Source organism: Enterococcus sp. DIV0175, from assembly GCF_050529075.1.
Lineage (GTDB): Bacteria > Bacillota > Bacilli > Lactobacillales > Enterococcaceae > Enterococcus_B > Enterococcus_B thailandicus.
On record NZ_CP172880.1, the window covers coordinates 1,845,489 to 1,903,159 of the forward strand.

The following is a 57,671-nucleotide window of genomic DNA, read 5'->3' on the forward strand; positions in this document are numbered from 1 at the left end:
ACTTATTTTGATAAACAGGTCAATATCAAATTTGAAAGTGACCTTCCTCATTCACTAGAGTTAGCGACAATGAAAAAAATCAATGATTCTTTACGTCCGTACATCAATGTTTTTATGACAAATGATCTTGTGATTCAACCAGATTTGATTATCCGAACAACAGACACGTTACTTACCATGCCAAAATTTGAAGAAGAACCAACAGCTGTTACAATTTCCATCCAATACATTGAAAAACAAATCCATTCACTGGTTCACTTCATTAAAGAACGTTTTACTCCATAATCCATTTTTTCTATAAATATAAATAAAAAAGGAGTCATGGCATACGCCACAACTCCTTTTTTGCATGATCTTGTAAAAGAAGTCAACTTTTTTCAAAGTCACTTGTTTTTGACAAGATCGTTTTATTCAACAAATATTATAATTTAGTCACTTCAGCAGCTTGAGGTCCGCGTGAACCTTCAACAATTGTGAATTCAACTTCTTGGCCTTCTTCTAAGCTCTTGAAGCCATCTCCTTGAATTGCTGAGAAGTGTACGAATACGTCATCTCCGCCATCTACTGTGATAAACCCAAATCCTTTTTCATTGTTGAACCATTTAACTGTTCCGTGTTCCATAAGTGTATAGCCTCCAAAAAATGTTCTTGTAAGAATTCTTCTTACAAAAATATTATACCGAATTTAGAAAACGCTCGCAAGGCTGTTTTTCACTTTTTCCGGAATCAGTCAAAGAGAGAACTAACACATAAACACGTTATTTTGCTTGTTCAAACTGTTTATTTACTTCATCCCAATTCACAAGGTTCCAGAATGCTTCGATGTAATCAGGACGTACATTTTTATAGTTCAAATAATATGCATGTTCCCACACATCCAAGCCTAACACTGGTATTTGACCTTCCATCAAAGGTGAATCTTGATTAGCAGTTGAAGTAACAACTAATTTGCCATTATCAACAGCTAGCCAAGCCCAACCAGAGCCAAAACGACCAGTTGCAGCAGTTTTGAATTCCGCTTTAAATGAAGCAAAATCACCAAAAGCAGCATCAATTGCTTCTTTGATTGCTCCTGTTGGTTCGCCACCGGCATTTGGTGCCATAATTTTCCAGAAGAATGAATGGTTTGCGTGACCGCCACCGTTATTGCGAACTGCAGTTTTAATATCTTCAGGAATAGCATCCATATCAGAAATTAATTCTTCTACTGATTTTTCGCCAAGTTCTGGATATTTTTCGATTGCTGCATTTAAATTCGTAACATAAGTATTATGGTGCTTGTCATGATGAAGGTGCATTGTTTCTTCATCGATATAAGGTTCTAAAGCATCATATGCGTATGGTAAATCAGGTAATGTGTAAGTCATTGAAAATCTTCCTCCTCAGTAATTCTGTTAGTCTTTACACTCAAAAGAGTAACAAAGAGTTGAGATTTCTTCAAAAGTTATGCCTACGATTTTTGTTATTGTTCTTTGATTTGATCATTTGGTTTCTTTGATTTCATCGATTACCTCAGTTTTTTTGAAAATAAATAACTTACTGAATACATAGTTAGCCAAAACAACTAAAATTTGTGTAATGATTTTGGCCACATACTCGTTACTATGGAGCCCCTGAATTAGTAAAATCATAGCGCCCATATCCAGTCCATAGGAAACAATTCGATAAAAAAGAAACTTGCCAAATTCTTCCAGCACGTGCCAAAAACTTGGTGATTTAGAATGAAAAACCCAAATTTTATTTGTTACAAAAGCGAACAACACTGAACAAATCCAGGAAATCGTATTGGAAACAACCATGCTGAAACCAAATACTTGTAATGCCAACGCAAAGGTCACGAAGTTTACCACTGTTGCTAGTCCGCCAAAAAAAATGTACACAAAAATTTCCCAGTACCCTTTTTCTTCTAAAAATTCTTTGATTTGCAGATATGCTTTCATTTTTGAACCTACCTTATTAAAATTCTTATTTATCATACGCTATTTTCGCAAAATTTTCAGCCAGATTATCAAAAAATTAGTAAACAGCTTCGTTTAGCCATAAAAAAACAAGCAACTAATTTCTTTAAGAATAACATTTTTCTGATTGACAACCAATCGATCGTGTAATTTTGGCTCCTTCCCTTGTATTTCCAGCCATACTTCGCTAGAATTGCTGTTGAAGACAATACTAAAGAGGAGCTATTATGACAACAAAACAATTATTATTCAGTTCATTTACACAATTCAAAAATCTCAAAGAGGCACGACAAACTCCTTTTTGGAAATCAATTCTTTATCTCTTAGCGCTAAGTGTAATCATGGCTTTGCCAATTTCATTCCAAGTCTTTCAAGTTTTGGATAACATCAAGACAGATGGACAACAAATTGCAAAAAAAATCCCTGATTTTGAAATCAAAGATGGGCAATTAGATGCCCATGGCGCTGAAGGTTTCATTTATCAAACAAATTCCATCATTTTTACTTTTGATCCAGATGGAAAACGTTCTGAACATGACATCTCAACTGATTTGATGGGTAATTTTATCAGTGTTGGCATGCTGAAAGATCAAATGGTTATTGCCTTACCAAATTCTGGCACAACTACTTCTTTGTTGGGTAGCAATGAAATGACCTTGAGTTATTCAAATGAAGCATTAGCTAACTTGAATGGGAAACAAATGCGTGAAGTCTTAGCAAAATCAACGATTCCGTTTTGGATTAAAGCAGTGACTTTTATTATCACTATTTATCCAAGTTTTCTTAACTTACTAATTACATTAATTATTGCAAGCTTTGCCGGTTATATCTATGCTCGTTTGCGTTTGACTAGAGCAACATTCCTTGATTGTTTAAAAACAATGATTTATGCGATTACTTTACCAACACTTCTTTCCACTGTGCTTTTAATTTTTGTTCCAACATTTGATACAAGTATCTTCATCACATTAGTTGGGTTATTTATTTTCATTCAGGCAAGTAAAGGTTGGCCAAGATTTCAATTACCAAAACAATAATTCTATTTGAGCTATGACAGCTGTCATAGCTCTTTTTTTATTTGCTGACCTCTTCCTCATCAACTTACTTCAAACTTTTCATACTTTGCGCTAAACTTAAGACAAGAAAGGTGGTCAAATCTATGAAACAGCCAATCATTTACTCCACTCGTCCTTTTCGTGACGAATTTATAAAACAAATTCAGACATTTGCACCAAATTATCAATTCAAAACAGAGCTAACTCCTGCTGAACTCTCAAAAGTCGAGATTAGTTTAGGTTGGAATCGTGAATTTCAGTCTGAACTACTAGCAAGTAATAACTTGAAATGGGTTCAATCCATTTCTGCGGGTGTTGACACATTACCATTGGAAGAATTCTCAAAGCATGACATTTTACTTTCAAATGGTAGTGGTATCCATAGTGAATCAATTGCTGAACATCTAATGGGCGTTATCTTTGGATATTCACGTGGTCTTTTTCAGGCACAAAAAGCACAAGTTTCTCAAAATTGGCTTGGCTCATCTGTTCACTATCAAGCAATCCAGAATAAAAAACTGCTGATTATTGGTACTGGACGGATCGGTAAAATGGTTGCTCAAAGAGCAGAAGTTTTTGGAATGGAAATCTATGGTATCAACACGACTGGTCGGCCAGTAGAGCATATTAAAGAAACGTTTCCGTTAGCAAAACTTAAAGAAGTCTTACCAACCATGGATATTGTAATCAATATCTTGCCCTTAACCGAACAAACTAACGGTTTATTTAATCAAGAGTTGTTCACTTTCTTTTCACCAACAGCGCTCTTCATCAATGTTGGTCGTGGACCATCTGTCAAGACCAACGAACTAATTGATGCGCTCAAGCAAAAGAAACTAGCTTTTGCTGCGCTAGATGTCTTTGAAGAGGAACCACTCCCAGAAAACAGCCCACTTTGGTCAATGGAAAATGTGTTGATTACTCCACACATTGCTGGTTTGACTCCCCATTTTCAAACTAAATTTATGGATATTTTTCTCAAGAATCTTGAAAGTTATCTTTCAACACAGACTCTTGTAGTCAATCAAGTACAGTTGCTTTCTGGTTATTAAAATAAAGGTTCGCTCACTGAATAAAATCGATTAATCGCGTAATTTTTTGTTTTGTGAACGAAGCAGATTAGAGTTATTAGTCAAAAAATAACGGAGAAACCAATCAATGATTTCTCCGTTGTTTTTATTTTATTGTTAATCATTTTTTTCAAAATGATAGGCTGGTTCATCCTTTTTGGCGTCGTAATCGACAACTAAATCGTATCCTTTGAAGAACCATTCATCCGCTTCTTCAATAAAGAACTTCATGCCATCAATCAATTCTTCTTCAATGACATTTTCTGGTTCTTCAACTGATAAACCAATCGAAAAGCCTTCGTGTACCTCTGTTTTACCATAAACTTTTCCGAAAAAGCGAATGCCAAGATTTTCAGGTGGATTCACTTCTTTTTTGAACCATTCTTGTGCTGCAGGTGTTACTGTTAACTTCGTCAAAATCACTCACCCCTATAATTATTGATTCATTTTATCGTCAAGCATCTCTACATCTTCCGTTTCTCCAATTACTAATAAATTATCATTTTGACGGACAAACTCATCTGCTGCTGGAGAAACAACCACTGTTCGATCCACTCGACGAATCGCTACAACAGTTAAATCAAACCGTTGACGGAAATTTAGTTCGCCAAGTGTTTTATTGAAAAACTTAGGATTAGCTACTCGAATTTCAGCTAATGAGTACGCATCCGTCAGTTCTAAGTAATCTAAAATATTTTTTGAAACTAAATTATGCGCAATTCGAACACCCATATCTCTTTCCGGATGTACTACGCGATCTGCGCCAATTTTTTCTAAAACGCGTGCATGATATTCATTTTGTGCCTTCACTAGTATGTTAGGTACACCCATTTCCTTGACCATTAGCGTTACTAAAATGCTAGCTTGAATGTCTTCACCAATCGCCACAATCACATGGTCAAAGTTACGAATTCCTAACGAGCGCAAAGTCATCTCATCTTGCGCATTTGCTACCACTGCATGCGTAGCAATATTCATATATTCATTTACGCGATCTTCATTGCTGTCGATTGCCAAAACTTCTTGTCCTGATTCAATCAATGTGCGACAAATACTGCCACCGAAACGACCAAGACCGATGATTGCAAAATTTTGTTTCAAGTCATTACTCCTCTTCATCCTTATTTCTTTTCAAGTATAGCAAAGCCTTTTCAAAAACAAAAGGGGCGAGACTTAACCATGTTTATTTTCAAATCTTCTAAAGTGTAAAAGGATGGGTTTCGTGTCTACAACCATCATCATTATTAACATATTTATAAAGTCAAAAAACTATTTTTCTTTAATCAGTTATAAAGTATTTCCTGTAATCCAAGATTCTTTACAACAATTTTCTTACTTTTTAAAATTAATATTTCATACCTCAACATCACAAATGGACTTAAATATTCCAGTAATTTCTGAACTTTTCCATAAAAGAGTCACAAATAATCTTCCTAACATTTCATTGAAAATAAAATAACTAAAAATACATTTCAAATAAATCGTGTAGTCTTTATAAATATTTTATGTTGTTAAGATTAACATTACGTTATCCTAGACTATCAATCATAAGCTAATTTAGAACCAATTTTTATAATAAGAACACTCTATATCGTGTTAGATTCCCCCCCTCACTTCACTTTTGTTTAAAAAAATCGATTAATTAATATCAAAAAAAAAAATGAAAAAATCCATACATATTTAACTTAAAATGGACTAAAGATATACGTAACAATTGGAAAATATGATATGTTGTATATATTAAAAAAGTAAAGGAGTATAGAATGAACCAAAAATATTCTACACAAAAAAAATATTTTTTTCAATTGTAATATTAACGTATCTCGTCATGGTGCTATTAAATTTTTTAACCCCTTTAATTGCTGACGATCTACAATACATGGCTAAAACAGAAGGTTTTTTCACCATCTTAAATAATGAGTACACACAATATCAAACATGGACTGGAAGATCCATCGTCCATATTATTGCTCGTATTTTTTTATTAATGCCTAAAATTTTTTTCAATATCTTAAATCCATTAGCATTTATTTATGTAACTTTATTAATTTATATTTTATCTACTAAAAAGAGATACTCTATCTCTAAATATTTGGTTATTCTTTTTTCTCTGTGGTTATTTACACCAGCATTTGGGGAAGTCTTTCTTTGGGAAACAGGTGCAGCTAATTACCTATGGGGAAGTACTATCATCTTAACATTTTTAGCGATTTATCATAAACAGACAGTTTCACAAAAGGTAAAGTGGATTAATCCCGCCAATTGCGTTAGTATCTTTGCTTTATTCTTCTTAGGGTTGTTAAGCGGTTGGTGTAATGAAAACACTTCTGGTGGTGCTGTTTTATTAGCACTAGGCTATATTGGCTATAATAAATTACGACAGCAACCAATTCCAAAATGGATGATTTCAGGACTAATTGGTGCAGTAACTGGACTAGTCATTATGGTTAAAGCTCCAGGAAATGCAATTCGATCAACGTATTTTAATCGAAGTAATTGGTCTTTTACTAAAAAATTAGTAGAAGGTGTATTTCAAATCACTCAATCGTTACAAGAAAATGCATTTTATTTTATTTTGTTAGTCATGCTTGCTACTGTTATAGGCTTTATTCTTTTTAATAACTCAGAAAAATTAATTTTAAGTATAGGCTATATTTTTGCAGGAATTGCTACTATTTATGTATTAGCATTCTCGCCAACTGGATTAAATTGGGGACGATCATATTACGGTGGTGCTCTTTATTTGGTCATTGCGCTACTAATAAGTTGGCCAGATAAAATAGATAAAAAACAATTATTTTATAGTGGTACTTTTACTATATTAATCGTCTCTTTTACTTTTTCATTCGTACTTGGAACGATTGACATTACACTATCTCATAAAAAGATAAACGAACGATATGATTATTTAGTCCAACAAAAGACTCTAGGAAATTTAAATCCTGTTTTTGCAAATTTTGATGAAGAGAACCTTAGTAATTATCCAGCATACTCTAATCGTTTGTCCCATGTTGGAAAAGATAAAAAAGCCCAAATAAATCGTGCAACAGCAAATTACTTTGGTTTAGAATCAGTTGCATCTGTTAGTGAAAAAGACTGGCAACTTATTTATAAAAATGGTTCTTCGGAATTGATGAATATTGTTAAAGCAAAGAAATATTTTAGTAAGATTAATAATAGTAAATATATCGTTCTTCTCTCAGGAACTTACAGCAATGTGTCTGGTCAATATATTGATTTTTTAGTAAATGATCTAGTGTTTACAGACGGTGATGCTATCATAGGTTCTAACGTAGATCATTTACCTCTGGAAGGCAATCCAGTATTTAGCCAGAAAAAAATTAATATAGGAAAAAAACAAGTTAACATACGTAGTGGGCGTATTAACGAAGAAAATACCGTTTTTAATCAAATCATAATTGATAATGTTGACTATTCGAGGAACGGAACAGGATTAAATATCGTTGTATTAAGTGCGGAAACTCAAGCTATTTTGGATTCTGTTGCGATTGATACAACTGGGAACGTAACAAGATAAACTTATTGAAAAAAGAGTCCTTGGTTACCAAGAAGTACTTCATTTTAGTGAGCTAGTATCGAATACTATATATATAGGAATTTTTCATTTTCTAGAAATTTCAGAGAATAAGCAAAGTTATATAAGATTTATATCGCTCAAGTTTGATAATTTCCTATATATGTATTACTAACCAAAAACATCATAAATCAGTCGTATGAATTCTTTTATACTCATACGACTGATTTATTTGAATTTTATTTAAATAAAATTCTTCACAGATTGTTGAAAATATTTTAGGATTACGATTATTCATTTCGGACACCCCCTCCTTTACTTTTTGACTATTCCTTGTATCAAACGAAACCTTTTTTCTATCACTTAGCCAATCTTTTTTCCTTCAAAAATTGACTGATTTTCCTTCAAAAAAATAAAAAAGCGGGACAAACACAAATTTGTTTTGTCCCACAGTCTTTTTAAATTCAATCAGCTGTTCATGATCAATTATTTTTTTTTTCGTTATTTGACCAAACCATGTTTGAACGCATAAATTGCGGCTTGTGTACGATCCTCAACTTCAAGTTTTGCCAAAATATTTGAAACATGGGTTTTGACTGTTTTCAAAGTGATAAATAACTCATCTGCGATTTCTTGATTACTCTTTCCTTCAGAAATCAACATCAGAATTTCATTTTCTCGTTTCGTCAAGTCTTCATGCAGAATTGGTTCGTTTCGGCGGCTCATTTTTTCCATCATTTTGGTTGTTACTTCTGGCTCCAGTACTCGTTCGCCACGTTGCGTCGCGCGAATTGCATCTGCGATTTCATGCGCAGTCGAAGTTTTTAATAAGTAACCTGCAGCACCAGCCTCAATTGCAGGATATACTTTTTCATCATCAATAAAACTGGTGACAATAATAATTTTTGCCTCTGGCCAATCTTTTAAGATAGCTTTTGTTGACTCAATTCCATCCATTTCTTCCATCACTAAATCCATTAGAATAACATCTGGTCTCAGTTCCATTGCTTTCTCATAGCCAATTAAGCCATTCTCAGCCTCTCCGACTACTTCGATATCCTCTTGAATAGATAAGTAAGAAGAAACGCCTAAACGCACCATTTCGTGGTCATCTACGAGCATTACTTTTATCATCCGCCGTTATACCTCCTTAATTAAAGGAACCTTGATCTCGACACTCGTTCCCTGTCCCTTAAAGCTAATAATTTTCACTGTGCCACCAATTCCTGCAACACGTTCTTTGATATTTCCTAAACCGTAACTTCCCGTTTTCGTTTCGTTCATATTGAATCCCGTTCCGTCATCAATGACCCGTAACAATAAATTATTGTCGATTCGGTGTAAATAAACCTCTAATTCATTCGCTTTTGCATGGCGTAATGTATTTGAAAGCAACTCTTGCACAATTCGGAAAAGATGATCTTCGATTGAACTGGATAATTGAACATCTTCAATCTCCCACTTCAATGAAATTTGAATTTTATTTTGTAATTCTTTTAATAATTGCTCAATTCCTTGTTTCAAACTTTTCTCTTCCAGATTAACTGGGCGTAAATGTAATAATAACGCGCGCATCTCTGATTGAGAAGCGTTGATGATCTCTGCGACCATACGTAGTTGTTTCCGAAAAACTTCTGGTGTATCACTTTTTTCTGCCTGCTCAGTCAAAGCAGACATCATCATCATGGCTGCAAATAACTGCTGTGAAACAGAGTCATGCAATTCACGCGCTAATCGATGACGCTCTAATTCTAAAATTTCTTCTTTTGTTTGTCCATTTACATATTGCGGACGACTTGTCAAAATTTGAAGTTCACTAGAAACTTCAATCATTTTTTCTTTAATTTTAATAATTTCTTGGTCAATATCTTTGATATATTCGTTATCAGCTGCTGCTAAAATCGGTTGATCCAAAATTTTTGCATCATAGTTCCCAGAAGAAATTGCTCGTAACTTTTCTTCGATTTTACCATATCTTGTTTTTTGAACAACTGATACGATCAAAAAAGTCAATAATCCTACACCTAAAGAAATCGCAAATAGATGAAAAATCAGTGGTACATAAAGCAATCTTGCTTGCAGTAATTCTGCCCACCAATGTTTCTGTTTACTTGCATAAAAATAGGTGAACATAGCGAATAAAATAACCATAAATGTGCTAAGCGAGGCATAAAAGGCAATCATTGGTCGAGAAATTTTCCCAATCATACACGAATCACCTCGACATCACCAAGCAAGGTATTCGTAATAATTTTCAATCGACGTGGATTCTCGTCATAATCATTACTGTAAATTTTGATTGATTCATTTTTCAATGCAAATTGTTCTTCTTCAAAGTAAACATTTCCAACTATCGTTGCATGTTCTAAACTGATAGCAATCCCTAATGGAACAAGAATTCTTGTTCGACCAACACCTTTTCGAACGATGACAATATTATCATCTTTAGGCAACAAAGTATTGCCTAAATCAATGATTGTATCACCCGTAGCAATCGCAATATTGATGTCATCCCATTCATACACATCTGAACCAATTCTCTGATTGCCAATCAATTGTTGTTTCGTACGTTCGTTGTTATGTGGTTTCAACTGTTCTGTCTGAATCATCATCATTTGCTTTTTGCGCCAAAAAGCATTCTTGGTTAAATCAATACCAGAGATTTCAACACCCTTTAGTCCAATAAACAACACAGCAAAAATCAGCATCAACCAGAGTGCTGGACTGCTAACTAAACTGAAAAAAAGGATCAAGCTCCCTAGAATCAATTGAAATTTTTGGAATTTTTTGCGTGGTTGTTTGCGTAGTGCCAAATAAATATTGAGTGCGCCAAAGACCACGAAGATTAAAATTTCTGTATTATTAACAATTTGCCAAACAGCAAATAATAGCAATAAGGTTTCTACTACGACAAAAAATCGTAAAGAACTATTCATCAGCTTGCTCCTTTCCTATTCACTTTCTTCATCATACCTATTTTTTCTAAGCTTTACTATAGGTCTCTGGTTGTAAAAAGCTATTTTTCTTATCAAATAAACCAAAAAGAAAGACCTAGACTAATCATCTGATTATGCTCTAGGTCTCTAGTTAACAAAAAATTAAGCCTGTTCAACTTTAACGATTTTAACTAACATATCTCCACCTGGTGTAGTGATTGTTACTTCATCGCCTTTTACTTTTCCAATCAAAGCTTGTGCAATTGGAGAGTCATTTGAAATCTTACCGGAAAATGGATCAGCTTCAGCACTACCAACGATAGTATATTCTTCTTCATCACCATCAGGAAGTTCAACAAATGTAACTGTTTTTCCGATTGAAACTTCGTCAGAATCTACGCCATTATTATCAATGATTTGTGCAAAACGAATCATTGTTTCAATCGTTGTGATACGTCCTTCTACAAAAGCTTGTTCATCTTTTGCTGATTCATACTCTGAGTTTTCTGACAAGTCACCAAAGCTCCGAGCAATTTTGATACGCTCAATAATTTCTCCGCGTTTAACTGTTTTTAATTCTTCCAATTCTTGTTCTAGTTTTTCTTTTCCTTCTAGCGTCATTGGGTAAACTTTCTCTACCATTCGTAACGTCTCCTTCATCTCAATAAACTACCACAAAAGGTAACCTTTTATGGACTATAGTCCAAAAAAGATTACCATGCTTTTTCTAAAATGTAAATGTTTTTCTAAAAATGAATGAATAACACTAGTTTATTTTATGATTTATTGACATATTTTTCAACTAATTCTAAGTGTTCTTCATACGTTTTGGCAAAGTAAACATTTCCTGTACTTATGTCTGCCACAAAATAGTAATAATCATTATCTGCAGGAGATAAGACTGCTTTGATGGACTCCTCACTAGGACTATCAAATGGTCCAGGTCCAAACCCAGGATTCGTGTATAAGTTATATGGAGAATCAACCGCAGTATCAGCATAACTTACTGTCTCTTTGTGTTCGCCAAGAGCGTATAAAACGGAAATATCCGTTTGTAGCGGCATATCTGACTCAATTCGGTTATAGAAAACTCGTGCAATATTCTTACGATCATTTTCCTTGACGCCTTCTTTTTCAACTAAAGATGCCAATGTCAATACTTCTTGAACAGTGCGATTTTGTTGCTTAATCGTCGCATAGTAATCTTGCATAACTGAGTCTGTTTTTTCAACCATTTGGATAACTAAATCTTTCAACGAAGTATCCTTATAATAATCATAAGTAGCTGGGAACAAATAGCCTTCTAAATGATATTTTACATCTTTAGCTTGAGATGAACTTTCCAGCAATTCTGGGAATTTTTGATACAACTCTTTTAAGAAAGCATCATCTGTTATCAAATCTAAAAATTCTTGCTTGTCTTTCCCGGTAATCTTAGCCACCCGACTTGCTATTTGATCGATATCATAACCTTCAGGAATCGTGATTTTCCCATCAGCAACTTCTTTGGGTTCAGCAGTACCACCTTCTTGCAGTAATTTACCAATCTCATCTAAAGTCATGTTTGGAGCCATTTGATAAAATCCTGCTTGGAAACCAGTTAAATTTTTGAATTTCGTATAATAATTAAAAACGATACCACTTTTGATAACATGATCGTTTTCTAGGATTTCACCAATTTGTTTATTCGAAGAACCACTTGGAATCTCTACTTGAACCAATTGACTATCCGAATTATCTAATGGTTTTAAACCACTTTCAACATACTTATAGGTAGTAAAACCAAATACTCCAACGATTGCTAATAAAGTGATTACGATCACTAAAATGATCTTGCCAACGATTTTATCTTCTTTTTTACGCAAATTTTTACGTTTGACCATCACTTCTTGCGTTGTCGTGTGTTCCATTTTATTTTTTTCTTCTGGATGTTGTTTGTTTTCTGACAAAACAACTCCTCCTTACTCTCAAGTTCATAACTTCATCCATTATACATGAAATTCCTTTCAGAGTGAATTCTTTTCATAAAATATATTATTGCAAAATTGTTAGTAGGAATCTTCTTACTATCCGTATTAAAATGAAGATGTTTTAACAAATATCAGAAAGGGTCATCCTATGCACAATAAAAAACATCAAAAAAGGCAAGCAAGGAAAAAGACGGTTCTTCTTGCTATCTTAACATTTTTTCTGGGATTATGCGTAACCACGAGTTGGTATTTGCTCCTACTTTCTGACACAATCAAGCCCGTTGCAGATCAAGAACCAGCAACTGTCGTAAACTTGACAGCTTCCGAGAAAAAAGCAGCAACGGAAATGGATCAATTGCTGAAAAAATCGAAATATATTGGCACAATCTATGTTCGAAAAAACAATCGAATTATCTTAGAGAAAACTTATGGCTATGCAGACAAAGAAACAAATCAGCCAAATTCTCTATCACTCGACTATCAGATTGGTTCGATTCAAAAAGCGATGACGGCACTCCTCATTCTAAAACAAATCGAACAGAAAAAAATAAGCTTTACAACACCTTTAGCAACCTTCTATCCGCAAATTCCAGGTAGTCAATCAATCACGATTCACGACTTGTTGACAATGCGATCAGGGTTGCATAAGACCGAGCAACCTTCTGTTCCACTGACTGACCGTGACATTGTTCAATTTACTGTAGAACATTTAAAATGGACTGATTACCAGACGTATCATTATGAACCACTAAACTTTACTTTATTGGCGGGAATTCTAATGCAGTTGACTAATAAAAGCTATGAAGAGCTATTATCAGATTCGTTAATCAAACCTCTTCAATTGCAACACACCGATTTTTATGAAAATGTCAAAAATTCTTCTCAGCATGCAAAATCTTATCAAATGTCAGCTGATGATGACTACTGGAAAGAGTTAGATGAAAACGAAACTGCGATCCATAACGAATTAGGAACCGGAAATATCAGTATGAATACGTATGACTTGGCAGCTTTTTTTACAAAAGTACTATCCGGTCAACTTATTCCCAAAAAACTACTCTTCTCACTTTGGCAGAATAATCAACTGAAACATCCTTATAGCGGGGGTGTTTACAGCGGTGCAGATTACATTTTAGCGCAAGGGAACATCAATCGTTTTCACTCAGTTGTTGCTATGACAAAAGATACTAAAAACGCAATCGTTATGCAAAGTAATATCCAATCTGACACAAAAATCAAACCTGGGGCAGTTGCTATCAGGAATCAACTGTACGAAATTCTAACAGGCAAAAAACTTCCTTCATAATTTTAACTACAAAAAAATAGCGAGGTGGTAAGTAAAATTACCGCCCCGCTATTTTTTCAAAGTAAATTCTTTACTTGACAAGCTCACTTTCAATATAGCATTTCATACCAGCCAAAATATCAAATTTTGGCTGATAGCCTAATGTTTTGATTTTTGAAATATTTGCCAAAGAGTCGTGAATGTCCCCTGAACGTTCCTCTTCAAATTTCAGTTTCAACTTCACCTGTAAAATTTCATCAATTGCCTGAATCAATTCAAGTAACGTTGTACCGTCACCGGTGCCTACATTAAACTGTTTGCCTAATGCTTCTTCCTTCGTTGCCACTAACATCAACGCTTGAATCACGTCTTCGATATAAACGAAGTCTCTTGATTGACTGCCATCACCAAACAAAGTGAAAACAGTTGCCTCACCTGCCAATTGTTTTTTGTAGCGATCCATTAAAATCGAAATAACACCGCTATAAGGTGAATTTGGATTTTGATTTGGCCCATACACATTAAAGAAACGAACGGCGCTAGTTGGCACATCATACAAATGATAATAATCCAAAACATATTGCTCTGCTGCAAATTTATCCACTGCATAAGGTGTCAACGGACGAATCACAGACTCTTCTTGTTTTGGTAAAGTCAATTCATCTCCATAGACAGCTGCAGAAGAACTGAAAACTAAACGCTTTAGTTTGGGTTGATATTGGCGAATCAATTCTAATAACATCAAAACACTTTCAAAGTTCACCCGATGTGTTGCAACTGGACGCGCAACAGAATCTGCAACACTCGCAACCGCAGCTAAATGAAAAATATAGTCAAATGAATGATCACGTAACAATTTCTCCATTAGGCTTTCATCTGTCACATCACCTTTTACAAATTTAAGATTACTTGATACAACTAAATTCTCCTGTTTTCCCATGGATAAATCATCCACAACAACGATTTTATTTTCTTTACTTAAATAATTTGCTAGCGTAGAGCCAATAAATCCAGCTCCGCCAGTGATTAATATGTTATCCACAAATCTCACTCCATTTTTTTAATTATCACATTAATAGTATTGCATATTTTTTCAGGCATCAAGTCAGACTTTCGATAATATATTTACTGATTTTATCCGTTCAGCGCAAAAAAATAGAAAAGTAATTATTCGTAAATAAGTTTACAATAAACTCAATAAAATCTGTATATTGTCCTAAAACCAGCAATTGGTAAATAATTCCACCCAAAATTAAAAAAATGGTGACTATTATCAATAGTTGTCCCCTCATCGCTTTAGCTGTTACTATACACCAAGAAAAAATAATTGAGACAAACGAAAAACGCCAATAGACTGGTAAAATTATAGGGATTGTACCTATAGTTAAAACTAAATTAAGAAAGTAAAATAACATAAATTGTTGCTTTTTGTCATCTTTCACAAAAGAAAAAATCTTACTTACATAATCATTTCTATAAAATAAAAACAAAAATAGAAGATTGATTAATAAATAAAAGATTTTCTGTAACTTCATGAATAAGCTTCCTTGAATATAGGCCATATAACTATTATCACTGCCAAAACCAGTAGCATAAGTATATGCTTTGTCTACTATGGATGTTAATGGGACAGTAAATGGTATCATATGAACAACATGATATATAACGCTGACTGTTAAGGAACAAAATAGAAAAATCAGAGTGATAGATAGTAATATTTTTTTACTCTTTAATTTCGAAATAACATAACTTAAAATTCTGAATGCAATTAAAATTACAGCCGTTTTATGAAGTAACACTGATAAAACATATATTCCCCATACTTGAGTGTTTTTTTTCTGGTGATAGACTTCTAGATAAAATCCAAACATAAATAATACGAAAGCAGAAATATTTCGTATATTACTCGTAACTCCTGGGAAGGAAAGAAATGAAACGACAATTGCAATCTGTAAAAAGACGATTTTATTGCTAAGCTCATTCCTTGTACTGTTATCAAGAATCATATAAAAAATAATAGTGTATACAAACGTTATTACTATGAGAGGCATAAAATGGACATCATTTAACTTTGAAATTAAAAAGAAAAACCAATTAGACAAATCTAACTTTGCACTCAAATCGTAGTAGCTCAAAAACTGACTCATTGAAAAATTAGCTAACATCTCTATTTTTTCGAAGTATCTAGCTAAATCGATTGTTGGCGAAGGGTTGATAAAATAACTCATATATCCAAATGAAGTTCCTAGCAAAAAAGACCATGCCTTAATTCTCTTCTTTTCTTCAAAAATAAACTTTGGGACCAGTAGGACCCCTATTAAGGGATTCACTAAAAAGAACCAAAATACTATACTCATAAAATTCTCCTATTCAAATACAATAAATTCCCTAACTAATAGTATACCTATTGATAAACAAAATCCTGTAAGAACACCAATTAATAAGGAGCGAAGTATAGATACAGCTCCACCTCTGTCACTTGAAGACACGTTAGAAGAAAGAATTTTTACTTTTTCTACAGAAATATATTGTCCAATGTTTTTTTCAAAAGCAGAAGTAATTTTTTCACCAAGACTTTTAGCCTCAGATTCAGAACTTCCAATCATGCTGACTTTGAAAACATAGGAATTTTCTGCTTTTTCAACTTTTATATTGCTTTTTAAATCTTCTAAGTCTAAATTTTCAAATTGATCAGCGATTGGTTCCAAAAATTCATCACTCTTTATAATTTCACTATAAGTACCAATCATCTCTTGATTAGCCACAATAGCATCAGCATTCGTTGTTGATTCATTTTGAGGCAAACTTACCATAATTTTTGATTCTGATGTATAACTATCGTTTGCAAAATATTGGATTCCAGCAAGTAGCATTCCAAACAAAGCCGTAACTACAAGAACAAAAACCCCATATTTTTTGAACATTCTTTTATAAAAAGAAATATTTACTTTAAATTTCATTCCTTACTCTCCTAATCCATAAAATTTATATATCAAAATATAAAAAGAAATTTATGCCTTTCGCAATACTAAATACATGATGATTCCAGAATTATACATCGAACTATTAAGCTTACTATTTTCCTATTTCTAACACTAACACCGTCATAGTTAATGCGCTATTGCTTAACTAACAATCCCCCCATCAATAACTTTCTTCTTTTAAAACATTCTTTGAATATTCTCTTAGTTGTATTTTTTGAAATTAACCTGTACCTTCCAATTCTATCAAAAAAATGTTAGACTAACAATGTATATTAATGAATTTCGAGAGGTGAAAAATGAAAAGAGTAATTACCTATGGTACTTTTGACTTGTTACACTACGGACACATCAACTTGCTAAAACGTGCTAAAGAATATGGTGACTATTTAATTGTTGCTCTTTCAACAGATGAATTTAATTGGGACGAGAAACAAAAAAAATGTTATTTTAGCTATGAGAAAAGAAAACAACTTCTTGAAGCTATTCGATACGTTGACTTAGTTATCCCTGAAAAAAGCTGGGATCAAAAAGCAAAAGATATTAAAGAATTTCAAGTCGATTACTTCGTGATGGGCGATGACTGGGCAGGACACTTTGATGAGTTAGAACAACTAACAGATGCAGAAGTTATCTACTTGCCTAGAACTCCTGAAATTTCTACGACACAAATAAAAAAAGATCTTAATTCAAAAGACAAGTAAATAAAACAAAACTCCTTCATTATTTAAAAAATAATGAAGGAGTTTTGTTTTATTTGAACATTCTACTAATTTCTTCTTTTAGATGTGGAAAATTAAAATAAGCAATTGGTAGATACACTAGCACAATAATGATAGATTTTAGTGCCATATCTAAGAAGCTAGAGTTTAATATTGTAGGAACAAAATAGTAAAACAACAACGACAAAGCCATACCCATGACGAAGAATAAATTGATTCGTTTATCAAAGAAATAACCAACCTGAATTTCATCTCTAATAAAGAAAATCCTGAAGAAGCAGACCAAAAATTCTACAATTACGAGTACTAATGTTGCCCCTAGCGCACCATATTTAGGCACTAATAAAATGTTACCAACTATACTGATCAAAGCTCCAATAATCATTGGATAAGCAAATTCTTTGTCTTTCTCAATTGCAATCGTAAATTGATTAGCAAATACCCCTCCAATTGGGCTAAAGATAATGAGTAAGCATGAGAGTAACATATTGATTACCATTGGCTCAAACTTTTCACCAAAGAACCATGGAACAAATTCTTTCGTATTGACAAAAACAACGCTAAATAAAATCATCGCAATAATAAATGTATAATCAAAAGATTTTTTTGTGTAAATTAGAATATTACGCTTATCACCATTAGCTTGTGCTTTTGAGATTTTTGGAAGCATAACAATTGTAATAGAAGAAAGCACAGCCAGGATAATTCTAGCTATCTTTTGCGACTGATCATAATAAGATAATTCAGTAGGATTAACAAAATAACCAACGACCGTTTTATCTAATGTCGTATATACTTGCATAAACAATTGTGGGACTAAGATAATAAAAGCGGGTTTCCACAATTTTCTAAAAAGAGCTGAATTAAATTTAGGTCTGTATACCTTACCTTTGATATTTAGCCAAAAAACCAGACTTCCTAAAAAGTTAGTGATAGATGTAATAAAAACATAAATCCACAAATCATCTTTGGTAGTTACAAATAAGACAATTAAAAAAACTGAAGAAATTTTGATTAACGTATTCCTTATTACAACTTTTGCAAATTCCTCAATCCCTTGGAAAAACCATGAGATATCCAGTGTTAACCCCAAAATAAATATCAACTGAATGAAGTACAAATTTTTGTATTGGATATCAAATAGATAAATATACATGATGTAAACAATTGAGGCACCCAGTCCAATTAAAAGTTGCATGAAATAAATATTCCAAAACTGCATCGAGAGTTCTTTTTTGTCATCTCGCGCTTTTGCAATATTACGAATACGAAAAGGATTCATTCCTACAGCAATGACAGTCATTAAAAATTGCGCTATTGAAAATACATAACCATAAATGCCTAGCCCGTCAGCTCCAATTCTACGGCTAAGAATTGGAATTGTGATTAACGGCAAAACAATTAAGAAAACCTGATAAATTGCATTATAAATAATATCTTTTAGTGTTTTTTTCATTTACTTGCCTTCTTCATCAATTCGATTACTTTTTCTGTACTAGTTCCGTCCTCAAAATTCCCCACATAGTTCAGTAAACGTTCAGAACTATTCAACAAATCTTGTGCTTGTTCTTCAAAAATTTGAATCAACATCTTTCCATCTTGAGCAACAGGTACAGGCAATGAACCTAACTCAATATAAAACCCACGTTCCTTGCTGTAAGAATCTTCATCATAGTTAAATAAAATAAGCGGTTTTTTTAATAAAGCATAATCAAAAAAAATAGAGGAGTAATCAGTGATTAGGACATCTACATTTTCAAATAAATTTTCTAGCGGAATACCATCATCCACAAGTTCCACTTCATGTCTTTTCATATACTCTCTACTTTTTTTGTCATTAGCTAAACGTTGATTTACGTTGGGGTGAAACTTTGTCATAAAATTAAGTTTTTGACCTCGAAGCGCAAAAAATTCTTTCAGCACGTTGATTTCAAGTTTTTCTAATTGGGGAATTCCATTATTTTCCATATTATTTCTGAACGTTGGAGCAAACAATATTGTAATTTCATTCTTATTTAAATAATCAGATTGTTGTACATTTGCTTTTGAAACAAGCTTATCATTTCTTGGCGTACCAATTTCTAATAGCTGATTCTTTGAAACACGAAAAGCAGATAAATATTTTTCTGAACTATAGCGATTACCCGATAAAAGATATGTGATTGATTCACTATCTTTTTTAGCATATTTCAAATAATGACTTGATAATTTATCTTCTGCATCAAATTCAATTTTTTTCAATGGTGTCCCATGCCACGTTTGAAAATAAATCTGTTTTTTACGTTTTCCATATACAATCGTTTTTCGACTATCATCAATCCAGAATTTAGATGTATACAAATAATAAGTACTTAGTAAAGAATCTGTATCTACTCTCTTTACATCATTTGGCAAATCATTTACCTGAACTCCCTTTTTCAAGAGCCATATACATTTGTAATTCAAATTTTGATTACCTATTGTTTCAGAAATCACACGTGGATTTCCAGAATAGTTTCGACCACCGAAACTAGAAAAAACAATCCTATTTTCTTTTAAAGGAAACATTTTAAAAATTACTGGAAAAACATATCTAGAAAATAATTTTTTTATTTTATTCATATTTACAATTACCTCATAGATTCTATTCTATTCAAGACACTAGCTGTCACTTTACTTTTGGATAAATGATATGGGAGATTAGGATGTTTCAATAAAAATTTCATTAACTTTTTCAATTTTGGTGAAAAGTCTGGATCTGCTTGAGCTTCTTGCTCAAAGCGAGATAAAATCTCCATTGATCGGTCATAATCTTTTTGATTTGAATAGTTGTTCTCAATCATAGACATCATCATTCTTACCGCTGTATAGACGTATCTTGAGCGAACATTTAATGACACTTCTGGATAGAACTTGTCAATAAACATAATAATCTCTTCATGTATATCAAAAGTATCAAATTTTCTAGGATTAAAACTACCTCGTAATATACTTTTTGGACTTTGGAAATAATGATATTTTTCAGATGAATTTAAAGCAATCCGATTTGACTTATCAATTAAAAGATATGTTGTTGCTTTATCTTCCATTAACTTTCCAACAGGGAATCTTAAATCAGAAAATAAATTCATATTGAACAATTTATTATTGGCAGAGTAACCGATATTATTACTAGTGAATAATGATTTCATCGCCTCATGTTTATCCAGTACCAACCAATCTTCCTTGGTTGGCGTTAACTCTTTAAGTTCTTTTAAATCATTTATCTTTTTCAGTTTTATTACTGATATTTCTGCATTAAAAGTTTGAACACCGGCATATAGAAGTTCTAAATAATCTGGTTCAATCCAATCGTCACTATCAATAAAGCAGACAAAATCTCCTGTCGCTTGTTCTAAGCCAGAATTTCTAGCTGCACTCAATCCACCGTTTTGCTGATGAATAACAGATACCCTATTATCTTTTTTCTTGTATTCGTCAGCAATTTGTCCACTGTTATCTGGTGACCCATCATCTACAACAATAATTTCAAGATTAGAGTACGTTTGGTTGGAGATTGAATCTAAGCAACTTTCTAGATAATCTTCTACATTGTATACTGGGACAATCACGCTTATTTTATGCATCTACTTCACTTCCTGAATAATTTTCACTGTATGTTCTAACGATTCCTCTAAATCAAATAAAGGCATCCAGCCCGTTGCTGTCAATTTTGTATTGTCCAAAACAGCTGTATTTGCTTTAGAAAATCCTTTACTTTCAATTTCATCTGGTAATTCAAAAATAACTTTTTTACCACTGATGTTTGCTAATTTTTTTGCCAAATCTTTCAAATGCAAATCAAATTGCTCGTTTGAAACATTGTAAGCTTGACCACTTTCACCATGTAATAGTAAATACAAAATTGCAGAAACTGCATCTGCAACATAAACATAAGAAAAGTATTGGTTACCTTCACTTTTTAACACGATATCTTCGTGATTGACAGCATTTAGAATAAATTGAGAAGAAGCTTTGGTATCAGAAGTTAACATCGTTGGCCCAAATGTTCGGCATAGACGTGGAATAACAATATCTAACCCATTTTTCGCAATGTATGCTTGACAAAGTGATTCGCTCACTCTTTTGCCTTCTGGATAACCAGCACGTAACGTATTACAGTCAATATAACCACAATATTCTTCGTTAAATTTTTCAACGTCTCCACGATTTTCACCATAAATTTCAACTGTTGATAAAAATAATGTTCGTTGGACATTGGTTGCCGCTGCATGTTTTAACACTTGATCTGTCCCAGCTAAATTGGTCATGATAGTTCCAATTGGATCAGTCGCATAGGCTTTAGGATGTGTGTTGCTTGCTCCATGAATCATATAATCAACCAAAAGCTCTTCCGGTAAAGGTTCTGTCACGTCGCCTTCAACAATCTCAAAAGTTGACAAGTTTCGATATGTTAAAAAACGCGTTTCAAGTTTTTCCCTATTTCTCCCCATAGCAAATACTTTGATTTTTAATCCCAATTGCTGGTTTGCTAGCATCAAAGTATCAATTAAAAATGAGCCAATCATTCCAGAAGCACCAATCATTAAAATTGATTTACCATCAAGTTTTTCCAGTTCAGGTAGACTCTCAACTACTTTCGCCAAATCAGCTTGATACATGGGCTGTTCAACTAATGTCATCTTTATCTCACCTAATCTTTCATTTTTAAATAAGCTTTAAACAATTCCAAGTCATCCGTTGTAGTCAACTTGATATTTTTATCAGAACCAGCTGCAAAATATAACGTCTCACCCAGATCCACCATCATTGTATTTGTGTATGAAGAATCAGTCATCCCAATGTTTTCTGCTACCGCGCGATTATAAGCTGCAAGCAGTTTACCATATTGATAGGCTTGTGGAGTTGATACTCTTCGCAAAGTATTACGGTCCACGTATTCAACCGTCGTATCCTCCGTTTTTTTAATAAAAATTTGTTCATTATAAGGTAATGAAGTCACGCCATTTCCATATTCCTTACATTTCACAATAACATCAGATAAAACAAGTTCATCAACCAATGGACGAATACCATCATGAATAATGATCGTATCATCTTCATCAGAATGGTCTTTCAAAAATTGGACGCCATTATTGATTGATTCTTGTCCTTTTGAACCACCTGTTATTACCCACTGAACTTTACTTATATTAAATTCTTTAATGTAAGCCCACATCGTTTCTTCCCATCCGGATTTACAAACCACTAAAATGCGATCAATTTGCGGATGTTTCTGAAATGATTCAAGTGTGTAAATAATGATTGGTTTTCCATCGATACTAATAAACTGTTTTGGGATATCTTGCCCCATCCGTTTACCAACACCACCGGCAATAATAATAGCTGTAATCATCTGTTGCTTGCTCCTTTAGTTAAATAATATTTTCCTTGGTAATTTTTGTATGAATGATCTGGATCAATGTAAATTGAATCATGTATTGTTTTTTGATTTTCTAAAGATGGACGTTGCATGTAATCACCAAACGCAGCACGTAAATAATTGTCATATCCCACAGGAATTGGCATTTTGGTCTCTTCAAAAGGAACCCAAACAGCCTCAGAAAAATCCTTAGCAGAGTAAATATTTCCCATATACTTTGGTCCAACGCATAGTTCAGTCACATTTTCTGTCGGCTTTTGATTATACTTAGTCATTTGTTTTTCTGCAAATGACCAAATTTTATAGCGAATATTATCAGATTTAAAAGTATTCAGTAACAAATTACTACCAAAAGCTAATATACCACCATGATTTTCTGGAACTACTTGTGAACAAAAAAGGGCATATACAAGAGCCCATAGCTTTTGAATTTTTCGGCTAACTTTAGAATCTGGTGCAACATCCAATGGAAAGATATCAATCGTAATACCATGAACAATATTTAAATCTTTTTGATATGTTTTTATGAACGTTGTTTCTTCGTCTCTTATCGTCATAAATGAATTATGATCATTGTAAGTTGCTGAAGCTTTCTGTACAGGAAGAGTTTGATTGATTTGAGCTTGAGACCATAAATCGTAAAAACGTTCATAATCATTTCTTGGCATAAAAAAGTCTAAATCATCATCCCATGGAATAAAGCCACCTTCTCTGATTGCTCCGATTGCTCCACCACCGCAAAAATAGCATAATAATTGATTTTCTTCACAAAAATCGACAATTTTCTGTGCCATAGTCAAGGTAACTTTTTGGACCTTTTGCATTTTAGCATCTGTGCTATACAAAAAAAAACCTCCTGTTTTATCTAAAAATAAGATTACATATTCCTAATTCTTAATTTCTTAACTGCTTTTCGTAGAATTTACCACGCAGTTTATTGGGCAACAAACTAATTACTACATGTCCACCAGTAACAAATAGAAAATCCGTCACAGAACCCAGTCCATCACGCCAAATATGGTAGCGCCCCTTGATTCCTGGCAACAAATAATTTATACCACCACGTCGAGCATACATGTCAGCACCTGCACGAGCGTGAACTAACGGTTCTTGAATGTTGTAGCCTTGATAACCAGCCTTCAATAACCTTACCCATAAATAATAGTCTTCAAAACCTTTTAAAGGACGATAATTTCCAACAGCTAATATCGCTTTCTTATCGAACATCACCGTCATGTGATTAAACGGGTTTCTTTTTTTAGAAAATGCACAAATTTCCTGATTTGTTTCTGGCACTAGGCGACGACCAATAATTTGATCTGTCGAGTCAACAAACTCTTCGATATTACTCCCAACGATTGCAATATCAGGATTGCTTTCAAAAATAGCTAATTGCTTTTGCAATCGTTCTGGAGCCATAATGTCATCTGTATCCATTCGAGCAACTATCTGATATTTAGTGTGCTCTAAACCTTTAGCTAGAGCAACACCTAATCCTTGATTTTTCTCAAATTTCACAAGTGTGAATATATCAGGGGCTACTTGCTGAAATTTCTGTACAACTGCTTCTAAATCAGAATTAATTGGTCCATCATATACCAAAACAATCTCATCTGGCATAACTGTCTGTTTAAAAATACTTGTTAATGCTTCATTCAGATATTCTGGTTTTTCTTTATCATATAAAGAAAGAAGCATACTAATTTTATTTTTTTCCAATTTCTTCCCCACTTATCTTTTGTGTAGCTTACTAAGCTTAGGCTACAGCATTGATTTAAATTATCTCTATTTATCCATAAATCTTATCTTCTGGGAAATGCAGTTCTGCTAAAGAACAAGCAGCTTCTTCATCCACACCTTGTGAAGACATTTTATCGAATAAAATTTTAATTGTTTGCAATAAGATTTTCAAATCCAATAACAACGAATATTTTTTGATATATAACAAATCAAAACGCAACTTACTATTGTAGTCTGAGACATATTTCCCATAGACTTGCGCATAGCCAGTAATACCCGCACGGACATTATGACGTAAATAGTAATAAGGATTTTCTTCATTAAATTGATCAACAAAGAATGGTCGTTCTGGACGTGGACCCACGATTGACATATCGCCTTTTAAGACATTAAAGATTTGTGGTAATTCATCAAATCGTACGGCACGAATAAATTTACCAACAGGCGTTACGCGTGCGTCATTGCTTTTAGCAAGGACTGGGCCTGATTTTGATTCAGCTGTTGCGCTCATTGAACGGAATTTATAAATCGAAAATTCTTTTTGATTTTTTGTGATACGCACTTGCTTATAGATAACAGGACCTGGTGATGTTACTTTTACTAAAATCGCTGTTAATAACATAAATGGTGAAGCCAAGATCAACAAAACAAGTGAAACAAGAATATCAAATAATCGTTTGAAAAGCTCATCTTCTGGAGGTATTCTAAAACCAGATGATTCAATAATGCTTTCATCTTCAAAATTCATGATATTTGGATTGATCATGATCAAGTTTTCAAATGTTGTATTTAAAAATAATTTTTTTTCTTTCTTGGTAACCAACTGGTAGATTTTAATTTTTTCTTGTTCTTCAATTTCCGAAGCCAAGTACACAATATCGATTCCATCAATCAGTTGTTTCGTATGCTCATAAAAATGATCAACGATAACTGCTTCTACTTTATGTTTATTATTTTTCTTTGATTGGAAATTTTGAATTGCTGGTGCAACATCTTTTTCTAAACCAACAATAATCACTTTTTTGTCACTGCTGATTTTCAAGTAAAGTTTATACACCAAAATGCGATAAGTACTGACCAAAATCGTTCCGATCACAAAAGAAAGTAAGATAACTAACCGCGGAAATGCAAACCAACGCCCAGCAAAAGTTACAATCATAATCCCAAAGGTCATCAATACTTGACCAATAACAGTTACAAAAATAATGTCGCTGATCATTCGATTATAAAAGACGTAAGCCCCTAACAAAATATTAAGAACAATAAATATAATCGAAATAAAAACTGCGGAATTCTCAAAAGTTTCAAAGTTACGCACTGGTATTTCTCCTTGAAACTTCAGTAAAAAGCTTATATAGACTGCAACGTTATAAACAATCACATCCATTAAAATAATAAATATTCTGCGAGCGGCGCTCCACTCCCCATTTTTATTCATATATACACTCCTAACCTCAGAATAATGCCTTTATCATCTTACCATAGCAAGCCTTAAAAGCCTAGCGAGTAACCAAAATGTAAAGGAAATTAAACTATTATATGCAATAAAATAGACTATTTTATCTTTTCATTTTTGTTTCTAAAATCCACACTCGGTGTCTTCATTCTTACAGGTGTGATAAATAACAAAAAGCGATGAACGTATCCAAGTTCGATACGTTTATCGCTTTTGATTAGTCTGGTCTTAGAGAAAAATCGCCAATACCTTCTTTAGTCAAATTATCATTGTAAAATGGATCATGTGCAATGTAGCTTGGCCACTTGTCTTGCATTTTTTTGATTTCACCAGCAAAGCGTTTTTGTTTTTCTGGAGTATCTTCATATCCTCTTGATTTTGATTCAAAATGATAAAGTTCCACTTGATGTGCGTAAACATTGTTACGTCCCAGTTCATAGACTTTCAAACATAGATCAACATCATTAAATGCAACTTCTAATGTCTCGTCAAATCCGGAAACAGCATGAAAGTCACTTGCTTTAACCATCATACAAGCTGCAGTCACTGCTAAATAATCAACATCAATCACCAAACGACCAAAATAACCGCAGTGTGTTTTATCATAATTATTTAGCGCATGTCCTGCTACGCCACCAATTCCAACAAGGACACCAGCATGTTGGGTTGTTTCATCTGGATAATACAATTTTGCACCTACACAGCCAATTCGATCAAATTGTGCATAAGAAACCATTGTCGTCATCCAGTCTGGTGCAATAACTTCAGTATCATTGTTCAAAAATAAGAAATACTTTCCACTTGCTTTTTCAGCTGCTAGATTATTGATCCGTGAGTAGTTAAACGGAATATCAATCAACTCGACAATGAAACGATCGTTTAAACGTTCTTTGTAGTTTGCAAACAATTCTTGCATTTTTGGATCCGTACTTCCATTATCTGCAATAATAATTTCATAGTTGGGATATGTTGTTTTCTCAATAATTGAATCAACACAGACTTTTAAATCTTCATACCCATTTTTAGTTGGAATAATGACACTCACTAAGTCTTCTTTAATCACGTCATACATCACTTCATAAAAACCCGAGATTCTTCCCGGACGTACTTTCCCTTTGATTCCACGACGATTCAGTGCATCAGTCAAAGCTTTTACACCAGAATCATAAATATAACTTTTCGCTTCGCCACTACTTGCTGTAGAACCTGGAATCGTTCGCCAGTGATACAGAACTTTATCAATATGATAAATATGATTTGCTGGAATTTTTTCTGTCACACGTAAAACAAGATCATAATCTTGTGAGCCCTCATATCCCTTACGAAATCCACCTAATTCTTTCACGATGCTTGTGCGATAAACACCTAGATGAGAAATGTAATTGTTTCCCATTAGTGTGTCTGGTGACCAATCAGCTTTAAAATGGGGGTCAAAACGATTCCCATCAGAATCGATTTTATCTTCGTCGCTATAGATTAGATCCAGCTCAGGTCGTTCGTTCAATACCTTGGCTACTTCATATAGCGCTGAAGCTGGCAACTCGTCATCATTGTCCAACAAAGCTAAAAATTCACCCGAAGCTAATTCTAAAGCTGAATTAGTTGCTAAGCTAATATGTCCATTTTCTTGTCGAAAGACGACTTTGATTCGCTCGTCTTTTGCTTGGTAAGTTTCCAGACATTTGCGAATAGCCGGATCTGTTGAAGCATCATCACTAATGCATAGTTCCCAGTGATCATACGTTTGTCCTAGAACAGAATCAATGCATTTTTCTAACCACTTAATTTCAACATTGTAAACAGGCATAGCAATTGAAATCAATGGACGATATTCTAAGGTAGCAGCAGCTTTACGCTGTGCTTCTAAATCAACTTTTTCGTGACGAGTAATCCACTCTGCATAGTCAACTGAACCAGGTTTCAATTCTAGCTTGACGCGACGAACAGCTTTTTTTAAGCCATGTGTTCTTGCGTAATTGACACCTTTTTTCAGCAAACGTATTTGTTTTTGCCAAGAGGTCTCAAATCCATCATCGAAAGGATAACGTCCATTTAGCTTCACGGCAATTCCATTTTGGTGAGTAGTTGTCTGAAAATCTAAGATAGCTTTTCCTTTTAATTTTCCTGAAAGTCGAATTTTAAATCCGCTTTGCGTTTTGACATCTAGTTCGTATAAATGATTGATGTCCAAACGAACGACAGGCGTTGTTTCAATCAAAACTTGGCTTTTTTCTACTGTGACTGAAGGGATTTCTTTAGTTACTTCATCAATTGCCCAACCCACAATAAGTAAGTCTCCAGTAGCTCGTTCCCGAGTGATTGTATCAATAAATACAGCAATTTCTTTCTTTGTCACTGTCCAGTTACTCCTTTATCAAGTAGGCCAATGAATTACATTTCAATAATCCAAGTTTGACCATTTTCTGCTGTTACTTCAATTAAAAATGTACGTTCATGTTCACAAAGAATCTGCAATTCAAAACCGGCAGAAACATTTTCTGCAAGATTTTCAGCCTCATTCACTTCTTTGCGATAAATCGGTTTAGCATCGAAAAACGGTGATTGATCTACTGATAAATGATAAGACAATGCGTTTCGATCTGCTTGTGAGATGCCCCAACCAATAATTGTTAAAACTTTGGTTTCTTCATCCCAATGCTTTTCATCAATACATAAAGCTAACTCTTTTGCTTGAACTTTTTTAGGAGTTTCTTTTGTTCGACGAGTTTTTTTTGATTTAATTGCCCATTCATCGTTATCTAAAAGTGAGCAATAACGCGTAGTTGTTGTTTGCAAGTAATGATCAAGCTTAGCATTTTCTTCTCTAATTTGATAATTATCTTTTTCTAAATCTGCTATTTTCCCTGTCAATTCTTGATGAACAGCCATCATTGGTTGAACAGTTTCCAAGACTTCTGAGAAAGTTTGAGTAAGCTCTCCAATAAAACGATAATGGATATTCACCGTTAATTCATGTCCAGCGACATTTTTTACTGCTAATTCTGGTACGCTTTTTCCATCAAATAGATAGCAATCCCTGTTTGTTTTTAGCGCAGCATTTGAACGAATGAAATCAATTTTTTCTCCCGCAATTTCAGCAGTAAATTCAATAAAACTTGGCTGTTTTTCAAAACGGAATAACACGTTTTCAATATTTTCAGCAATTGGAAATGTCAAACGTTGGTTTTCACCAGTGTAATTGTTAATAGGAATCTGTTGACTAGTTTCTCCCTCAGCCGTTTGTTGAACCAAATCAAAGACTTTGACGTAATTTGAATTTTGTGGCTGTGCAATTTCGGGTACTGCCTGTTTTTTTAACGAGAAGAAGTATTGATAAACTTCTCCAAATGGACGCATTTTGAAGTCATATCGAACCGCTTCTGGCAAATCTTCGTAACGAGAAGAAAGCTCGGTGTCTTCTACTGCTAAGTATAAATAGTCTTCGATGTTAATCATCAAGCCAGCTTTTTCAAACACTCTTTGAAAACCCTCATGCGTATAAAATGAATTGTGTGTTTCATCTAACAAGCCATAAGAAGTCCATGGAAGTTGATTATTAAATAAATCAATCATTACAGAGTTATGAGCTAAGTTAGGGAACGTAATCAAAATTTCTCCATTTTCACTCAAAAATTCACTGACTTTTTTCAAAGTTGCGCCTGGATCAACCAAATGCTCCAAGACATCTGCAAACAAAACATAATCAAATGTTTGACCTTCAAAATAAGTGGCCCATTCAAAACTTTCAATGTCCCCATAAAAGCCATCCTGTGCAAATTCACTCACAAAATCAAATAGCTCTTTATCTAATTCGACAATGCTAACCTCACATTGCTTCGCACCAATCAAATGTTTTGTTAATCGGCCATTTCCCGGACCAAATTCTAACACTTTGCTTCCTGGTTTGATTTGAGCGGCGATTTTTCCAACACTACTTTGCTCATCTAAATCCATTTCAAAATCATATTTCATCTTTTTGACTACCTTCTTCCCATTTGTGATCCAAGATGACAATACCTTCACCAATGTATGAGCCACTAACAAATAAGTTCATATATTTTGTCTTATAAACTAACGGAACTGTAGCATTTTCTTCAAAAACTGCCACATCAAAATAATACTCACCAGCTAGTAAGCCTAGTTTTTCATATTCAAGATAAAAAACATTTTCACCTTTTTTCCAAGGAATCGTTATGTCATCCAATAATGTGTTCAAGCCACAAACATAAAAATTATCAACCGTTCGTAAAGCAATCCCCAAGACTGGCTTTTTGATTGACTCGTCTTTGACATTATAGGTAACTTTCACAAAGAGTGTCTCCCCTTGTTCAATCATATCGACCGGTTTCTTCTCTTTATCAAGCAATTCGGCACTTAGCACATCAACGATATCTGGTGCGGCATGACGTTCAACTTGATTCTTATTGCGGTCAACTGTCTTCACTGATTTTTTCTTCAAGAAGTTTTCATAATTGGTCGTAACGTCCATCGTGTCCCCGTATTCTACGACTTCACCGTTTTTCAACCAATAACTACGGTCGCAAAAACGACGAATTGAGCTAATATCATGCGATACGAATAAAATCGTTTTTCCAGAATTCTTGATTTCAGTAAATTTTTCCATACATTTCAATTGAAACTCTAAATCACCGACTGCTAATGCTTCATCAACAATCAAAATATCTGGATTCACATTGATTGCTACCGCAAATGCCAAACGGACAAACATCCCGCTTGAATAAGTTTTTACTGGTTGATAAATATGATCCCCAATATCGGCAAAATCAATGATGTCATCGACCATACCTTCAATTTCATCTCGTGAAAATCCTAAGACCATACCATTTAAAAAGATATTTTCATAGCCAGAATATTCTGGATTGAATCCAGAACCTAACTCAAGCAATGCAGAAATTTTTCCATCGATTTCCATTGTACCAGCAGAAGGTGTCAACACACCGGTAATGATTTTGAGCATCGTCGATTTTCCTGAACCATTTTCGCCAACAAAACCAATCATTTCGCCTTTTTTTATTTCAATATTAACGTTTTTCAATGCATAAAAGACATCGTGATAAGATTTTTTGAAAGGATTCAGTGCCTCACGAAAACGATCACTCGGTTTTGCGTACATATTATATGATTTGGTGATGTTTTCTAATTTAATCGCATATTCTGTCATTTCTATTCTCCTTACAGTACATCTGAAAAATGTGGTTTCAGTCTACGGAACACAGCTGAACCAACCACAAAGAATGCTAATGTAACTATCCAAAAGTATAAAGTATACATGCCATGTTCAAAGAACCACGCTTGGCTCAAGAAAGATTCACGATACCCTTGAACGATGTAATAAAGTGGATTTAATTTCAAAATTTGAACAATTGTCGGGTTAAACTGACTTGGACTCCAAAGAATTGGTAATGTCCACATAATCAATTGCAACAAAATCGTAATGAATTGTACGATATCTGGTAAAAACGGTTGGATAGATGCTGTCAACCAAGTAATCCCTGTTAGAAATGCACACATACAAAATAGATAATAAATCAGTTGTAGTGTCATAATGGTTGGGAATATTCCATGTCCAATTGTCACAACTAAGCCAATCACGATAAAAAAGAGGTGTGTGTATAAATTAGATAAAATTTTCGTACTTGGCAAGATACGAATGTTGAAAACGACCTTCTTGACTAAATACGTGTACTCTCGAAAGACTAACGTCGTTGAGGTAAATGCATCTGAGAAGAAGAACCAGGGAACCATCCCCGTAATCAGATAAACAATGAATGGATATTTACCATCAGTCATTGCAGCTTTCAAGCCGAAGCCAAAGACTAACCAGTAGATCAACACAGTGAATATCGGGTTGATGAATGCCCACATGATTCCTAAAAAAGAACCAGCATAACGTGATTTAAAGTCATTTAATGAAAACTGAATCAATAATTTTCTGTTCTGATAAATATCTTTCATAAATAAAAACAGATCTTTAAACATTTGTGTTCCTCCAAGCGATTTCTGTTAATTACAATCAACTGCCATTTTACCATATTTTTACTAGCTGACTGCGATATTATTTATTTCTTAATTTTTCTATTAAGTAACAAATACTCGACCGTTACTATTCTACAAAAGATAGTTTCTAATTGCAATCAAGCAAGGTATTACTTCATTTCTGATGCATACTTATTTTTATAAAAAAAGAGAGTGAAACAAAACTGTTTCAGCCTCTCTCCGATTACTTCTTAATGATGATACTTCTTCATCCGTGAAAATTCATTGTGATTCTCTTCTGGATTTTCGAACGACTCATCTGTTGTTTCTAATTCATCAGGTACTTTTTGCATTTCTGTTGGCTGGTCAAAGCGGTGAACACTCATTCCTAGTAATAGATAAATAATCGGAAGCCAAGCGAAAGAAGTCAAAGTATCTTCCATAAAAGATTGTGTCATTATGCCAAAGAAAGCCCAGATAAAAGTTAATTGGCCGTTCGATAAATCACCTTTTAGTGTTCTTCGACCAATAAAAATCAGTAATAAAGTAACCACGATGGCTAATCCAATCACTCCATAAAGATTCAAGAAAGAATTATAACTATTATGATTACCCAAAACTTGATTTGCTCGTTTCGTGTAAAAATAAGGTTTCATTCCTACCAACACTTGTTGCGTTTTAGCAGCCAAAGTCTGATAAAAATCTGCCCAAATTTCTTCTCTTCCAGTAAAAAGATTTACTTCTTTTGAAGCTGCCGCAAAATATGAAAGTGGTAAAGCGGCAACTGCGGTCACCGTATAAATGATAAATGGTGCGCGAGTCACTCGCATAAATGACTTAGGAATCAAGTCCAAAAGAATAAAAACGATCAATGCAACTAATGCACCTCTTGACTGACAAACCCAAATTGTGGCAAAAGCTGCAACGACAGCTGGAACACTTAGCAGACGAATGTACCACTTTTCAAATGAGCTAGCAAAACCACTAATTAAGAAAGCCAGTGTCATCACTGATGCGCCTATCGTGTTGGTATTGATCCAAATATCAGAAAGCTTGTTCCCTGGAGACCAGATACTTTGTCCTTCACGAATCGGAATTTCCGTAAAAACACGATAGACAGTCACTGTCAGAACAACTGAAAACAACAGCAAGAAAACAGCTCGATCTATTTTTCCAAACTCAATCCATTTTATCGACAATACAAAAGCAATAATCAACGGAATCATCATATCTGTGTAAAATGAAGCGCTTCTCACTTCTCTGAAATACGAAAAGAAGAAAAAGAACAGGAAACCAATCCCAATAAAAATAAAATCAATACCTCTTGCTTTGTAAACATTCAATAAAAACAAAACGGCTATGCCGCCCAAAATTAATTGCGAACTATTTTCATATAAAAATAGTGCAGTGTTGTTGCTTAGCCCAACGGTCCATATAAAATACAATGAACCTACTAATAGAAGCAGCCAAGCAACACTCATTTCATTAATCATTTTTCGTAGGATTTTCTGCATTTCCCCACTCTCCTGTACTAGCTTCTCTCTTTTATTTAACTGAATAACTTTGTTATTGCTGGCTAATGATTTGTCCATTGGCCGGATAATCTACTTCAAATATTCGATAGCCATCATTGTCTGGGCCATATAATTGAGTAAACTGCGCCTCATTTAATTGATTGTAGTCTGCTAAAGGTCGCTTACTTACGACATAACGTATACCAAATTTTTCGGCATCATCAAAATTCAATGTCACAGAGAACATATCAGGTCGATCAAGGATAAACGTTGTGTCTTCCTTCGCGATAAATGCACGAGTGTGGGCATAACGATTATAATATTTCTCATAGGTTCCATCTGGATCAATGATTTCCCATGCTTTCATATCTGGATAAAAACGAACCGTATTGAATGATTTTACTCCAAGTGTTGGTGTAAAATTATACAATTCATCTTCAGATAACCATAATTGATCTGGATGTTCGTTATTGATTTTTTGAATTTCTTTCGCTAAAGTCTTTTCAAAAATAGCACCCGTTCCTTCAACAACCGGATTGACAAAAAAACCAGAAGCGACAATTAATGCTGCGAATGAAACATAAAACAAATGTCTTTGGTGAAACAAAGCAAACCCTAGCAACAAGGTTCCTAGTACAACGATCCCTGTAATTTCAATCCCTGAAAAATAATTAATCATGCTAGAAGTGAAGATTGCCACAGCAAACGTTCCAGCATTAACAACTAATAAGACAATTTTATACCAGGTTGGAATAACATCTTCTCGCCAAACATAGGCAATGAACCAAATCGTTAACAGACAAGCTGCAAAGCCAAAAGTTGTAAATGCACGGGATGCTGGTACATAGGAAAGAAGCGTAATTTCAGCTAATTCTTTTGGTAAGCCAACGGTGATCCAAAAAATCGCAAACAAACAAAAAACCATTAATATTCGTCCTAATAATTTCTGTTCACTGTTTTTCTTACCAAATAATACAAATGGGCTAGCCAAAAGCACAGTTGGGAAGAAATGATAGAAAAAGGCCACTTCTGAATTATTTGAAAATGTAATGTCTGTAAATGGAATCTTCCAGTTAGTCAAAAAGTAAAAGAACTTACCAAAAGTGAATTCTCCACCTGTACTGATTCGTTTTCCTGGATACAACGTTTCTAGTGAAGCCATCAGGGCATCCTTCGAAACTAGCCAAAAATGAACCATGATTCCTCCGATTATCGCTATCGCTCCGACAATCAGGACAGCATCCAATAGATCCCAAACTACTTTTTTCCTGAAATGAATCAACAGGCCAACAAAATAAAAGACGAGCAAATAACCTAACATTACTTGATGTGCTGGGTAAATGACTAAAATGAAGCCTAAGCCAAAAATAACTACCAGCAACATCATCAGGGTTCGTATCCCTTTGCGATCATGTTGATAAAAATAATGATAGAAAGCCACCATCAGTCCGACAGTGAAGAAAATCAAATCTCCCACATGTTGCATGAACCACCATTGAACAGCCGGCGCAAAGGTCAATGCAAATGAACCAACCAATGACAATCCCTTTCGTTTTCTAGTGATGATCATCAATAATTCAAAAGACAACAAGAGCATGCCGACGATTTTCATTCCCCAGTACCAAGATAGCCCTCGATCACGTCCCAAGAAGAAAAAGCCCCAGTTAAACGGCTTGCCGATAACCGTAATGTCTTCAACCGGTGAATTATAAGCAATAATCATATTTTGACCATTTAAGGAGTAATCTTCGTTAATTACTGGATAATCATTTTCTGCTTGCGAAAGATAAAATGGCGTCTGTACCAGCCATTCATCTGAGCGAACTTCACGATCTTTCCCAAACAAAACATCTGTTTCTTTCCCGTCATCTCGCTGAGAAACGTATTTATCCCACATGCCAATTGAGCTGCCATTTAAATTAAATGTGACGACTATGACAATTGCTAGTAAGCCAAACAAATAACGGAGCCTAAGCAATGAGTCAAAAATTGTCTGAGGCGCACGATTTGTTTTTTCAGTGCTATGCCGTACACTTCTCGTTTGTTTTTCCATAAAATTCCCCAATTTCTCTTTTGTTTCCTAAACTAGCAGAAACGAATTACGCTTTTGCTTCTTCAGCGGCAATCAGCATTTGTGCCAAAGCTTCTTGCCAAGTTGGAATAGAAAAACCTAATTTTTCAGCTTTCTTAAGACTCATCACAGAATATTGTGGACGTACTGCTTTTTGTGGAAATTCCGCTGATGTCACAGGTGCTACTTCCACGTCAGTATCTTTTAAGATTTCTTTCGCGAATTCATACCAAGAGCAACTGTTTTCGTTTGATAAGTGGTAAATGCCATATGGTGCTTTTTGTTCAATGACGTATACCATGAACTCGGCTAGTGTACGTGTCCATGTTGGGCGTCCAAATTGATCGTTTACAACTGTCAAACGATCGTGTGTTTCCGCCAGACGTTGCATTGTAAATACAAAATTATGGCCATAGATACCAAATACCCAAGAAGTACGGATAATATAATAATCTTCTAAAATTTCTTCGACAGCTTGTTCACCTAAAAGTTTTGTTCGACCATATTCGTTCAACGGATTAGTTGAATCATCCACTTCATATTCTGCTTGTTCTTTCTTTCCATCGAATACATAGTCTGTACTAATGTAAACCAATTTAGCATTGACCGCTTTCGCAGCAAGTGCAACATTTCTTGTACCGTCGACATTGATTTTCTCGTCTAATTCTTTGCCTTCATCCTCTGCTTTATCAACTGCAGTGTAGGCTGCACAATGAAAGATAACATCCGGTTTCAATTCGGCGATATATTCCATGGTTCCTTTTTCATCAGTAATGTCTAATTCTTTCGCATCTGTCGAAACATATGGTAGATTTTTTTCATCTAATAGATGGCGCAATTCTGTACCTAATTGGCCATTTCCTCCAGTTAATAAAAACATTGTTTTTCGCTCCTTTAAATTTGTTTGAAAAAAGAGACAGGCTAGCGCCTGCCTCACACTTTTATCTCATCAATAATTGTTATTGACCATTTTTGGCATATGCTGCTTCTACGGCTTCTTTTTCTTTTTTCCACCAGTCTTCATTTTCCTCATACCACTTGATCGTATTCGCTAAACCATCACGGAAATTCGTGAACTCTGGCTTCCAGCCAAGTTCTTCACGTAATTTAGTTGAATCAATTGCGTAACGTAAATCGTGACCCGCACGGTCTTTTACGTGATCGTACGCATCTTTTGATTGACCCATCAACTCTAAAATCAATTCCATCACTGTTTTATTGTCTTCTTCGCCATCGGCACCAATCAAATATGTTTCGCCAATTTCACCTTTTGTCAAGATTAACCAAACAGCAGATGAATGATCGTTTGTGTGAATCCAGTCACGCACATTTTTGCCGTCGCCATATAATTTAGGACGAATACCACTTAAAACGTTAGTGATTTGACGTGGGATAAATTTCTCAATGTGTTGATAAGGTCCATAATTATTTGAGCAGTTAGAAATTGTTGCACGTAACCCAAATGAACGTACCCAAGCTTTCACTAATAAATCTGATCCCGCTTTAGTTGAAGAATAAGGACTAGAAGGATTGTATGGTGTTTCAGCTGTAAATTTTTCGCCTGGACCATCACCATGTCCTGGTAAATCTTCTCTTAATGGTAAATCGCCATACACTTCATCCGTTGAAACATGATGATAACGCACATCATATTTTCGACAAGCTTCCAATAAAGTATATGTCCCAATAATATTGGTTTGAACAAATGGAAATGGATCTTTTAATGAATTATCGTTATGTGATTCAGCTGCATAATGAACAACTGCATCTGCGTCTTTCACTAGACGATCAACTAATGGTGCATCAGCAATATCGCCCACCACAAGCTCTACCCGATCACTTGGTAATCCCGCTAAATTTTCTTTATTTCCAGCATAAGTTAATTTATCTAAAACAGTTACATGAACTTCCGGATGGTTTTGTACGACATAGTGCACAAAATTTGAACCGATAAATCCAGCGCCACCTGTTACAATGATATTTTTCATTAAAATGGTTCTCCTTTAAAGTTTAAATTTCGCCATAAACGAATGGATTTTCTGCTTCAAATTCTTTTAACGTTGGATGGTTATGATCCTTTTCTGACATAATTGCTTTACTGATGTCAATTGGCCACTCAATAGCTAACTCAGGATCATCAAAAGCAATTCCGCCATCTGCAGCAGCGTCATAATAGTTATCGCATTTGTAAAGGAAGTTGACATCTGGTGTCAGCGTAACGAAACCATGCGCATATCCTTTAGGAACAAGTAGTTGACGGTGGTTATGTTCGGATAAAATAAAGCCGTCCCATTGTCCATAAGTTGGGCTGCCTTTACGAATATCAACGACCACATCTAAAACTGCTCCAGTGACTACACGAATCAATTTTGTTTGAGCAGATTCTCCTTTTTGAAAGTGTAAGCCACGTAGCACGCCGGCTTCAGCAGATAAAGAGTGATTATCTTGAACAAAGTCATAAGTCAACCCATGTTCTTCAAATTTTGCTTTTGAATAGCTCTCAGTAAAAAAGCCACGGTGATCACCAAAAACATCCATTTCGATAATCTTGACATCTGTTAATTTTGTATCAGTTACTTTCATGTTGTCAGACTCCCTATTCAGCGGCCAAAGCTAATAAATATTGACCGTATTGATTTTTTTTCAATGGTTGCGCTAATGCAAACAATTGTTCTTTCGTAATGTAGCCCATGCGATAAGCAATTTCTTCTAAACAAGCTACTTTTAAATTTTGACGTTTTTCAATGGTTTCAATAAATGTTGAAGCTTCAAGTAGTGATTCGTGTGTACCAGTATCTAACCAAGCAAACCCACGTCCCATCAATTCAACAGATAAAGTTCCTTTTTCTAGGTATGCTTTATTGACATCTGTGATTTCTAATTCACCACGTTCAGATGGTTTAATGTCTTTTGCAATTGAAATGACATCGTTATCGTAGAAATAAAGACCTGTAACAGCATAATTTGATTTTGGTTGAGTTGGTTTTTCCTCGATTGACAAAGCATTCATGTTCTCATCAAATTCAACAACTCCAAAGCGTTCAGGGTCATTTACATGATACCCAAACACCGTTGCGCCACTTTCTTTTGCTGCAGCGCGCTGCAACATTTTAGATAGACCGCCACCATAGTAGATATTATCGCCTAAAACTAAGCAGACACTGTCATCGCCAATAAATTCTTCACCAATGATAAAAGCTTGTGCTAAACCATCAGGACTTTCTTGAACTGCATACTCAATTTGAATCCCCAAGTCATGCCCGTCCCCAAATAATTCTTCGAAACGAGGTGTATCTTGTGGTGTTGAAATAATCAAGATTTCTTTAATTCCAGCCAACATCAATGTTGACATTGGATAATAAATCATTGGTTTGTCGTAAATCGGCATCAACTGTTTTGAAGTTGCCTTTGTCAATGGGTACAAGCGTGTTCCGCTTCCCCCAGCAAGAATAATTCCCTTCATGGCTTTAAGCGCTCCTTTTTTCAAATTTCACTTTGTTATTATCTCATCAATCCAAACATTTGTCATGAGCTATTTGGCATTTAATACTTTTTTATTAAACTTAGTGTCGCTGCCACTTTCTTTTTAGGTAGGACACCAATAAATGAAATCGCCACGCCAATTTTTGTTGAAAACTGGAATGCGTTTGGATCTCACTTGCGTTCAAGTCGTGGCGTCGATACAACGTCAACGGTTCGCGAATAAATCCGACCTGATTTCCACCTAATAAACCAATCCACATATCGTGCATAGGTACATCATCTGGAATTGGTAAGATTTTAGGCTTCAGACTCGAACGAAAGGCCATACCAGCTCCAATATAATGACTACGGACAAAGTTATTCAACCATCCTTCTTTTGAATGCCGATAAGTAAAATAAGAGGGATAAATGGTTTTAAGATCCTCGTCCACAATCACCAAGTCCGAAACAACAACTTGCCTTTTCGGATGGGCTGCAAAATCAGCCGTTATCCTTTTCACTTTATTGTCTAACCAAACATCATCTTGGTCAGCCAAAAAAATGATTTCTCCATTTGCTTGTTCAATTGCATGAGCAAAATTTTGAATCAGTCCACGTTGAGGTCCTTTTAATAGTTTAATACGTGAATCTTGTTGTGCGTATTCCAGCAAAATATTCCAAGTGCTGTCAACTGAACCATCATCAGAGATAACTAACTCATCGGTTGTAGAAAGCTGTCGTAAAATGCTATTTAATTGTTCTCTCAGATATTTTTCGCCATTAAATGTGGCCATGCAAACAGATCGCAAAAACTTACACCTTCCCCATCTCAACATAAACTCGCAAGGTTAAACGCCAAATTTTTCGGTTCTTCACTGTCAAAAATTGTTTAATACTTCTTAACAGCAGCTGCTTACGATGCTTTTTCCAATGAATTTGATCGTACTCGCGATAAAATTTTGTTTCGGCAGCTAAAATCGATTCATATCTTGTTGTCGATACTTTTTCATAATTGAGCACAGATAAGTCATGCTCCAAGCGAATTGGTAAAATTTCAATTTTTTTGTGAAGTTGATGAACTTTCCAAAAAAACCAATGATCTAAAAAATCTAAAGAAAAAGCAGGATTAAACCCGCCAATTGTTTGTAAAAATGAGATTGAAAAAACTGTTCCCGAATTGATTGCCATCACTCGTTGCTCCGTCAGCCCTACTTCAGAAACTGCTCGATAGGTACGATTAACATACTGATCGGCATAAACAGGTGAAATTTGTTGCCCTTGATCAAAAATCATCGGTACAGCAACAACACAGTCATCTGAAAATTCAACCTGCCTGATTTGCTCCAAATAGCTTTCATTTAAGACAGTATCTTGATCCAACGTAATCAGTCGTTGAATCGTGGGTTGAGCTTGCGACAGTGCATAGTTGTATGCTGCTGCCAATCCCGGATTTTGCGCATCATGATAGTAATTCACGAACTTTTTTTCAAACAATGAATGGTGTTGCTCCGTTGGACTGTTATCAAAAATAACGAGTTGGATTTTTTGATCCACCACAGCTTGTGATAATAGAGCAAAAGAAGGTGTTTTTTCTATGGGTTGCTGATACAATACGACAACAACTAAATTAGTTGGTTTCATTAGAAAAAACGCCACCCCCACTTATGGAAAAATTTTGCCATCGAAGACATAAAAATTCGGAATAATTTAAAATTACGATGTGCACCTTTTCCATATAAATGAACGACTGAGTGCGTTGGGGTATACAGTAATTTGTAACCCGCTTGTTCAAATTTCAAACACAAATCATTGTCTTCAAAGTACATAAAATAGCGAGAATCAAATCCTGCAACTTCAGTAAACTTCACTGTGTCAACGACCATGAAACTCCCAGAAATCATACGAACATAACTATTTTGATTTAGCGGAAGATCCCTGCACTCAAACTTAGCCAATCGTTTATCAAACAACTTTTTCACCCATTTAAAGGGAATGAAACGCAGCATATAATCAAAAACATCTAGGCGTTCACGAATCAAATATTGAATAGAACCATCCTCGTTTAAAATCTTAGGTGCTAGCATCGCACATTCAGGGTGGTCAACCAGTAACTCAACAACTTCGGTAATTGTTTGCTCGTCTACCAAAATATCCGGATTAAAAATAACAGCATAGCGATACTTGCTGTTCAACAGATTTTGATTATGTCCGTAACCAAAACCACTGTTTTCCTGATGAAAGTTAATGTGTAGATAAGGATAGTGTAAATACTCCTTCAATTTAGCCTGATATTCAGGCGAGGAGTTATTATCAAAAATAATGATCTCAATTGCTGGGTTTTCACCAATGGTTGCAATCAAGGTATCTAATGTACGAAAAATCTTTTGACTATTTGCGGTCACTATACTGATTAGGACCGGCTGTTCTAATTTTTTATTCATCTAATGATGGTCCCATTTCTTCAAATATTTCTGCAGTACTTGCGTACGATATTCTTTATTTCCCAAAAATCGTAAAGTTTTCAAAATAAATTGATGTTTCTCACCAATCAACCCGATTAACTCCAGTAACAAAATAATCGCAAATAACATTACTAGTACCAGAACAATTGTCCCGACCTGACCAGCATAATTCATGATCATTGCTGTGAAAGAAAACATTAATGCCATCGCATAAATCGCCAAAACTGCTCCTTTGTGTGTGAAGCCTAAGCTTAATAAGCGGTGATGCAAATGCTTTTTATCCGCAGTTGAAAAAGATACTCGGTTTGCCTTGCGACGAACGATTGCAAAAAAAGTATCCGTTACTGGAACACCCAAAACAATCAATAAAGAAATTGATGAAACAAACGTTACATTTTTTAACCCTTGTAAAGATAAAACAGCCAACATAAACCCTAAAAATAATGCACCTGTATCCCCCAAATAAATCTTAGCAGGATAAAAATTATACGGGAAGAAGCCGATGATACTCGCTACTAAACAGAAAATAACAATTGGAATATACACAGTGGATGAATGCAAAAAGAAATACCCAATGATTCCAATTGTAGTCAACCCAATAAGTGATACTCCCGCAGCCAACCCATCCAATCCATCAATCAAATTCACGGCATTCGTAATACCGAAAATCCAAAAGATTGTTACTGGAAAGCTTAACCATCCGAGTTCAAAATGGCCAAAAAATGGTAAAGTAAACGAGTCGATATGAATACCTGCTAAAAAGTAGATAACAAGTGAAGCGAATAAGATCCCGACACTCTTTTGTTTTGGTGTCAACTCAAATCGATCATCTAATACCCCTGTAATGATAATAATCAACGCTGCTAATAAAATTGGTACAATATAAAATCTTGGAATAATATCATGAAACAAAATCAACGTTGAAATAACAAAAGATATAAAAATTGGCAACCCTCCGGCACTTGGCATCGGTACTGTATTGATTCTTCGCGCGTTCGGTTTATCGACCATTCCTGTTTGGACAGAAATTATTTTAAATATTGGTGTTAAAATCAACGATAATACTATCGTTAGAAAAAACCTAACGACCATACTAAACGAAACAAGCATCTGGACACCTACTTTAACTTGAGAGTTTTCCCGTTATTATAAAACACTACTAATAGTTTACAATAAGTCGAGTAAAAGAACGTAAGAATTTACGTTTTTTTATTAGAAATTTTATTTTTTATTTTTTCAACCCAACGATTAAGCGGGCCTTTACGACGTGTCGCCTGACTCCCCAATACATACTCTTGAACAACCGCATTAATGATTCCACCAAGAATGACAATCGTGGCAGCAAAGTTCAACCACAGCATCAAAACGATGAAACTTCCAATGATTTGATAACCGCTGACACGTGAAGCAAAATACTTCGCATAGATCCCAAAGACCTGCGACAACAACATCCAGCCAACCGTGGCAAAGATTGTTCCAGGCAAAATCGTTTTTAACTTCAATTGCGCATTAGGCACAATCAAATAAATCAAAAATAAAATCACAAATAGCGCAACTAATGTTACAGGCCATTTCAAAGCTTGGAACTGATCAATCAAATGTAGCGGAAACTGAAAAATCGGTTGAATTGCTTCAAGAATCAAGTTTCCTAGCCCTAAGACGATTGTCACCCCACCTATTGCAACCATAAATAAGACAATGACCACTAATGAAACAAGGCGGACAATCAAAAAGTTCTTTCGATTGTCCACACCATAGGCTTTATTCATTGCAATTTGTAATGCGTTGATACTTTGACTTGCTGACCAAAGCGCAGCTAATGCAGAAATTGAAAGCAATCCGCCAGAGCTTTGCGTCAGTAGATCTTTGATTGCAGGGCCAATAAATTGGTAAATCGTTTCAGGCATAACCTCTCGAACATAAGTTAACACTGTATTTGGATCAATATTCAAAAAAGGCAATACGTTGCCAAATGCAATAATCAGCGGAAACAACGATAACAACAAGTAATAAGCAACAACCACAGAAGTTGTTCCAATTTCCGAATCATTCATTCGCTTTTGCGTTGTTTCGATAAATCGCATAAAATCCTTATTTTCTTTAATTTTCTGCCAAATCCCCATTTAATTCCCCTATACTTTTGTTATTAGTATGTGCCTTCTTCACCTTGTGACGTTAAAATTTTTGGACCGTCTTTCGTAATCGCCAAAGTATGTTCATACTGACAAGATAACCCACCATCACGCGTATATGCAGTCCAGCCATTTGGGTCCATTTTCATCTTCCAAGTTCCGGTATTGACCATTGGTTCGATGGTAATGACCATGCCTTCTTTCAATCGAAGTCCTTTACCTGCTTCACCATAATGAGGGACAGCTGGTTCTTCATGAATCGTTGGACCAACGCCATGACCGATGAAATCGCGGACAACAGATAAGTTTTCAGATTCAACATAGGTTTGGATTGCATGACCAATATCTCCAATGCGATTGCCGACTTTCGCTTGTTCAATCCCAAGATATAATGCTTTTTTTGTTACTTCCATTAAATGATCGATTTCAGGTGTTGATTCGCCAACGACATACGCCCAACAAGAATCAGAAATGCCACCTTTTAAATCAATACACATATCAACTTTAACTAAATCACCACTTTCTAGTGGTTTTTTGCGAGGAAATCCATGACAAATTTCATCGTTAATACTAATACATGTCGCATATTCGTAACCTTCAAAGCCGATTTGGGCAGCAATTCCGCCGTGGCTTTCAATATAATTTCTGACAAAAACTTCAATATCCCAGCTTGTAATACCAGGCTTGATAAAATCGCGTAAGTTTTTATGCACGTCTGCTAATAAGGCGCCAGACTCTGCCATTGTTTCAATTTCACGTGCTGATTTTAATGTAATCATTCTCTCGTCTCCTTTTTACAAATCGTTCTCATTTTACCATAGTTACCAACGTTTAGCCAAATCACAGTTATCATCTCATCGAGTTCTATTTTCTTTTTTACGCATGGTTTGGTATAATTCTTACGTATTAAGTTAAAATCGTTGATAAATTAGGAGGCAAATCATGACTTTAGCAAAAATCGTTTATGCAAGCATGACCGGCAATACTGAAGAAATTGCTGATATTGTAGCAGAAGCTTTTGAAAATTTAGATATTGATGTAGAAATCAATGAATGTACCCAAGTAGATGCAGATGAATTTGAAGACGCAGACATTTGTGTTGTCGCAACCTATACATATGGTGATGGTGAACTACCAGATGAGATTGTTGATTTTTATGAAGACTTGCAAGAAGTTGACCTTGAAGGAAAAATTTATGGCGTTTGTGGTTCTGGTGATACATTTTATGATGAATTTTGTAAATCTGTAGATGACTTTGATGCTGTCTTTGCCAAAACGGGGGCAACAAAAGGGGCAGAAAATGTCAAAGTGGACTTGAACGCTGAAGAAGAAGACATCGAAAATCTTGAAGCCTTTGCCAAAGCACTTGTCGCTAAAGCAAACTAGTTTCAACTACTCAAATATATGTAAGAAAACCGCTAAAAATCACTGTTTGATTTTTAGCGGTTTTTAGTTTTACCGATTTTTTCTACTTACTCGTTACGCACTAAAAACAATAAAGAGTCTGGGACAAAACCAAAAATTCAGCTATTCTTACTACATTTTTTAATTAAGAAAAGCCTAAAATCAGCGTTTTAAAAAACGAATTTTAGGCTTTTTTTCTGTTTAGGCTTCTTTTGTCCAAGCTCTTTTTCAAAAAATGATTCAACTAGCTTATGTAAAAACAATGTACAGCATGAAGTCACACTAATAATTTACCTTGATTGGTTCTTCCTGTACAAGAATTGCATCGATACTATCTTGAATCAATTTTTCAATTTGAGCATCAGTTGGGTGAATAATTCCTGAAGACATCAATGCAGCAATCCCAGTTGCGACGATCCAAGTACCATTATGAAGTGATTCGATTTGTTCTTTTGATAAATTTGCATATGCAGCATCTTGTTTGACTGCATTCGTGAAATAATTATAAGAAAATTCTTGCATCTCTTCCCCTCCACCATACTCTTCCAAGTATAAAGAACGATACAATTTTTTCTCACGATTGGCAAAATGAATGTAATTGTACGCTAAATCAATGATTTTATGCCCTGTGTGTTCAACTGGAAAAACTTCATTGCTTAGATAACTATAAATTTGTTCAAATAACTCTGTTTTTAAATCATCCATATTTTTGAATTCCAAATAAATTGGCTGTGTCGAACATTTCATTTTACTGGCAATATTTCTTGCAGTAAATCTTGAAAAACCCTCTGTAGCAACCACTTCATACGCAGCAGCTAAAATCTGCTCTCTGGTAATCGTCTTTTTTCTTGCCATAATTTTTTAATCTCCTCAAAAATTATTTATAACGCTTCCACCTATTGGTTATTTTAATTGTAACACGTTTTTTTTGATATGCAAAATTTGTTTTTTTACTCTTCGTCCACCCTTTTATCACAGGAATACTCTTGGTTTCCGTTTTTATAAAAATCATAAAATCCAACATATCCATTCCTTATTTACTAATTGTTTCTACTATTAATAAATGTTATCATATTACTGGTTATTAAATCAAATAATGAGGGGGAGTAATATACATGTTAGCAAATTTTAATAAATACCTTGAGAAATATGCACGTCTAATCACTGAAACTGGTGTCAATGTTTCAGCAGGACAAACCGTTGTTCTACAAATCAGCGTTGACCAAGCACCATTAGCACGTCTGATTACACAGGAAGCCTACCAATTAGGGGCTGCGGAAGTCATCGTACAATGGACAGACGATACTATTCAAAAAGAATTTTTAACTCATGCTGCAACAGACCGTATCGAAAATGTCCCACAATACAAAATCGACCAAACAAATGACTGGGTAGAAAAAGGGGCTAGTCGAATTAGCGTCGTTTCTGCTGACCCGGATTCTCTAGCTGGTGTTGATGGCGATCGTGTAGCAAGTTATCAAAGCGCTGTTGGTAAAGCAATGATCAATTTACGTAAAGCAACTCAAGCAAACAAAGTAAGTTGGACAGTCGTCGCTGCTGCTGGCAAACAATGGGCAGCCAAAGTGTTTCCTGATTTACCTGAGTCCGAACAAGTCGATGCACTTTGGGACGAAATTTTCAAAACTACTCGTATTTATGAAGAAGATCCTGTACGCGCATGGAAAAATCACGATGAAAAATTAGCGAAAAAAGCAAATGAATTAAATCAAGAACAATTTACTGCTTTACACTATACCGCACCAGGAACTGACTTAATTATTGGTCTACCGAAAAACCATTTATGGGAAGGTGCTGGCAGCTTGAACGCACGCAACGAAAAATTCATGGCAAACATGCCTACTGAAGAAGTTTTCACAGCTCCTGACAGTCGTCGTGTAGATGGATTTATTTCTAGCACGAAACCTTTAAGCTATGCTGGAACAATCATCGAAGGAATGAAATTTACCTTCAAAGATGGAAAAGTGATTGACTTCTCTGCTGAAAAAGGCGAAGAAGTTTTAGCAAAACTATTAGACACAGATGAAGGCGCACGTCATTTAGGTGAAGTTGCTCTTGTTCCAGATCCGTCACCCATTTCCCAATCTGGTATTATTTTCTTCAACACCTTATTTGATGAAAATGCTTCAAATCACTTGGCACTTGGTTCGGCTTACGCATTCAGCTTGAAAGGCGGAACAGAAATGACCGAAGAACAACTAGCTGATGCCGGCTTGAACCGTAGCCAAACCCACGTAGACTTCATGGTTGGTTCTAATCAAATGGATATAGACGGTATTCGCGAAGATGGTTCAACTGTTCCAATCTTTAGAAATGGTGATTGGGCATAGCTTTTTTCTAACCAAGGTATTTATCTGATAAAAAGAACCCTCTACGACACGGCGTGGAGGGTTCTTTACTGACTTGATGGGTATGCTTTCAAAACCCAGGTGCAATGCAGCAGATTTCAGTAATTATTTTAACAATTAAAAATGATTTTTTTATTCAGATTTCTCAAAAAATTGAGAAAACTACACTCTCTCTACGAATAAAAAACTTGTTTGGCACAAATTGGGGACCAAAAGTAAACAAAAAGCCTCTAAAACTAACTTTTAGAAGTAAGTTTTAGAGGCTAACTTTTTAAGCCATTACGTTCCCTGCCGGAATCGAACCAGCAACTAATCCTTAGGAGGGATTTGTTATATCCATTTAACTAAGGGAACTTTTTAACAATTAATTGAAACATAAAGAAACATAAAAACTACTTTGAACAATTTAAGTCCAACAGAATTATTGTAGCTGTTTTGTTTTTTTCTTGCAAGCCTTCCCCTGACAAAAAACGAAGTATTTCTTACGTTTTTTCTTCTCAAAGCAAACTATTCGCAATCTTCTACTCGCTGATGCTACACTTAGAGTATGAATAAGTCTTATGCTTAGGAGGAATATTTGATGACAGAAAAGCCGAAAGAAAAAATCTATGCTGAACGTTTCGATGCCTCAAAGAAAGATCGGGAAAAAATTTCAAAAGCTGCTATCCAGGAACATAAAGAAGATCATCCTAAACCGCCAAATAAAAAATTCAAGTTTAAGAAAAAACCCACTCAGTAGGAACTGATTGTGTCCGTGATAAAACACGGACGAAAAAATTTTATGAACAAATAAACGTTTAAAAAAAGAGTCAGGCAAAGTGCATCGCATTTTGTCTGACCCTTTTTTTAGAAATAATCGTTTAAAACAGGTTTTTGATCTGGAATCAGTTCCGCCAATTTTTCAACTAACGCTTCTGAACAAATCAATTTTTCTTGGAAAACCAATTCTTGAACTTTTTTATAACCCATAAATAATTGCGTTAAACTTTGGATTGTCCCACTAACTCTTGGCAACATAGAGTCTGTTACGGGATTGACACGAACTTCACCGTCAACTAGGACCACTTCAAAGATACCTTCATTCCAACTTGCGTAAGCATCTTCTGTTACTTCAACAGCAAAAGCCACTTGTGTTTTTGGAAATGGATAAGCAGCTAAAAATTTAGCTAAGTCAACGATTCTTGCCATCATATCTGGTGTGATTGTTGTTTTTGCAAAAGGATTGGCAAGTAGTGTATTCAGATTATTGCCAGCGTAGCCACAAGCAAATGCAAATGTTTCAAATGCCCCACTGTGTGAACCAACAAAGCGAGCAAGCGCCTGAAACGCAGTGTGTGTCAAATAGCCCCATTCTACAATGGTAAATGTTGGTGTATCCAAACGATAAACTAAATAACCTGCTACTGCACCAGCTTCATCATAATACAATGCAAACTGATGTCCTTTCTTTTGGCGGAATTTAAAATCAATCCACCAAGCTTCCCGTGCAACTGCACCACGTTGATTGTCAGCCATTTTAGGATAAATTTTTGCTATTGCTTCTTGTGCCTGGTCAAACGAAGTCCGAACCATCTTTCCCGGTACTTTTTTGACTGCGGGGAAATCACGACTAGCTAATTCATAATGAACTTTTTCAAATAACAGTTCATAGCCATAACGACGATAAAAAGGATAAGAAAATGGTGCTAAATAAGACAATGTCACATCTCTTTCTCGACAATCAGTAAGGATTTGCTCCATGATTTGATTGATACCGCCTTGCCCTCTTGCCTCCGGATACGAAGCAACATAACCAATTCCAGCCATCAACAGTTCTTTCCCATGAAAAGCAACCGGAAACGGTGTAGCCATTACTTGGCTCATCAATTGTTCTTCTTCATTGAAAAAACCATAATTCCATGAGTGTTCTGCGATGGTTTGAAATCGTTCCCGCCGTTCAAACGTATCTTCAAAATTAAATGCGTAAGCAGCTAAATCAAACATCTCGTCGATTTGTGCACTGCCTAATTCCTTGACCTTTTTATTCATTCTTGCTACTCCTCCTACACAAAAAACTGATTGATAACTCGCTTGAAGTTTGGTTACTTGCAAACTCCAATCCACGCTCAATCAGTTCATTTACAACTTGCTTTTTCTTTTTGTCATGTAATGATAACCTAATACGTTTCTTCAATCATCGTCAACATTTTTTTGAATTGGCGACGTTTGAAATACATCAAGATTGTGCCCAAAACCATATCATTCAATTTTTGCAATACGCCATGCGAAGTCATTTGTTCCGTATAACGGATTTCACATGAGGAATCATCGATTGGTTTGATTTGATAGTGAACAACAAAATCATTTTTGGTCGTTGATGTCCGAAATTTATAAGATTGATTTTCGATAACTTCCTCGATTTTGATTCGAGCACGGCTTGATTTAGAAAATACTTTTACATATTCAAAGTTATTTAGCTGTTTACGTGTGATGCTTTTCCCTGTTGCTTTACGCACATCAAAAAGAACAGAGTCCATAACTTTATCGTAAAAGAACGATGCCGGAATATTCAATTTTTTTGTAAGTTCCATTAGTTATTTTTCTCCTTTACTTCTTTTTTCTTTCCTTTTTTAAAGAAATAGATACCTAAACCTAACAAAAACAAGCCCGTAACCATACTATATAAATCATAACTTTGGGTATTGGGGTTTAGACTATACAATAACACTAAAGAGCCAATACTACATAAAAATAAGCCATTTTTTATCATTTAAACCATCCTATCTTTCAAACACTTTTATTATACTGCAGTTGCTTGGAAATATAAAACTGTGCCCCAAGGTTGCGCTTTGATTAGTTCTTTTGCCTTTTTAGCGGCTACTTCTGGATCACTTGCTGTTGTTTCAAACATTAGCTTAATCCCTTGTTTTTCTTTAAATTGGAAGCTAATTCCATCTTCGTTAAATCCTTCTAAAAGTTCTTTGATAGCATCTTGTTGCATTGCACTTGCGATTGTAATCATTGATTTGTCCTCCTAATATTTACAAAAAAGACTGCCTCCACCTCACTGGAAGCGTCAGCAGTCTATCTTTAGTTAATTATTGTTCCCCAGCATTAGGGTCCATTTTGTTTGCTGCAATAACAAATGGTGCCCAGATTAAGAAGGTCACGACCATACATACTAAGGTTACGATTGGCGCACGCCAGTCTGCCCCTGTTGCTAAGAATGATAGTAAGAATGGCGGTACAACCCATGTTACTTGTTGCGATACCGGTGCGACCAGACCTAGGTAAGTTGCTACCCAACCAATTGCTGTCGCAACAACTGGCGCAATCAAGAAAGGAATGAACATGATTGCGTTCAATACGATTGGTAAACCAAACATTACTGGTTCATTGATATTGAAAAGACCAGGTCCAATTGACAGTTTTGCAACTGTTAGATAATCCGCACGTTTTGAGAAAATCAAGATAGCAATCAAGAGAACGATTGTCCCACCTGAACCACCAAACCAAGCGAACGCATCAAATGAACCACGAACCCACATGTAAGCTTTGCCGTCTTCAATAGCATCTAAAACAGCTGGTGTACCTGTTTTTCCATTGTAACCTTTTTGGAAAATATCGATATTGATCAATTGTGCTTGTCCCCAGATACCTTCTAGCACTGGTGCCAATACGTTTGGACCATGAATCCCGAAGAACCAGAAAATTTGCACAAAGACTGTAACGATCAATACAGCGCCGATCCCTTGTGATAAACCAAGGAATGGTTCAGCAATGTATTTTTGAACTAAGTCAATAATCAATTGACCATCAGTGAAACGTCCGACAACATAGTTAATAATTGCAATTACATATAAAGCGATTGTTGCTGGCAAAATAGCTGCGAAAGCTTTAGAAACTGCCGGTGGTACTGAATCAGGCATTTTGATTGTAATGTCAGCTAACATCAATTTACAGAAAATAATAACAGAAATGGCACCCATAATCATAACAGTGAAGTAAGCATTTCCATTTAGGTGATTTAAATTCAACCAACCCCATAAACCAACAGATAATGTACCATCTGCTACAGTCGCACCAACACCACTATTGTTGATTGCTTCTGCTACATTTGCTGGAACATCCACATTTAGCGCTGCTGAAAGAGAAGGACCAAACGCGATCCCTTGAATCAACGTTGCTAAACCTACGATACCACCTGCTAGGTCATTTACACCATAAGCTCGTGCTAAGTTATAGCCCCAAGAAAAGGCAAAAATCAAACCTGCGATAGCTAGTGTTCCGTTCCAAACAAAGCCGTTGATACCAATAATAACATTTAATACTGCAAAGAAACCTTTGTCTGCTGCTAAACTATCTGCATAAGTACTAATAAATTGCTGTGGCAAATCACGAATGATTGCATTGATCATTACAGCAACAGACCCTGCCATCGTTGCAGGCATTGTACCGATAAAAGCGTCACGTAAAGCAACTAAGTGCTTCTGCGCGCCAATTTTAGCGGCAACCGGTAGGATGTGTTTCTCCATCCAAGCTGTCAATCCGTTCATTTTATTGTTCCTCCTATAAGTTTATTTATACAAAGAGTTGCCTCCCTATACCAAGTTAAAAAATCCGTTCAAAATTTTTTTCTTCTTCCGTTCAAAAAAGAAGGTGTTGGCGTATAACTTCTCCCGTTCAAAAAAGAAGTATTACTCATTTCCTAAGCGACGATAAATATCAATAATTTCTTTTGCTAAATCTGTAAACGCAATCGAAGTCATCAAGTGATCTTGGCTATGAACCGTTAATAAAGTCACTTGTACATGATTTCCTTGTGCTTCTTGTGTTAGCATTTCTGTTTGTGAATGATGTGCTTGGACTAGTGATTCCTCAGCATCTGCGATTTTTTGATCTGCTAAGGTAAAGTCACCTTGTTTCGCTGCCGCGATTGCTTCCATCGCATCACTTTTTGCGTTACCACCATACATAATCAAACCCATGATGGCTTCTAAATTTTGTTGATCTTCCACGTTTGTCTTCCTCCAAATTTCTTAATCAGTTATTTCATTAAACTTTCTGCTTGTTCAAGTACTTTTGCACCATTCATCATGCCATAGTCTTGCATGTTGATTACATCTAAAGGAATACCTTTTGGCGCTAATTTTTGTTCAAATTGGGATTTCATGAAGCGGACTTGAGGTCCTAATAAGAGTACGTCTACATTTTTTGCTTCCAAATTGTTGTCTGCATCTGAAGCTGAAACTGCAAAGATATCTGCATCGATTCCTTTTTCTTCAGCTGCTTTTTGCATTTTTGTTACAAGTAGGCTTGTGCTCATTCCAGCGGAACAAACTAACATGATCGTTTTTTTCACCATTTTCTCCACTCCCTCTAATTTGTTTTACACTTTATTATAATGCAAGAAGCGTGCCAATAAAAAAAGGCTAAAATAGCGTTTTCACGCCTTTTAGCCTTCAAAAACAGTGCGCACACTATTGGTTTTGTGTGCAAAACAACGATTAGTGTGCTGTACTGTATACTCTATTCATTTTTAATCTTATTTTCCAGAAACATCTGTGTAAGATACGCAATCTCATCTTCCGAGATTTTGATTTGATACTTTCTTTCTAACGGCATTAAATTTGTACGAACCATATCCATCTCAAGTCGATATTTCTTAGCAAATTCTGGCAGTTGTTTAAAGACACGGCTCTCTTCATTTTTGATAAGAGCGTCAATCATAAATGCTAAATGAATCAAGATTCCTGCATCGACTCCTGGCTCCACGATGATTGAAATATCTGTTTGAACTTGTTGAACTACCTTTTGTAAGGAATAAATCAGTTCATCGATTGCCGGAATGGCTGATAACGAGTCTTTTAAAGAATAGACAATCTTATCAATTGGGATTTCATCGTCAGCCATTCGTTTCAATGTGTTCAACTTCTCATCATTGAAAATATCATATGCTGAAAAGAACGGGATATTTTGATAATCCACATCCACCGTCCCAGCAATTGCTTTAATCTCGTATTCTTCTAAAAGAGCATCAATATGTTTTTTGAAGGACTCTCTTTCTAAAAATTGCATTTGGATCAACTCAACTTTTTGTTGATTGATAACTGGTGCAATCCGTTGGTAAAGCTTCGCGGCTACGCCCTCACCAGTAAAGCAAGTCACGATAACTGCTTTTTTACGTTGATTATCTGCCACATCACCCAACTTGAATTGGTCACGAACAATTGATTCAAAGGATAACTGGATATTTTGATAAATATCTTCTAAACTTCTTCCCACATTCGCCATTCGGATTGCTTCAATCACAATCATCGTACTTGTCATCGTAATTGCTTTTGTCCGAACACCGGTCTCTTCATAAATCAAATTACTAAATGTGTTTAAGGAACCCATATCAGTTAATAACAGTAATCCATTGCTTAGTTGTGCTTGACGAGCTTTCACGTAAGCTAAGACTTCTTCGTACATCGTTTGCACTTCCATAGCAAGCGGCATGTTAAAGGCTGCCCCGATTTTAGTTCCAAGAAGTTCCTGCGCCATCTCCAACATACTGGAAGCCGTTTGGCGCCCATGCATCAACACAAGGACATCGACATTATTTTCTTTGACCCGCTCGCTCTCACCTAAATTGATTGATAAAAACATACTGATGAAGCCTATCTCATCAAACGGAATCTCAACTTCGCATTCGTCTTCAATAATAGTAGACAAATCAATTGCGACTTGAAATTCTTTCTTAAAGTGCTTGCGGATATTATTCAAATCCGGATGAACAATCATGTGTCCATCACGTACGCGATCCAATGTACTTTGTAAATGTAAAGCAAAAGCAAACCGTGCTTTTTCATTATAAATCCGATCCAATCGTTCTTCTGCCACATCATATAATTGGTTCGTCAACTGCCAGATATCATCTGGCAACAAATCCTTAGGAATATTGCTTTGCGTTAGCTCTTCGACATAGGTTTCAAAGTATTCATCGACATCTTTTGAAATCAGCGCTTCTAAATCGATACTTTCCACACCAGTTTCAGCCAAACTAGCTACTTTTTCTTCAATGTCATTATAAACTTGCATATTACGTTCAGGATCTTGTGACCAAACAACATCTGCCAATCCTGGCTCAAAGGTCAAGTATTGGCTTTTACTTTCGATAAAATGATCTAAGCGCTCTGGAAGTTCCTTGATTTTTAATAAGCCTTTTTGAACTTGTAACGAAAGTTCTTCTTTACGAATAATCAACTTTTGTTCATTATGCGTGCGGTAATGCAGAAATGATTTGGCACAAACTAATTTTAAATCACGTTTCACTTGACCGATATTTCCTTCTGCATCATAGAGCATAAATGCTAAAATCGCTTCTCGTTCAATGTCGATGCGTTGATTCAATCGATTAGCCTCTTGTTTAATGAAGAGTGAAATAATTTCATACCGTTCATCCAATGAACGTGAAGCTAAGTTTGGCAATGTAATTGCCATCGGAATACGACGATTAAACGTCGTCAAGAAACTTTCAGAAGACTCCGTCGTAGCACCTATAATTTGCACAGCTGCTTCATGAACTTGCGCACTTTCACCTAATGGTCGATAGATTCCTTTATCAATAAAAGTAAACAACATTTCTTGACCTTCAGGTGGAAGTCGATGGATTTCGTCAAGGAACAAAATTCCGCCATCTGCTTTTGCAATTAACCCTGGGCTGTCTTCTGCAGCTCCCGTGTAGGCGCCTTTTTTGATCCCAAAAATGTGTCCAAACAGCAATTGAGGATTCTGTGCATAATCAGCACAGTTAAATGAAACAAACGGTGCATCAGGTGCCAAAGTTTCAGAGTCCATCGCAAAATGATACATACATTCTGCAAACATAGATTTCCCTGTACCTGTTTCCCCAAAAATAATTGTATGTAAGCCTCTTGGTGGATAGAGAATCGCTGCTTTTGCTTGTTGGATACTCACTTTCAGCGATTCGTTTTCTCCTACTAATGTTTCAAAGGTTACTTGTGTTGATGAATCAACATGGACTTCTTCTTTTGCTTCTTTGGACATAGAATAAACCACCGGACGACCAGCGGTTTTCATGATTTGTCGCTCTTTATATAAATCACTTAAATAACGGCTTGCATTACTTCGATCAATGTGAAGATGTTTGGCTACGTCACTTGCAGTTAAGCCGTGTTGATTGATTGTTAATAAATGGATGATTTCTTTCTGGCGAGCATTCATACAAACCCTCCTTTAGTGAGTTTTCATTGATGCCGTTTTCAACATAATAACACAAAAAGGCGCTTATTTGCGCCTTGATCCTTTATTTTTTTGCTTTTTTGTTTTCTTCTTGTTCTTGTTTTTTTTGTTGATTTTTTCTGTTTCAGGAAGCATTTTTGTGTGTTTTGCTACTGTTGGATTCACCTTTTTTAGTGGACGTTCTGTTTTTTCTTCTTTTTCAGCAGGCTCATGATGTAACATCCCACCATACAAATAGATTTCGGTCATCGTGATGTTTGCTTCACGCGCGATTTTCTTCATATCTCTTAGCTGATTGTCTTGAACCAAAGTAATGACCGTACCAGCATTTCCCATTCGACCTGTACGACCTGAACGGTGAAGATATGTTTCGACATTGAAGGGAACTTCCGCGTTGATAACATAAGGTAGTTTAGCAATATCTAAGCCACGAGCAGCCACATCTGTTGTCAATAAGGCTGTTGTTTTACCTGCCTTGAAATAATCCAATGCTGCTTTTCTAAGTAGTTTATTTTGATCTGAAGCCAAACTTCCCACCGTTACACCACGGAATGTTAGTTTTTCTTCCATCAGACCCAATTCACTTAGCTGGTTAAAGAACACTAATCCTTGAAAACCAGCCACATGCATCAAACGACGCAAATAATCATCTTTTTTACGTGCAGGAACACGTAAAAAGTAATGTTGCAGTCCCTTTCTTGACTCGTCTTCTTTGGAAACATCTACCACTTGAAGCTGTTTCCCACTAATCTCTTCAAACATTTCCAACAAACGATCTGCCGTAGCAGAAAAGAAAGCTAATTGATAATCAACTGGTGCTTGATGCAAGATTTGTTTCACTAATTGAACACTACTTTCATCAAATAACTGATCTGCTTCATCAAATACCATTGTTTGGATTTGGTGTGCTTTCAGTTTCTTCCCCTTCATCAATTCTAAAACGCGCCCGGGTGTTCCTACCAAGATTTCTGGTTTTTTCTTCAGCCCTTCGACTTGTCGTTTCACATTGGCACCGCCAAGTAACGATTGAACTTTTAAATCAACTAAAGCTGCCCATGTGCGAGCAACTTCCGTTACTTGGATTGCCAGTTCCTGCGATGAAGTCAAAATCAGTAAACTGCTACCAGCTTGTGGTTGAACATTGAGTAGTAACGGCCAAAGATAGGCTAACGTTTTGCCAGAACCCGTTGGGGAGATTGCTACTAAGCTTTCTTTCTCACGTAATTTTTGAAAAACAGCTTGCTGAATCAAAGAAGGTTCTTCAAATCCTTGACTCGTCCATTTTTCTTGCCATTTTTCAGGAAATGTTTGTATAAATTCATTCATTAAATTTCTTCCTCATTATCTGCATCAAAAGTGATGCCTCCATTTTTTCTTAAATCGTAAACGACTTGGTTCACATTTCGTGCTAATTCGACCCATTCTTCATACAATAAGCCCCATGCACGATCTTCGCGATGATTGAGTACATTCGCAAAGTCTGCCGCTTCTTCCACCATTGGATTTTCTGCGACTTGGATTGCTAAATCCACGATTTCCTGTTGATTTCGATCATGGAACTCCGCCTTTTCAATCGCATTCACCCCATTTAAAACTAAGGTTCCTGAATCAAAATAAATTTCAGAAGGCATAAAGGAATCGCCAATTTTTCCGGGTTGAATTGCAACATCAAAGGAATCATAGCGTAAAATCCCCCAGCCAAGACCATCGACTCCAGTCGAAATTTTTCTTGAAAAATAGTGAACTTCTTTTGGCATACCAAACCAAGCAACTGCCGCATAAACTAAATAAACACCTAAATCCATCATTGCCCCACCAGAAAAATGAGGAGAGAAAATATTTGGTTCTTCACCATCTAGGACTTGGTCATACCGAGAAGAATACTTCATATAACTAAAGTTCGCACCAATGATTTCGTCTTTTGAAGG

Annotated in this window: 57 protein-coding genes and 1 tRNA gene (2 of these 58 cut by a window edge); 9 read left to right on the forward strand and 49 right to left on the reverse strand. The window is 35.4% G+C overall.

All coding sequences use genetic code 11. The annotated features are described in order from the left end of the window. Positions 1–285: the final stretch of a helix-turn-helix domain-containing protein gene (locus tag IGJ76_RS08675; protein WP_082904049.1), read on the forward strand. Its footprint begins 1,164 nt before the window's first position; 285 of the gene's 1,449 nt are visible here — the last part of the coding sequence; its start codon lies beyond the left edge, outside the window; it ends in the stop codon at positions 283–285. 136 nt (positions 286–421) lie between these two features. Here the strand turns inward: IGJ76_RS08675 and IGJ76_RS08680 are convergent, their stop codons facing one another. The 3 genes from IGJ76_RS08680 to IGJ76_RS08690 all read right to left on the reverse strand — a co-directional run bounded on the left by IGJ76_RS08680 (position 422) and on the right by IGJ76_RS08690 (position 1,940). Continuing rightward, positions 422–622: a cold-shock protein gene (locus IGJ76_RS08680; RefSeq protein WP_067480755.1), complete on the reverse strand. Its 201-nt coding sequence runs from the start codon at positions 620–622 to the stop codon at positions 422–424. A gap of 136 nt (positions 623–758) precedes the next feature. After that, positions 759–1,367 carry a superoxide dismutase gene (locus tag IGJ76_RS08685; protein WP_067480752.1) on the reverse strand — a complete coding sequence of 203 codons (609 nt, stop codon included), beginning with the start codon at positions 1,365–1,367 and terminating at the stop codon, positions 759–761. A 114-nt stretch (positions 1,368–1,481) separates the two neighbouring features. Beyond that, the gene (locus tag IGJ76_RS08690; protein ID WP_067480749.1) at positions 1,482–1,940 is read right to left on the reverse strand and encodes a GtrA family protein; all 459 of its coding nucleotides are present in this window, start codon (positions 1,938–1,940) and stop codon (positions 1,482–1,484) included. Between the two features lie 245 nt (positions 1,941–2,185). On the opposite strand from IGJ76_RS08690, the gene IGJ76_RS08695 reads away from it, so the two are divergent. Beyond that, the gene (locus IGJ76_RS08695; RefSeq protein ID WP_067480746.1) at positions 2,186–2,995 is read left to right on the forward strand and encodes a DUF1189 domain-containing protein; all 810 of its coding nucleotides are present in this window, start codon (positions 2,186–2,188) and stop codon (positions 2,993–2,995) included. Positions 2,996–3,117: 122 nt separating this feature from the next. After that, entirely contained in the window at positions 3,118–4,065 is a 948-nt protein-coding gene (locus tag IGJ76_RS08700) for a phosphoglycerate dehydrogenase (protein ID WP_071868228.1), read from the forward strand. Between the two features lie 135 nt (positions 4,066–4,200). Here IGJ76_RS08700 and IGJ76_RS08705 read toward each other — a convergent pair whose 3' ends face one another. Next, positions 4,201–4,500, reverse strand: a complete 300-nt coding sequence (locus IGJ76_RS08705) for a HesB/YadR/YfhF family protein (protein WP_067480740.1) — start codon at positions 4,498–4,500, stop codon at positions 4,201–4,203. Between the two features lie 18 nt (positions 4,501–4,518). Then, positions 4,519–5,184, reverse strand: a complete 666-nt coding sequence (locus IGJ76_RS08710) for a potassium channel family protein (RefSeq protein WP_067480737.1) — start codon at positions 5,182–5,184, stop codon at positions 4,519–4,521. Positions 5,185–5,875: 691 nt separating this feature from the next. Here IGJ76_RS08710 and IGJ76_RS08715 point away from each other — a divergent pair. Beyond that, positions 5,876–7,621, forward strand: a complete 1,746-nt coding sequence (locus IGJ76_RS08715) for a DUF3329 domain-containing protein (RefSeq protein WP_430596845.1) — start codon at positions 5,876–5,878, stop codon at positions 7,619–7,621. A gap of 498 nt (positions 7,622–8,119) precedes the next feature. Here the strand turns inward: IGJ76_RS08715 and IGJ76_RS08720 are convergent, their stop codons facing one another. From IGJ76_RS08720 to mltG, 5 genes are all read right to left on the reverse strand, one after another. Further along, a complete protein-coding gene (locus IGJ76_RS08720) occupies positions 8,120–8,752 on the reverse strand; it encodes a response regulator transcription factor (protein WP_067480731.1) in 633 nt (210 codons plus the stop codon). A gap of 6 nt (positions 8,753–8,758) precedes the next feature. Continuing rightward, positions 8,759–9,826 carry a two-component system sensor histidine kinase LiaS gene (liaS, locus tag IGJ76_RS08725; protein ID WP_075492152.1) on the reverse strand — a complete coding sequence of 356 codons (1,068 nt, stop codon included), beginning with the start codon at positions 9,824–9,826 and terminating at the stop codon, positions 8,759–8,761. Then, entirely contained in the window at positions 9,823–10,554 is a 732-nt protein-coding gene (gene liaF / locus IGJ76_RS08730) for a cell wall-active antibiotics response protein LiaF (protein ID WP_067480723.1), read from the reverse strand. Before liaF ends, liaS begins: the two co-directional genes overlap by 4 nt. A 162-nt stretch (positions 10,555–10,716) precedes the next feature. After that, positions 10,717–11,196: a transcription elongation factor GreA gene (greA, locus tag IGJ76_RS08735; protein ID WP_067480720.1), complete on the reverse strand. Its 480-nt coding sequence runs from the start codon at positions 11,194–11,196 to the stop codon at positions 10,717–10,719. 134 nt (positions 11,197–11,330) lie between these two features. Next, entirely contained in the window at positions 11,331–12,503 is a 1,173-nt protein-coding gene (gene mltG, locus IGJ76_RS08740; protein WP_067480717.1) for an endolytic transglycosylase MltG, read from the reverse strand. A gap of 169 nt (positions 12,504–12,672) precedes the next feature. Here mltG and IGJ76_RS08745 point away from each other — a divergent pair, with 169 nt between their 5' ends. Next, entirely contained in the window at positions 12,673–13,830 is a 1,158-nt protein-coding gene (locus tag IGJ76_RS08745) for a serine hydrolase domain-containing protein (RefSeq protein ID WP_430596563.1), read from the forward strand. 70 nt (positions 13,831–13,900) lie between these two features. Here IGJ76_RS08745 and IGJ76_RS08750 read toward each other — a convergent pair whose 3' ends face one another. The 3 genes from IGJ76_RS08750 to IGJ76_RS08760 form a co-directional block, all read right to left on the reverse strand. Then, complete coding sequence (locus IGJ76_RS08750) at positions 13,901–14,851, reverse strand: NAD-dependent epimerase/dehydratase family protein (RefSeq protein WP_067480712.1); 951 nt, start codon at positions 14,849–14,851, stop codon at positions 13,901–13,903. 100 nt (positions 14,852–14,951) lie between these two features. After that, entirely contained in the window at positions 14,952–16,166 is a 1,215-nt protein-coding gene (locus IGJ76_RS08755) for a hypothetical protein (RefSeq protein WP_067480708.1), read from the reverse strand. A 9-nt stretch (positions 16,167–16,175) separates the two neighbouring features. Then, a complete protein-coding gene (locus tag IGJ76_RS08760; RefSeq protein ID WP_067480705.1) occupies positions 16,176–16,769 on the reverse strand; it encodes a YveK family protein in 594 nt (197 codons plus the stop codon). A 320-nt stretch (positions 16,770–17,089) separates the two neighbouring features. On the opposite strand from IGJ76_RS08760, the gene tagD reads away from it, so the two are divergent. Next, positions 17,090–17,494, forward strand: a complete 405-nt coding sequence (gene tagD, locus IGJ76_RS08765; protein WP_067480702.1) for a glycerol-3-phosphate cytidylyltransferase — start codon at positions 17,090–17,092, stop codon at positions 17,492–17,494. A gap of 49 nt (positions 17,495–17,543) precedes the next feature. Here tagD and IGJ76_RS08770 read toward each other — a convergent pair whose 3' ends face one another. From IGJ76_RS08770 to map, 24 genes are all read right to left on the reverse strand, one after another. Continuing rightward, on the reverse strand, positions 17,544–18,968 hold the full coding sequence (locus IGJ76_RS08770; RefSeq protein WP_430596564.1) for a flippase: 1,425 nt from the start codon (positions 18,966–18,968) through the stop codon (positions 17,544–17,546). After that, positions 18,965–20,113: a CDP-glycerol glycerophosphotransferase family protein gene (locus IGJ76_RS08775; protein ID WP_067480695.1), complete on the reverse strand. Its 1,149-nt coding sequence runs from the start codon at positions 20,111–20,113 to the stop codon at positions 18,965–18,967. Before IGJ76_RS08775 ends, IGJ76_RS08770 begins: the two co-directional genes overlap by 4 nt. 8 nt (positions 20,114–20,121) lie before the next feature. Beyond that, a complete protein-coding gene (locus IGJ76_RS08780) occupies positions 20,122–21,117 on the reverse strand; it encodes a glycosyltransferase family 2 protein (protein ID WP_086270796.1) in 996 nt (331 codons plus the stop codon). Beyond that, the gene (locus IGJ76_RS08785; protein ID WP_067480689.1) at positions 21,118–22,173 is read right to left on the reverse strand and encodes an NAD-dependent epimerase/dehydratase family protein; all 1,056 of its coding nucleotides are present in this window, start codon (positions 22,171–22,173) and stop codon (positions 21,118–21,120) included. An 11-nt stretch (positions 22,174–22,184) separates the two neighbouring features. Further along, entirely contained in the window at positions 22,185–22,886 is a 702-nt protein-coding gene (locus IGJ76_RS08790; protein ID WP_067480686.1) for an IspD/TarI family cytidylyltransferase, read from the reverse strand. Then, positions 22,883–23,737: a LicD family protein gene (locus IGJ76_RS08795; RefSeq protein ID WP_082294049.1), complete on the reverse strand. Its 855-nt coding sequence runs from the start codon at positions 23,735–23,737 to the stop codon at positions 22,883–22,885. Before IGJ76_RS08795 ends, IGJ76_RS08790 begins: the two co-directional genes overlap by 4 nt. A 70-nt stretch (positions 23,738–23,807) precedes the next feature. Beyond that, entirely contained in the window at positions 23,808–24,611 is an 804-nt protein-coding gene (locus IGJ76_RS08800; RefSeq protein ID WP_083571949.1) for a glycosyltransferase, read from the reverse strand. Between the two features lie 91 nt (positions 24,612–24,702). Continuing rightward, positions 24,703–26,091 (reverse strand): sugar transferase, encoded by a 1,389-nt coding sequence (locus IGJ76_RS08805; protein ID WP_067480678.1) that lies wholly within the window; start codon positions 26,089–26,091, stop codon positions 24,703–24,705. A gap of 235 nt (positions 26,092–26,326) precedes the next feature. Further along, the gene (locus IGJ76_RS08810; RefSeq protein ID WP_086270795.1) at positions 26,327–28,465 is read right to left on the reverse strand and encodes a glycosyltransferase family 2 protein; all 2,139 of its coding nucleotides are present in this window, start codon (positions 28,463–28,465) and stop codon (positions 26,327–26,329) included. A 35-nt stretch (positions 28,466–28,500) separates the two neighbouring features. Further along, positions 28,501–30,081 carry a class I SAM-dependent methyltransferase gene (locus IGJ76_RS08815; protein ID WP_071868226.1) on the reverse strand — a complete coding sequence of 527 codons (1,581 nt, stop codon included), beginning with the start codon at positions 30,079–30,081 and terminating at the stop codon, positions 28,501–28,503. Then, positions 30,071–31,291: an ABC transporter ATP-binding protein gene (locus IGJ76_RS08820; RefSeq protein ID WP_067480667.1), complete on the reverse strand. Its 1,221-nt coding sequence runs from the start codon at positions 31,289–31,291 to the stop codon at positions 30,071–30,073. Before IGJ76_RS08820 ends, IGJ76_RS08815 begins: the two co-directional genes overlap by 11 nt. Positions 31,292–31,302: 11 nt before the next feature. Further along, a complete protein-coding gene (locus IGJ76_RS08825) occupies positions 31,303–32,109 on the reverse strand; it encodes an ABC transporter permease (protein WP_071868225.1) in 807 nt (268 codons plus the stop codon). Between the two features lie 248 nt (positions 32,110–32,357). After that, positions 32,358–33,620: an EpaQ family protein gene (locus IGJ76_RS08830; RefSeq protein ID WP_169819306.1), complete on the reverse strand. Its 1,263-nt coding sequence runs from the start codon at positions 33,618–33,620 to the stop codon at positions 32,358–32,360. A gap of 52 nt (positions 33,621–33,672) precedes the next feature. Further along, on the reverse strand, positions 33,673–35,673 hold the full coding sequence (locus tag IGJ76_RS08835) for a DUF7657 domain-containing protein (protein WP_430596565.1): 2,001 nt from the start codon (positions 35,671–35,673) through the stop codon (positions 33,673–33,675). 46 nt (positions 35,674–35,719) lie between these two features. Beyond that, positions 35,720–36,571: a dTDP-4-dehydrorhamnose reductase gene (rfbD, locus tag IGJ76_RS08840; protein ID WP_067480659.1), complete on the reverse strand. Its 852-nt coding sequence runs from the start codon at positions 36,569–36,571 to the stop codon at positions 35,720–35,722. A 79-nt stretch (positions 36,572–36,650) separates the two neighbouring features. Further along, positions 36,651–37,679 carry a dTDP-glucose 4,6-dehydratase gene (gene rfbB / locus IGJ76_RS08845; RefSeq protein ID WP_349702536.1) on the reverse strand — a complete coding sequence of 343 codons (1,029 nt, stop codon included), beginning with the start codon at positions 37,677–37,679 and terminating at the stop codon, positions 36,651–36,653. Positions 37,680–37,701: 22 nt separating this feature from the next. Continuing rightward, positions 37,702–38,274: a dTDP-4-dehydrorhamnose 3,5-epimerase gene (gene rfbC, locus IGJ76_RS08850; RefSeq protein WP_067480653.1), complete on the reverse strand. Its 573-nt coding sequence runs from the start codon at positions 38,272–38,274 to the stop codon at positions 37,702–37,704. Positions 38,275–38,287: 13 nt separating this feature from the next. Then, complete coding sequence (gene rfbA, locus IGJ76_RS08855) at positions 38,288–39,154, reverse strand: glucose-1-phosphate thymidylyltransferase RfbA (RefSeq protein ID WP_067480649.1); 867 nt, start codon at positions 39,152–39,154, stop codon at positions 38,288–38,290. A gap of 100 nt (positions 39,155–39,254) precedes the next feature. Then, entirely contained in the window at positions 39,255–39,962 is a 708-nt protein-coding gene (locus IGJ76_RS08860) for a glycosyltransferase family 2 protein (RefSeq protein WP_071868222.1), read from the reverse strand. Between the two features lie 4 nt (positions 39,963–39,966). Next, positions 39,967–40,794 carry a glycosyltransferase gene (locus IGJ76_RS08865; protein WP_075491560.1) on the reverse strand — a complete coding sequence of 276 codons (828 nt, stop codon included), beginning with the start codon at positions 40,792–40,794 and terminating at the stop codon, positions 39,967–39,969. Next, positions 40,794–41,594: a glycosyltransferase family 2 protein gene (locus tag IGJ76_RS08870; protein WP_075491561.1), complete on the reverse strand. Its 801-nt coding sequence runs from the start codon at positions 41,592–41,594 to the stop codon at positions 40,794–40,796. The genes IGJ76_RS08865 and IGJ76_RS08870 overlap by 1 nt, the downstream gene beginning before the upstream one ends. Next, positions 41,595–42,725, reverse strand: coding sequence for a glycosyltransferase family 4 protein (locus tag IGJ76_RS08875; protein ID WP_067480639.1), 1,131 nt, complete (start codon positions 42,723–42,725; stop codon positions 41,595–41,597). It lies immediately after the preceding gene. Between the two features lie 89 nt (positions 42,726–42,814). Then, on the reverse strand, positions 42,815–43,738 hold the full coding sequence (locus IGJ76_RS08880; RefSeq protein WP_067480635.1) for a YihY/virulence factor BrkB family protein: 924 nt from the start codon (positions 43,736–43,738) through the stop codon (positions 42,815–42,817). A gap of 23 nt (positions 43,739–43,761) precedes the next feature. Then, positions 43,762–44,526: a type I methionyl aminopeptidase gene (gene map / locus IGJ76_RS08885; protein ID WP_067480633.1), complete on the reverse strand. Its 765-nt coding sequence runs from the start codon at positions 44,524–44,526 to the stop codon at positions 43,762–43,764. 163 nt (positions 44,527–44,689) lie between these two features. Here map and IGJ76_RS08890 point away from each other — a divergent pair, with 163 nt between their 5' ends. Then, positions 44,690–45,133 (forward strand): flavodoxin, encoded by a 444-nt coding sequence (locus IGJ76_RS08890; protein ID WP_075491562.1) that lies wholly within the window; start codon positions 44,690–44,692, stop codon positions 45,131–45,133. Between the two features lie 300 nt (positions 45,134–45,433). Here the strand turns inward: IGJ76_RS08890 and IGJ76_RS08895 are convergent, their stop codons facing one another. After that, positions 45,434–46,006, reverse strand: a complete 573-nt coding sequence (locus IGJ76_RS08895) for a TetR/AcrR family transcriptional regulator (protein WP_075491563.1) — start codon at positions 46,004–46,006, stop codon at positions 45,434–45,436. Between the two features lie 260 nt (positions 46,007–46,266). Between IGJ76_RS08895 and IGJ76_RS08900 the strand changes: the two genes are divergently transcribed. Continuing rightward, complete coding sequence (locus IGJ76_RS08900; protein WP_095803746.1) at positions 46,267–47,499, forward strand: aminopeptidase; 1,233 nt, start codon at positions 46,267–46,269, stop codon at positions 47,497–47,499. A 300-nt stretch (positions 47,500–47,799) separates the two neighbouring features. Here the strand turns inward: IGJ76_RS08900 and IGJ76_RS08905 are convergent. Beyond that, positions 47,800–47,871, reverse strand: a tRNA-Arg gene (locus tag IGJ76_RS08905). A 226-nt stretch (positions 47,872–48,097) separates the two neighbouring features. Here IGJ76_RS08905 and IGJ76_RS08910 point away from each other — a divergent pair. Next, on the forward strand, positions 48,098–48,256 hold the full coding sequence (locus IGJ76_RS08910; protein WP_270346148.1) for a hypothetical protein: 159 nt from the start codon (positions 48,098–48,100) through the stop codon (positions 48,254–48,256). A gap of 107 nt (positions 48,257–48,363) precedes the next feature. On the opposite strand, the gene IGJ76_RS08915 is transcribed toward IGJ76_RS08910, so the two are convergent. From IGJ76_RS08915 to IGJ76_RS08960, 10 genes are all read right to left on the reverse strand, one after another. After that, positions 48,364–49,545: a GNAT family N-acetyltransferase gene (locus tag IGJ76_RS08915; protein ID WP_067480618.1), complete on the reverse strand. Its 1,182-nt coding sequence runs from the start codon at positions 49,543–49,545 to the stop codon at positions 48,364–48,366. A gap of 128 nt (positions 49,546–49,673) precedes the next feature. Continuing rightward, on the reverse strand, positions 49,674–50,087 hold the full coding sequence (locus IGJ76_RS08920; RefSeq protein ID WP_067480615.1) for a DUF3284 domain-containing protein: 414 nt from the start codon (positions 50,085–50,087) through the stop codon (positions 49,674–49,676). After that, positions 50,087–50,266: a DUF3188 domain-containing protein gene (locus tag IGJ76_RS08925; protein ID WP_067480612.1), complete on the reverse strand. Its 180-nt coding sequence runs from the start codon at positions 50,264–50,266 to the stop codon at positions 50,087–50,089. The genes IGJ76_RS08920 and IGJ76_RS08925 overlap by 1 nt, the downstream gene beginning before the upstream one ends. A 30-nt stretch (positions 50,267–50,296) precedes the next feature. Continuing rightward, a complete protein-coding gene (locus tag IGJ76_RS08930; RefSeq protein ID WP_067480609.1) occupies positions 50,297–50,518 on the reverse strand; it encodes a hypothetical protein in 222 nt (73 codons plus the stop codon). A gap of 76 nt (positions 50,519–50,594) precedes the next feature. After that, a complete protein-coding gene (locus IGJ76_RS08935; RefSeq protein ID WP_067480606.1) occupies positions 50,595–52,052 on the reverse strand; it encodes a PTS sugar transporter subunit IIC in 1,458 nt (485 codons plus the stop codon). Between the two features lie 141 nt (positions 52,053–52,193). Further along, a complete protein-coding gene (locus IGJ76_RS08940; RefSeq protein WP_067480603.1) occupies positions 52,194–52,514 on the reverse strand; it encodes a PTS lactose/cellobiose transporter subunit IIA in 321 nt (106 codons plus the stop codon). 29 nt (positions 52,515–52,543) lie between these two features. Continuing rightward, the gene (locus tag IGJ76_RS08945) at positions 52,544–52,861 is read right to left on the reverse strand and encodes a PTS sugar transporter subunit IIB (protein ID WP_067480601.1); all 318 of its coding nucleotides are present in this window, start codon (positions 52,859–52,861) and stop codon (positions 52,544–52,546) included. Between the two features lie 164 nt (positions 52,862–53,025). Next, on the reverse strand, positions 53,026–55,725 hold the full coding sequence (locus IGJ76_RS08950; protein ID WP_067480598.1) for a sigma 54-interacting transcriptional regulator: 2,700 nt from the start codon (positions 55,723–55,725) through the stop codon (positions 53,026–53,028). A gap of 63 nt (positions 55,726–55,788) precedes the next feature. Beyond that, positions 55,789–57,069 carry a DEAD/DEAH box helicase gene (locus tag IGJ76_RS08955; protein ID WP_430596566.1) on the reverse strand — a complete coding sequence of 427 codons (1,281 nt, stop codon included), beginning with the start codon at positions 57,067–57,069 and terminating at the stop codon, positions 55,789–55,791. Continuing rightward, a protein-coding gene (locus tag IGJ76_RS08960; protein WP_067480593.1) for a Gfo/Idh/MocA family protein crosses the window boundary here: on the reverse strand, positions 57,069–57,671 show its 3' portion. Its footprint extends 411 nt past the window's final position; 603 of the gene's 1,014 nt are visible here — the last part of the coding sequence; its start codon lies beyond the right edge, outside the window; it ends in the stop codon at positions 57,069–57,071. Before IGJ76_RS08960 ends, IGJ76_RS08955 begins: the two co-directional genes overlap by 1 nt.

Bases quoted from the DNA above. Each gene is read 5' to 3' on its own strand.
- IGJ76_RS08785 (WP_067480689.1), bottom strand. From the start codon at position 22,173: ATGACATTAGTTGAACAGCCCATGTATCAAGCTGATTTGGCGAAAGTA.
- IGJ76_RS08900 (WP_095803746.1), top strand. From the start codon at position 46,267: ATGTTAGCAAATTTTAATAAATACCTTGAGAAATATGCACGTCTAATC.
- rfbC (WP_067480653.1), bottom strand. From the start codon at position 38,274: ATGAAAGTAACTGATACAAAATTAACAGATGTCAAGATTATCGAAATG.
- IGJ76_RS08770 (WP_430596564.1), bottom strand. From the start codon at position 18,968: ATGAAAAAAACACTAAAAGATATTATTTATAATGCAATTTATCAGGTT.
- IGJ76_RS08805 (WP_067480678.1), bottom strand. From the start codon at position 26,091: ATGAATAAAAATGGGGAGTGGAGCGCCGCTCGCAGAATATTTATTATT.
- IGJ76_RS08895 (WP_075491563.1), bottom strand. From the start codon at position 46,006: ATGGCAAGAAAAAAGACGATTACCAGAGAGCAGATTTTAGCTGCTGCG.
- IGJ76_RS08890 (WP_075491562.1), top strand. From the start codon at position 44,690: ATGACTTTAGCAAAAATCGTTTATGCAAGCATGACCGGCAATACTGAA.
- IGJ76_RS08915 (WP_067480618.1), bottom strand. From the start codon at position 49,545: ATGAATAAAAAGGTCAAGGAATTAGGCAGTGCACAAATCGACGAGATG.
- IGJ76_RS08680 (WP_067480755.1), bottom strand. From the start codon at position 622: ATGGAACACGGAACAGTTAAATGGTTCAACAATGAAAAAGGATTTGGG.
- IGJ76_RS08925 (WP_067480612.1), bottom strand. From the start codon at position 50,266: ATGATAAAAAATGGCTTATTTTTATGTAGTATTGGCTCTTTAGTGTTA.
- rfbB (WP_349702536.1), bottom strand. From the start codon at position 37,679: ATGAAAAATATCATTGTAACAGGTGGCGCTGGATTTATCGGTTCAAAT.
- IGJ76_RS08820 (WP_067480667.1), bottom strand. From the start codon at position 31,291: ATGACAGAATATGCGATTAAATTAGAAAACATCACCAAATCATATAAT.
- IGJ76_RS08935 (WP_067480606.1), bottom strand. From the start codon at position 52,052: ATGAACGGATTGACAGCTTGGATGGAGAAACACATCCTACCGGTTGCC.
- tagD (WP_067480702.1), top strand. From the start codon at position 17,090: ATGAAAAGAGTAATTACCTATGGTACTTTTGACTTGTTACACTACGGA.
- IGJ76_RS08880 (WP_067480635.1), bottom strand. From the start codon at position 43,738: ATGGGGATTTGGCAGAAAATTAAAGAAAATAAGGATTTTATGCGATTT.
- IGJ76_RS08955 (WP_430596566.1), bottom strand. From the start codon at position 57,069: ATGAATGAATTTATACAAACATTTCCTGAAAAATGGCAAGAAAAATGG.
- IGJ76_RS08920 (WP_067480615.1), bottom strand. From the start codon at position 50,087: ATGGAACTTACAAAAAAATTGAATATTCCGGCATCGTTCTTTTACGAT.
- IGJ76_RS08695 (WP_067480746.1), top strand. From the start codon at position 2,186: ATGACAACAAAACAATTATTATTCAGTTCATTTACACAATTCAAAAAT.
- IGJ76_RS08795 (WP_082294049.1), bottom strand. From the start codon at position 23,737: ATGCAAAAGGTCCAAAAAGTTACCTTGACTATGGCACAGAAAATTGTC.
- IGJ76_RS08945 (WP_067480601.1), bottom strand. From the start codon at position 52,861: ATGGTGAAAAAAACGATCATGTTAGTTTGTTCCGCTGGAATGAGCACA.
- IGJ76_RS08760 (WP_067480705.1), bottom strand. From the start codon at position 16,769: ATGAAATTTAAAGTAAATATTTCTTTTTATAAAAGAATGTTCAAAAAA.
- IGJ76_RS08870 (WP_075491561.1), bottom strand. From the start codon at position 41,594: ATGAATAAAAAATTAGAACAGCCGGTCCTAATCAGTATAGTGACCGCA.
- IGJ76_RS08800 (WP_083571949.1), bottom strand. From the start codon at position 24,611: ATGCTTCTTTCTTTATATGATAAAGAAAAACCAGAATATCTGAATGAA.
- IGJ76_RS08825 (WP_071868225.1), bottom strand. From the start codon at position 32,109: ATGTTTAAAGATCTGTTTTTATTTATGAAAGATATTTATCAGAACAGA.
- IGJ76_RS08755 (WP_067480708.1), bottom strand. From the start codon at position 16,166: ATGAGTATAGTATTTTGGTTCTTTTTAGTGAATCCCTTAATAGGGGTC.
- greA (WP_067480720.1), bottom strand. From the start codon at position 11,196: ATGGTAGAGAAAGTTTACCCAATGACGCTAGAAGGAAAAGAAAAACTA.
- IGJ76_RS08685 (WP_067480752.1), bottom strand. From the start codon at position 1,367: ATGACTTACACATTACCTGATTTACCATACGCATATGATGCTTTAGAA.
- IGJ76_RS08815 (WP_071868226.1), bottom strand. From the start codon at position 30,081: ATGAAATATGATTTTGAAATGGATTTAGATGAGCAAAGTAGTGTTGGA.
- IGJ76_RS08690 (WP_067480749.1), bottom strand. From the start codon at position 1,940: ATGAAAGCATATCTGCAAATCAAAGAATTTTTAGAAGAAAAAGGGTAC.
- liaS (WP_075492152.1), bottom strand. From the start codon at position 9,826: ATGATTGGGAAAATTTCTCGACCAATGATTGCCTTTTATGCCTCGCTT.
- rfbD (WP_067480659.1), bottom strand. From the start codon at position 36,571: ATGTTTTTATTAACTGGAGGAAATGGCCAATTAGGTACAGAATTGCGC.
- IGJ76_RS08835 (WP_430596565.1), bottom strand. From the start codon at position 35,673: ATGGAAAAACAAACGAGAAGTGTACGGCATAGCACTGAAAAAACAAAT.
- rfbA (WP_067480649.1), bottom strand. From the start codon at position 39,154: ATGAAGGGAATTATTCTTGCTGGGGGAAGCGGAACACGCTTGTACCCA.
- liaF (WP_067480723.1), bottom strand. From the start codon at position 10,554: ATGAATAGTTCTTTACGATTTTTTGTCGTAGTAGAAACCTTATTGCTA.
- IGJ76_RS08775 (WP_067480695.1), bottom strand. From the start codon at position 20,113: ATGAATAAAATAAAAAAATTATTTTCTAGATATGTTTTTCCAGTAATT.
- IGJ76_RS08830 (WP_169819306.1), bottom strand. From the start codon at position 33,620: ATGCAGAAAATCCTACGAAAAATGATTAATGAAATGAGTGTTGCTTGG.
- IGJ76_RS08910 (WP_270346148.1), top strand. From the start codon at position 48,098: ATGACAGAAAAGCCGAAAGAAAAAATCTATGCTGAACGTTTCGATGCC.
- IGJ76_RS08720 (WP_067480731.1), bottom strand. From the start codon at position 8,752: ATGATAAAAGTAATGCTCGTAGATGACCACGAAATGGTGCGTTTAGGC.
- IGJ76_RS08930 (WP_067480609.1), bottom strand. From the start codon at position 50,518: ATGATTACAATCGCAAGTGCAATGCAACAAGATGCTATCAAAGAACTT.
- IGJ76_RS08745 (WP_430596563.1), top strand. From the start codon at position 12,673: ATGCACAATAAAAAACATCAAAAAAGGCAAGCAAGGAAAAAGACGGTT.
- IGJ76_RS08875 (WP_067480639.1), bottom strand. From the start codon at position 42,725: ATGCTTGTTTCGTTTAGTATGGTCGTTAGGTTTTTTCTAACGATAGTA.
- IGJ76_RS08950 (WP_067480598.1), bottom strand. From the start codon at position 55,725: ATGAATGCTCGCCAGAAAGAAATCATCCATTTATTAACAATCAATCAA.
- IGJ76_RS08865 (WP_075491560.1), bottom strand. From the start codon at position 40,794: ATGAAACCAACTAATTTAGTTGTTGTCGTATTGTATCAGCAACCCATA.
- IGJ76_RS08790 (WP_067480686.1), bottom strand. From the start codon at position 22,886: ATGATTACAGCTATTATTATTGCCGGTGGTGTTGGTAAACGGATGGGG.
- IGJ76_RS08700 (WP_071868228.1), top strand. From the start codon at position 3,118: ATGAAACAGCCAATCATTTACTCCACTCGTCCTTTTCGTGACGAATTT.
- IGJ76_RS08780 (WP_086270796.1), bottom strand. From the start codon at position 21,117: ATGCATAAAATAAGCGTGATTGTCCCAGTATACAATGTAGAAGATTAT.
- map (WP_067480633.1), bottom strand. From the start codon at position 44,526: ATGATTACATTAAAATCAGCACGTGAAATTGAAACAATGGCAGAGTCT.